This is a genomic window from Halomonas dongshanensis (assembly GCF_024790395.1).
Taxonomy (GTDB): domain Bacteria; phylum Pseudomonadota; class Gammaproteobacteria; order Pseudomonadales; family Halomonadaceae; genus Vreelandella; species Vreelandella dongshanensis.
Map to the genome: position 1 here is coordinate 280632 of NZ_JAJISC010000001.1, position 57671 is coordinate 338302.

Genomic DNA, 57671 nt, shown 5'->3' on the forward strand with positions numbered 1-57671 from the left:
CGATGGGCGGTAGGCCCGTGTCTTCGAACAGCTTGCCCGAACGGATGTGATCGGTCAGGCGGCCCATGGTGTGGAACTCTTCGCGGGTCACGGTGGGGTAGTAAACCAGCTTCTTAGCGATCTCCTCACCCAGATATTCGTGAGCGGGCAGCTCCTTGGTGATGAAGTCGGCGTAGGCAAGCTCGGAGACTTCACGCACACCATGAATCAGCACGATTTTCTCGAAGCGCTCGTAGGCTTCGGGGTCCTGAATCAGGCTCATGAACGGCGCAAGGCCGGTGCCGGTCGAGAGGAAGTAGAGGTTGCGCCCAGGCAGCAGGTCGTCGCACACCAGCGTACCAGTGGGCTTGCGGCTCACCATGATCTGATCGCCTACTTTCAAGTGCTGCAGGCGCGAGGTCAGCGGGCCGTCCTGCACCTTGATGCTAAAGAACTCCAGATGGTCTTCATAGTTGGGACTGGCGATGGAATAGGCGCGCATTAGCGGCTTACCGTTGACTTCCAAGCCAATCATCACGAACTGACCGTTCTTGAAGCGCAAGCTGCGATCGCGGGTGGTGCGGAAACTAAACAGCGTATCGTTCCAGTGGTGAACGCTCAGCACTTCTTCCAGGGCAAACTTGCTCATAGGGTCTCCTAGGTTCGAGGCGCAGCGCGGTCGCGTGGTTCGTGCCAGCCGTGAAGCGATACGCCGTGAAATCTCTTTACTTGGCTATGCTTTAAAAGAATAAAAAGCCGTTAAAAACTTGAGGTAAAGTCTAAAACGCGGTGCTATATCTGTTAAGCGGATTATAGCGATAACGTTTATCTGCAAAATCGATATGGAGATGCCGTGCATTTTACTCTGCGTCAGCTCGAAGTCTTCGTCGCCGTTGCTCAGCACGAAAGCGTGTCCCAGGCGGCTAGCGCTCTCTCGCTGTCGCAGTCGGCGACCAGCACGGCGCTGGCCGAGCTGGAGCGCCAGTTCGATTGCCAACTGCTCGATCGTATCGGTAAGCGGCTTAGGCTCAACACGCTCGGGTTTCAGCTGCTGCCCAAAGCCGTCGCGCTGCTCGATAGGGGCGAAGAGATTGAGGAGCTCTTGCGTGGTCAGCAGGGCGTGGGAACGCTAGACGTCGGAGCGACGCTGACCATCGGTAACTACTTGGCGACGCTGTTGATCAGCGACTTCATGCAGCGTCACCCTGGCAGCCGCGTACGCTTGGCCGTGCGCAACACCCGCCACATCATCGACGCCGTGCGCCAGCACCAGCTGGATCTAGGACTGATCGAAGGGCAGTGCGACGACGAGCTGATCGTCAGCCAGCCATGGGTCGAAGACGAACTCTGCGTTTTTTGCTCGCCGCGCCATCGGCTTGCCGGGCGCGAACGCCTGGAACTCGATCAGCTGCTGCGGGAAGACTGGATCATGCGGGAAGAGGGATCGGGCACGCGCTTAACGCTCGAGCAGGCCGCTCGCCACCGGCGTAGCCGTTTCAATACGCTGCTTGAGCTCGAACACACCGAAGGCATCAAGCGCGCGGTGGAGTCGGGGCTGGGGATCGGCTGCGTCTCACGCCTGGCGCTACGCGACGCCTTCCGGCGCGGCAGCCTCGTGCCGCTACCCACGCCGGAACTCGATCTCAGACGTCAGTTCACCTTCATTTGGCACCGGCACAAGTACCTCACCACCGGCATCCGCGAGTTTTTACGCCTATGCCGCGAGATGACCGCAGGCGCCCAGCGCAGCGACGACATCGCGCTGCCGCCGGTGCCGTAATGCGTTAACTAAGCCCGAGCTTGCTGAGCGCTTTTTGGATGTCTTCTTGAGGCGCTTTGCTCAAGTCTTTATCGAGCGTGTGGGTCACGATCTTCTGCGTAGGCTTATCGAGCTTGTCGCGAAGAAGCCCCAAGAACTTAGGCGCGGCGACGAGCACAAGCTCGTCCATCTTGTTGTCCACGCGCGCCTTGTAAAGATGCTCGCTGACCTCTTTGGCGAAGAGCTCGTTCTCGTGCGTACGCGCCTCGTCGCCTTCGGCAGAGGCGCGTGAACTGGCGGTACCCGACTCATGCACCTCGGCTCCAGGTGTGTCGGTGATCAAATCACCCTCGTGCATGCGGCCCTCGGCGTGCACTAGGCTCTCCTTTTCCGTAAGCGTGCGCGCAGCGTAGGTAAAAATACGCGCCCGAGCGGCGTCGGCTACCACGATATAGGTGGTCATGGGTAAGCATCCTCCTTGCCATGGGTGTCATCTAACCATGGCAAGGGAATGTGATTTGGTCAAACCGTCAAAGAATCAGATCGTTACGGCGCCTATTGCTACATGACGCGGCGCCGTAAGAGGCTCGTGATGGCTTCGCCGACGAGCACCAGTGCGATGATGGCGATCAGAATGGTCGCAACGGTAGGCCAGGCAAAGGTATCGATGGCGCCTTGGAGAATGACGCCGATGCCGCCCGCTCCTACCAGGCCAAGCACGGTGGATTCGCGCACGTTGATGTCCCACCGCAGAATCACGATAGCGAAGAAGGCGGGCATGACCTGCGGCACGATGGCGTAGGCGATGACCTTAGCTTTAGATGCCCCCGTTGCTTCCATGGCCTCTACCGGCCGCCGGTCAATCTCCTCGATGGCCTCACCCATCAGCTTGCCGATGAAGCCGATGGAGCGAAACACGATGGCGAGAATGCCGGCCAGCACCCCAGGCCCGAAAATGGCCACGAACAGCAGCGCCCAGATGATGGTATTGACCGAGCGGCTAGCGACCAGGATGAAGCGGCCAAGCCATAGGCAAAACCGATTGGGTGTGGTGTTCTGGGCCGCGATATAGGCAACCGGCAGCGCCAGAAAGATCGTCAGAAACGTCGCCAAGGTGGCGATGTGTACGGTTTCCAGCAGCGCATTGACGATGTTACCGAACCCGGCGGCGCTGGGTGGCCACATGCGCCCGCCCAAGTTGGCGATTTGCGTGGGTGCGTCCCATACCCAGGGCCAGAAGATGTCGATATCGCGCACCGCCCATACCACGGCCATCACGACCCCTAGCATTACCCCATAGCGGATAAGGCGCTGCTTGGGATCGTGGCGCTGCCAGACGCGCTCGGAAAGTACCTGTGCGTGATCTACCATATCTTTTTCCTCACCCAGCCGCTGATGCCCTCACTGAGCAGGATGACGGCGATAATGATCAGTAAAATCGCGAAGGCGAAATCGTAGTCGTAGCGTCCAAAGGCGTTCATCAAGGTACTACCGATCCCCCCGGCGCCGACGATGCCGACGACGGCGGATGCGCGAAGATTACTGTCCAGTTGATACATCGATAGCCCGACCTGACGCGGCAGAATCTGCGGAAAGACGGCATAGAAAAGCGTTGCCAGATAGCCCGCTCCCGAGGCGCGCATGGCCTCCACCTGACCCCAGTCGATCTCCTCTATCTCTTCGGCTAACAGCTTGCCGACGAAGCCGATGGAATAAAGGGTCAGCGTCAGAATGCCCGCCAGGGGGCCGAAGCCGACCGCCGCGACGAAGAGAATCGCCACGATGACGGGATGGAAGCTACGCGACACGATGATGATGGCGCGCCCTAACAGATAGATGGGCATGGGGGCGATGTTGCGTGCGGCCATGACGGCAAACGGAATCGACAGCGCTACCCCCAGCAGCGTCGCCAGTATGGCGATCTGAAAGCTCTCCTTGAAACCGGTAAGAAGTAGCCCGAAACGTTCGAAGCTGGGTGGAAAACCGCCGCTGAAGATGCGCGCCGCGCGCGGCAGCCCTTCGGCGATACGCGTCCAGTTGAAGGGCAGCGAGCCAAAGGCCCAGATGAGATAAGCCACCACGGCCACGATGATGCCGTAGCGCACCAGCGGATTGGCAATGAACGGTGGCTTGCGCCAAGTGCGCGGCGCGTGTTCGCCGCGCGCACTGCGATCAGGCGAGGCCATGAGCATGCTCCCCCGCTGCTGGCGGCTGCCCGGTAACGGACTCGTCGGGCGTTTCGATACCGCCGTAGATGGCGTCCAGCGCATCATGATTGAAGTCGGCTGGGGCGCCATCGAAGATCAAGGTGCCATGGCGAAGCCCAACGATGCGCTCGGTGTAGGTTTTGGCCTGCGCGACGTTGTGAATGTTGATCAAAACCGGCAGGGACAGCTCGGAGGCAAGGCTTTGCAGCAGCATCATGATCTGTTCGGAGGTGCGCGGGTCGAGCGAGGCGGTAGGCTCGTCGGCCAACAGAACATCGGGCTCCTGCATCAGTGCGCGTACCACGCCCACCCGTTGGCGTTCGCCACCGGAAAGCTGGTCGGCGCGCTTGTTGGCATAGTGAGCAATACCGACGCGCTCCATCAGAGAGAAAGCGCGTTCGATATCGGCCTGGGGGTAGCGCCGGGTGATCGCCTGATAGAGATTGACGTAGCCAAGGCGGCCCGCCAATACGTTCTCCATTACGGTCAACCTATCGAGCAGGTTGAAGCCCTGAAACACCATGCCGATTTTACGGCGCGCTTGGCGCAGAGCTGTCCCTTTGAGGTGAACGAGCTCGGTGCCGTTGAGCGTGATCGAGCCCGAGGTAGGCTCTTCCAACCGATTGATGCAGCGTAGCAAGGTGCTTTTACCCGCGCCCGAAGCGCCTACGATCGAGACAACGCTATTGCCCTCCACCTTGAGATCCAATCCCTTGAGTACCGCTTCGTTCTGGCCATAGCGTTTGACCAGTTGGGTAATTTCCAGCATGGCGTCTTATCCTTCGCAGAAGTCGATGGGCGCCGTGGCGTGGCGCCCGATTCATCACTCCAGGTTTTCGCGGGTGTAAGTCACACCGTTGGCTGCCTGAATGGTGCGAATGACTTGCCAGTTATCCTGGTAATTGATCGGGATGAACTTCTCGACGCCCTCGAACTCCTCGCCGAGCTCGGTGCCACGGAAATCGAAGGTGAAAAACGCCTCTTCGATCTTCTCGACGAGATCGGGGTGTAGGTTGTAGGCGTAGTTGTAGCTGGTGGTGGGGAAACGGTCGGATTCATAGATCACGCGCACGTCGTCTTCATCATAGAGGCCGCGCGCGGCCATGCGCTCGACGACTTCGGAAGCCACCGGTGCGGCGTCGTAGTCGCGGGCGACCACGCCGAGCATCGATTGGTCGTGGCTACCGGAATACACCACTTCGTAATCTTCGTCGGGTACGATACCGAGCTCAGGCAACAGCGCTCTGGGCGCGAGGTTACCCGAGTTGGAGGTGGGCGAGGTGTGCGCCACGCGCTTGCCTTTGAGGTCTTCCAGCTCGTGAATATTGGAATCTGCGTGGGTGAAGATCTGCAGCGTATAACCGAACTGGCCATCGTCGGAGCCCATCAGCGCAAAAGGCACCGCGCCCGCGAGGTTGACCGCAAAAGGCGTGGGGCCGGTCGAGAACCCAGCGATATGCAGCCGTCCGCTGCGCATGGCCTCGACCTGGGCAGCGTTGGACTGTACCGCGAAGAAGCGCACGTCGCGCCCGGTCACCTCGGAAAGGTGATCGATGAAGGGCTGCCAGATGTCGGAGTAGATCGCGGGATCCTCCACTGGCGTGTAGGCGAAGATCAGCGTATCGGGGTTGGCCCACTGCGACTCGTCGGCGGGCCGGTCGGCGACCATGTCGCCGTTTTCATCGCAAAACATCTCGTCCAAATCACCGCGTTCGCAGTCGGCGTTTGCCGTCAGCGAGAACAGTAGCGGTAAGGTACAGGCAGTCAGCAGCGCGAGCGGGCGCTTAGGTAGCAGCTTGATCATCATTGTGAACCTCGTGGGCGTTTGTTTTTATGGCACTAGTGTATTGGTCGTGGCAGGAAAGATAGTCGGCAAATGTTCTCTTTTTCTTTATACGGCGCTTATGAGGGCGCTAAGCGTTTCGAAAATGTACATTTGACGTCGAATATGTTTATTTCTGAAAACCAATAAGATCAATCTAGAGTTTGTGACAATCCTATGTCAAACCCTTTACCCCCCATCTTCGACCATTGGCGCAACCGCTACCTACTGATGCGTCACGGCCATAGTGAAGCCAATCGGCAAGGACTGATCGTCAGTGCCCCTGAAAAGGGCGTGAGCGCGTATGGTCTTTCCGCGCAGGGCGAGCGCCAGTTGGCCGAGTGCGTTACGCAGTGGCGCTGGCCGCTGCCAACGCGGGTGGTGCATTCGGATTTTTTACGTACTACCCAGACAGCGCAGCGCGTGGCCGATGCCTTTGGGCTCGAGATGACGGCGGATGTGCGCCTGCGCGAGCGTCACTTTGGTGAGCTCGACGGTGAAGCGGACCGCTATTACCCAGAGGTGTGGGCGCAAGACGCTCTTAGTGGGGAGCACTGCTATCGTCAGGTAGAGGCGCTTTCGAGCGTAGCGGCGCGCCTAGAGGCGGTCATTGCCGAGTGGGAGGCGGCGGTCGCCAATGAAACGCTGCTGATCGTCAGCCACGGCGATCCGCTGCAGATTTTGCTTACGGCGCTTTCAGGCAGGCCGCTCACCGAACACCGCGAGCAGCCTGCGCTGGCGCCGGCCAGTATTACCCTGATCGGCGCGCGTGCCATGGCTTAGTGACCGAGGATCTGGCTCAAGAAGAGCTGAGTGCGCTCGGAGCGGGGGGTGTTGAAGAAGGGTTCGGGCGCGTTTTCCTCGATGATCTGGCCCTGATCCATGAAGATGACCCGGTCGGCCACGGTCTTGGCAAAGCCCATTTCGTGGGTGACGCAGAGCATGGTCATGCCTTCGTTGGCGAGCTCGATCATGACGTCGAGTACTTCCTTGATCATCTCCGGGTCGAGCGCCGAGGTGGGTTCGTCGAACAGCATCACATCAGGGTGCATGCAGAGCGAACGGGCGATGGCCACGCGCTGCTGCTGACCGCCGGAGAGCTGGCCCGGGTACTTCTTGGCCTGCTCAGCGATGCGTACCCGTTCCAGATACTGCATGGCCAGCCCCTCGGCTTCCTTGCGTGACTTCTTCTGTACCCACATCGGCGCGATGCAGCAGTTCTCAAGCACGGAGAGGTGGGGAAAGAGATTGAAGTGCTGAAACACCATCCCCACGCTGCGCCGAATCTGCTCGATACGCTTGACGTCCTGCGTCAGCGGCACACCTCCGACGACGATATCGCCCTGCTGATGCTCCTCCAAATGGTTGATACAGCGGATCAAGGTGGACTTGCCGGAGCCGGAAGGCCCGCAGATGACGATCCGTTCTCCGCGCTTGACGTCGAGATGGATGTCGCGCAGCACGTGAAAATCACCGTACCACTTGTTGACGCCGCGCATTTCGACCATCAGGTCTTGAGGTTTCAAAGCTGCTTCGCTCATAAGGTTATCCTTGAAATCGGGTAAGCGGCGTTAACGCTTGTGGCCGGTATTGAGACGGCGTTCGAGGTACTGGCTGTAGCGCGACATGCTGAAACAGAAGATCCAGAACATCAGCGCGGCGAAGGTGTAGCCTTCGAGCGAGTAGCCAAGCCAGCGCGAATCGGCCAGCGCCGCCTGAACGATGCCGAGCAGGTCGAAAAGCCCGATGATCATGACCAGGGTGGTGTCTTTGAACAGCGAGATGAAGGTGTTGACGATACCGGGGATCATCATCTTCAACGCCTGAGGCAGAACGATCAGACCCATGCGCTTCCAGTAGGTCATGCCGAGTGCGGCAGCGGCCTCCTCCTGGCCCTTGGGGATTGCCTGCAAACCGCCGCGAATCACCTCGGCCATATAGGCGCTCTGGAAGAGCGTCAAGCCGATCAGCGCGCGGACAAGGCGGTCCACGGTAATACCCGAGGGCAGAAACAGCGGCAGCATGACCGAGGCCATGAATAGCACGGTGATCAAGGGTACGCCGCGCCAGAACTCGATGAAAAGCACGCAGAAGCTCTTGACGATGGGCATGTTGGAGCGCCGCCCCAGCGCCAAGACCACGCCGATGGGCAGTGCGCAGACCATACCGACGGTGGCGAGCAGCAGGGTCAGCATCAGCCCACCCCAGCGGTGCGTGGGCACGCGGGGCAGATCGAAATGGCCGCCGTGGAGCAACACATAAGCGATCACCGGAAACGCCACGAGGGCGAACAGGGCCACCCAGCGCTTGAGCGGCAGGCGCGGAATGGCAAGCCAGGCGATTAGCGCAAAGAACAGCACGAAGACGATGTTGGCCCGCCAGATCTCGCTGCGCGGGTAGAGGCCGTAGATGAACTGGGTGAAACGCGCCTTGATGAAGACCCAGCAGGCGCCCTCGGCGGTGCAGTCCTCTCGCGTGCTGCCCAGCCAGTTGGCATCGATGATGGCCCACTTCACCGTCGGTACGATCAGCAAATAGAGCAGATAGAGCGCCAGCAGCGTGAGTACCGTATTGACCGGGCCGCTGAACAAGTTGGTGCGTAACCACGCCACGGGGCCGAGGGTATGGCGCGGCGCCGGACGCTGGGGAATCATCTCGTTGTGGTGAATCATGCAAGCATCCTCGTCGGCCTAGCGTTCGACCAGCGCCACACGGGCGTTGAACCAGTTCATGAACATCGATACCAACAAGCTGATACTCAGATACACCGCCATGGTCATGGCGATCACCTCGATCGCTTGTCCGGTTTGATTCAGCGTGGTACCGGCAAACACCGAAACCAGATCGGGATAGCCGATGGCCGTGGCAAGCGATGAGTTCTTGATCAGGTTGAGGTACTGGCTAGTCAGCGGCGGGATGATCACCCTCAGTGCTTGGGGAATCACCACTAGGCGCAGCACCAGGTTGCGCGGCAGGCTCAATGCCTGCGCTGCTTCGGTCTGGCCGTGAGAGATCGCCTGGATGCCCGAACGCACGATCTCGGCGATGAAGGCGGCGGTATAGATGGTCAGCGCCAGCCACAGGGCAAGAAATTCGGGGATTACCGTCACCCCGCCGCGGAAGTTGAAACCGCGAAGCTCGGGCACGTCCCAGGTGATGGGCACGCCGGTGGCGACGATGACCACAAGCGGTAAACCGATGATCAGCGCAAGCGTCAGCCACACGACCGGCAGGCGTTTGCCCGTGGCATCGAGTCGGCGCCGGTTCCAGAGGATCAGCGCAACGCTTGCGATGACGCTGACGACGAGGCTCAGCGGCACCAGGCCAAAGCCAGATTCGAACAGTGGCTCGGGCAGGTAGAGCCCGCGCACGTTCAAGAACATCACCTCACCAAAGGAGAAGCTATCGCGGGCGCTTGGAAGGGTGCGCAGTACGGCGAAGTACCAGAAGAAAATCTGCAACAGTAGCGGGATGTTACGAAAGGTCTCGATATAGCCAGAGGCCAAGCGAGCGATCAGCCAGTTGGGCGAGAGCCGAGCGATTCCGATGATGAAGCCGACTAGCGTCGCCGCCACGACCCCAAGGCCACCGACCAGCAGGGTATTGAGCAGCCCGACCAAAAAGGTGCGCCCATAAGTGCTCTGGGAGGAGTAGTCGATCAAGCTTTGGACGATGCCGAACCCGGCGGTGTTGTCGAGAAAGCCGAAACCCGTGGTGATACCGCGAGCGGAAAGGTTGGCCTGAACGTTGCCGACGATGTAGAGCAAGAAGGCGATGACGGCCGTGATCAGCAGAAACTGAAAAATGAGCGCGCGTTTGGCGCGGTCGCGCCAGAACGGCGGCTTGTGGCCGACGGGGCGAGCGTTGGGTCTTACCGACATGGGAGGCGTCTCCGCGATATGCAGGGGCAATCGAAGGGCCCGCCCATGGTGTACGCTTATACGTACCTCCGAGGCGGGCCGGTCAAACGAGACGCTTAGCGAATCGGCGGTGCGTACTGGAAGCCGCCCTGGTTCCACAGCGCGTTGGCGCCGCGTTCGATCTCAAGCGGTGAGCCCATGCCGACGTTACGCTCGAAGCTTTCAGCGTAGTTGCCCACTTGGCTTACGATGTTGTAGGCCCAATCGGCTTCGAGACCCATGCCCTCGCCATAGTTGCCGTCTTGGCCCAGCAGGCGGGCGATGTCGGGGTTTTCGGATTCGAGCATGTCGTCGACGTTCTCACTGGTAACCCCGTACTCTTCGGCGTTGAGCATGGCGAACAGCGACCACTTGACGATGTTGAACCACATGTCGTCGCCCTGGCGTACCACCGGGCCCAGCGGCTCTTTGGAGATGATGTCGGGCAGGATGACCGCGCCTTCGGGGTCGTCGAGCTGGATGCGTAGCGCCGCAAGCTGCGAAGTATCCGACGTCAGCACGTCGCAGCGTCCGGCCTGGAAGCCACCCACGGTCTGCTCGGAGGTGTCGAAAACGATGGGGTCGAATTCCATGTCGTTGGCGCGGAAGTAGTCGGCCACGTTGAGCTCGGTCGTGGTGCCTGACTGGATACAGATGGCGGCGCCATCGAGCTCGGAGGCGTTGGATAGCCCAAGATCGCGGCTGACCATGAAGCCGATGCCGTCGTAGAAATTGACCCCGGCGAAGTTAAGCCCCAGCGTGGTGTCGCGCGTAGTGGTCCAGGTGGTGTTGCGCGAAAGCACGTCGACCTCGCCGGACTGCAGCGCAGTGAAGCGCTCGACGGCGTTCAGCGAAATGTAGTTGACGGCGTCGGCGTCACCGAGCACGGCGGCGGCGATTGCCCGGCACACGTCCACGTCCAGACCCTGCCAGTTGCCGTCGCCATCCGGCGCGGAAAAGCCGGGCAGGCCGTCGCTGACGCCACACTGTACCGCGCCGCGGTCGATGGTTTCTTGTAGCGTATCGGCGCTGGCCGCCGCCGCACCGAAGGTAGCAACGCCGAGTAGTGACATGGCGCCTGCAGAGGTCATCAATACCCGTTTTTTCTTATTCAGCATGTAAGTCCCCTTCCTCGAGATGGTGCTATCTCGTAATTAGAGCTGTGTAATTGTGCGTTATGACGCGTTTTCGGCATGCAAAGCATGACCCTTAACGCTAGCAAGGAAGATGCCAGAAAAACCGCAGCGCGAGGTCGGTGCATTTTCAACGCAGTTCCACGCACGTTTCTACCAAAGTGCAGCGGCAAAACGGTGCGCCAGCCGCTAGCGGGCGCGCCGTTTTGGTGCGTGATCGACATGACGAATGTCGAGGGATGCGCTCGATGACGCCGTCGGCAAGATAGCGAGGCACCTCATCGAGCGTATGAACTTATCGAATGGGCGGGGCGTACTGAATGCCGCCATCCTTCCACAGCGCGTTCAGGCCGCGGGAAATGTTGAACGGCGATGCCTCACCCACCGTGCGGGCATAGATCTCGGCGTAGTTGCCTACTTGGCTGACGATGGCGTAGGCCCAGTCGGCCGCAAGGCCCATGCCCTCGCCATAGTTGCCGTCTTGGCCCAGCAGGCGGGCGATGTCGGGGTTTTCGGATGCGAGCATTTCATCGACATTCTCACTGGTAACGCCGTACTCCTCGGCGTTGAGCATGGCGAAAAGTGACCACTTGACGATGTTAAACCACTGGTCGTCGCCCTGGCGCACCGCCGGACCCAGCGGCTCTTTGGAGATGATCTCGGGCAGTACCACCGCCATATTGGGGTCGGCCAGCTGAATACGCTGGGCGTAGAGCTGCGAGGCATCGGTGCTGAGCACGTCGCAGCGGCCCGCCTCGAAGCCGACGATCGACTGCTCGGGTGAATCGAACACCACGGCGGTGAACTCCATGCCTTGGGTGCGGAAGTAGTCCGCGAGGTTGAGTTCGCTGGTAGTGCCCGACTGGGTACAGATCGCCGCGCCGTCGAGCTCCTGGGCGCTCTGTACGCCTAGATCGCTCGCCACCATGAAGGCCTGGCCGTCGTAGTAGCTCACGCCGGTGAAGTTGAGGCCCATGGTGGTATCGCGCTGCGAGGTCCAGGTGGTGGTGCGGGCAAGCAAATCGACTTCACCCGACTGGAGCGCGGCGAAGCGCTCGACCGAGTCCAGGGGGACGAAGTCCACCTTGGTGGCATCGCCGAACACGGCAGCGGCCACGGCGCGGCAGATCTCGGTATCGAGCCCTTGGTAGGTATCGTCGTCGTCCAGCGCCGAGAAGCCCGGCTGGGCGGCGTTGACACCGCAGCGCAGGCTATCCCGCGCCTGTACGGTTTCCAGCGTGCTTGCCAGGGCAAGCGATGGCGCCATTAGCAAAAGAGAAGCACCCAACCAGCGAACGTTATTCATTTGTTGTTCCTTAACGTGGCGGTACGAAAGAGCGGTACGAAAACAGCGCAGGATGAAACGCAAAAGGCCGAGCAGTGCCCGGCCTTCGACTATGCGCCATTTGTTCTCTAGGCGTCATTTATTATCTAAACGCTTTTTTATCCGCTGGCCTATTTATTCGTTTGGCCTACTCAGCGAACGCTTGGCGCATAAACGGCGGCAGCGCCAGGGCGCCACGGTGGACTTCAGCCGTGTAGTACTGAAGCGGCATTTGAGTGGCGGTGGCGGCCTCTTCACGAAAACGCTCGACGCTTACGCCCTTACCGGCCAGCGTCACGCTCCACCAGCCAGAGGGGTAGACCGGCTGCGGGAAGGGCAGAGTAGCGACGCTTTCGAAGCCCGCCTTTTTCATATCGCCGCGCAGTTCGCGAATGATCGAGTCGCTGTGGTAAAGCGGTGACTCGCTCTGCTGCACCATGATGCCGCCCGGCTTGAGAATGCGGTGGCAGCGCTTCAAGAAGTCGGTCTTGAACAACCCTTCGGCAGGCCCTACCGGGTCGGTGGAATCGATGATCAAGACATCGATGCTGTCGTCTTCGGCCTCGTCGACCCACTTCACGCCATCGGCGAACAGAAGCTCCGCACGCGGATCGTGGTTGGATTCGACCAGGCTCGGGAAGAAGCGCTCGGCGGCCTTGGTGACTTCTTCGTCGATGTCGATCTGGGTCACTTTCTCTACGCCCTCGTGGCGCAGCACTTCCTTGAGCGTACCGCAGTCACCGCCGCCGATGATCACTACGCGCTTGGGGTCGGCGTGGGTAAAGAGCACCGGGTGGGCGATCATCTCGTGGTAGAGGAAGTTGTCGCGGTCGGTGAGCATGACGCAGCCGTCGAGCACCATCAGGTTGCCGTAGGTTTCGGTGGCGTAAACTTCCAGGTGCTGGTACTCACTCTGCACATCCAGCAGCTTTTCAGAGACTTTCAGCGAGAAGGCGCTGCCGTGGCTGTCAAAGACTTCGGTAAACCACTGGTCGTCGCGTAATTCGCTCATCAATTGGCTCCTGAGGTGGGGGTGGGGGAGTGAGTCGGAATACCCTGATGGTACTGCGGGCTGAGTTCGTGCAGCGCCTCCATGAAGGCGGTGACGTTATCTGGGTGGGTGAACTGGCTGATGCCGTGGCCCAGGTTGAAGACGTGACCAGGCCCGGCGCCGAAGCTTTCCAATACGCGCGCGACTTCGGCGCGGATCGCCGAGGGGCGGGCGAAGAGGACGTTGGGGTCCAGGTTGCCCTGAAGCGCTACCTTATGGCCCACTCGGGCACGGGCGTTGCTCAGCTCGGTAGACCAGTCCAGGCCCAGCGCATCGGCACCGGCGCAGGCGATGTGTTCGAGCCACTGGCCGCCGTTTTTGGTGAACAGGATCACCGGTACCCGGCGGCCGTCGTGCTCACGAATCAAGCCCGAAACGATCTGTTCCATGTAGCGCAGGGAGAACTCGAGATACGCTGGCGTCGACAGTGACCCACCCCAGGTGTCGAAGATCTGCACCGCCTGAGCGCCCGCGCGAATCTGGGCGTTGAGGTAGTCGGTGACCGCCTGGGCCAGGGTGTCGAGCAACTGGTGCATGGCATCCGGCGTGTCGTAGAGCATGGTCTTGACGTGGCGGAAGTCCTTGCTCGAACCGCCCTCGACCATATAGGTGGCTAGCGTCCAGGGGCTGCCGGAGAAGCCGATCAGCGGTACGCGGCCATTCAGTTCGCGGCGGATGGTCGAAACCGCCCGCATAACGTAATCCAGATCGCGCTCGGCATTGGGCGCGGTAAGCGCGGCGACCTCTTCCGGGGTACGCACGGTCTTTTTGAATTTCGGCCCCTCGCCGGTCTCGAAGTAGAGCCCGAGCCCCATGGCATCCGGAATGGTGAGGATATCCGAGAACAGGATGGCGGCATCCAGCGGATAGCGCTCCAGCGGCTGCAGAGTCACCTCGCAGGCCAAATCGTGATTGCGGCACAGGTCCATGAAGCTACCGGCATCGGCGCGGCTAGCGCGGTACTCCGGCAGGTAGCGCCCGGCCTGGCGCATCATCCAGACTGGGGTGCGGTCCACGGGCTGGCGCGCCAGCGCGCGAAGAAAGCGGTCGTTGTGCAGGAAAGTCGTGGTCATGACAAGGCTCTTGGACAATGGGCGGGCCGCGCTTGAAGGACGGCCAGTGTACGTCAGATCCCAGCGGGCGTCTGGGGCGGCGAAGACGGATGGTCGTGGTCGCCTCGCCGCCACATCACTTCTTCGTCGAGAAAGACTTTTTCGTCGAGAAAGGATAGACCTCGCCGACTTTGCCATTCTGGTCCGTGGGAGGCGCCTTACCCCGCTCTCGGGCGCGCAGGTCGCGGTATACGGCGGTGCGCATGATCAGCATGGCGACCACCGGCGCGGTCAGCATGATGAACGCGGTGATCAGCACCTCATGGATCACCAACCGGGACTGGAGCGCCGAGAAGTAGATCATGGAGGCCACGAGAATGGCGCCGGTGCCGAGGGTGATGGTGATGGCGGGTCCGTGAATGCGCTGGAAAAAGTGCGGCAACTTTACCAAACCCAGCGCGCCGATCAAGACGATGGTGCTACCCAGCAGCAACAGCAGTGCTACTGGCAGGCTGACCCAGACCGGGAGGGTGTCGAGTTCCGGGGTCATTCGATCACCTCGCCGCGCATCAGGAACTTGGTCAGGGCGACGGTGGAGACGAAGCCCGTCAGGGCGATCAGCATCGCCGCTTCGAAATAGATGACGCTGGCAAAGCGCAGGCCGAGGGCCAGGGCCAGCAGCATGGCGCACATCCAGAGGGTGTCGAGGGCGAGCACTCGGTCCTGGGCGGTGGGCCCCAGCAGGAGCCGGATCATGCACAACAGCATCGCCAAAATGACGCTCAGCAGGGTGATGTCGATGGCTAAAGAGAGCAGAGCCGTCATGAGAAACGCTCCTTATTCATGGTCGAAGATCTCGATCAATGGCTGTTCGTAGCGGGTCTTGATGGTATCGATCCACCACTGCTCATCGTGAAGGTCGAAGACGTGCAGGGCCAGGTCGTTCGAGCCGGGCAACTGCTCGACCCAGACCGTCCCCGGGGTCGAGTTGATCAGACACGACAGCAGTGCCAGTCCATAAGGGTCCTTGAGATCGAGGGGAATACGAATGAACTGGGACTCTACCCCCTTGGACTTGAACAAGATGATGCGGCTGACGTTGAAGCACGAGCGCACGATCTCCACCATCGACATGAACAGCAGCCGAGCCAGCACCCAGGGCTTGCGAAAGGGCGCCGGAGCGAGCGGGCGCAGGGACCTGGCCAAAAGCGGCGCGGACAGGGCGATCGCGGCGCCGAGCAGGATCTGGGCGGGGGCGATGCTCTGACTCAGCAGAAGCCACATCACCAGCAGCGCCGCGGATAGGACCGGGGAGGGAAGCCAGCGGGTCATAGCGCGGCCTCCGTCAGAGAACCATCCACCGTCTGCGACGCCTCCAGACGATCGAGATAGAGCGCTGGCTGGCGCAACGGCTCGGCGCTGCGTTCGAGATAGGCCAGGGTCGGGCCCGCCTGAGCGGTGAGCAGCACGCACACCAGCAAAAGTGCGGTGATCGGCATGACCTCTGAGCGCTGCAGGTGCGGGGCCGCCGGGTTCTGGGCCGCCCAGAAGGTGCGCACACCAAAGCGCATCAGCGAGATGATGCCGGCAAGTCCCGACAGCACCACCAACGCGATCATGATCCAGGTGATCAGATCGATACCGGCGCCGACAGAACTTGTGTCGAGCAGGGTATGGAACAGCCCAAACTTGGCGATGAACCCGGACAGCGGCGGAAGCCCCGTGATGATCAGGGCGCAGCAGGCGAACGCCAGCCCGAGAAAGGCCAGCGCTCCGGGAATGGCCTTGCCCACGGGCTCGCCGGGCTTGTCCTCCAAACCGAAGGCCTCCATGGTCAGCGCCAGCATGGCGGCTCCCGGCACGCGAATGCGTTCGACGAGTTCGATCAACAGCAAGAAGGCCGCCACGGCGATGGTCGAGCTGATCATGTAGAACAGCGCCACGTTGATCAGGGCCGGCTCACCGTAGCCCACCGCCGCCAGCAGCGTGCCGGAGGAGATGACCGCGGCGTAGCCCGCCATTCGCCCGGGCTCCTGGCTTGCCAGGATGCCGATGGTGCCGAAGGCCAGAGTCGCGAGCCCGCCGACGAGCAGCAGATCGAAGCCGAAGCCCGCCGCAGGACCCTCGGAGAACAGCAACAGCCAAAGGCGAATCAGCACGTAGACGCCGATCTTGGTCATCAGCACCATCATCGCCGCCACCGGGGGCGAAGCGGCGGAGTAGGTGGTCGGCAGCCAGAAGCCCAGCGGCCACATGGCGCTCTTGGTCAGAAACGCCAGGGCCAGGATCACCACGCCGATCTTCAACAGCACCAGGTCCTCCGGGTTCAGCCCTTCTAGGCGCCCGGCCAAGTCGGTCATGTTCAGCGTGCCGGCGGTGGCGTAGATCAAGGCCACCCCGATCAAGAAGAAGAACGACGCCAAGAGGTTCACGACGATGTACTGCATCCCCGCCCGGATACGGGTGGTGTTGTAGCCGTGCAGCACCAGGCCGTAAGAGGCCGCCAGCATGACCTCGAAGAACACGAACAGGTTGAACAGGTCGTTGGTCAGAAAAGCCCCGTTGATGCCCATCATCAGAAACTGGAACAACGAATGGAAGTGGACCCCGATCCGGCTCCAGCGGGTCATGGCGAAGATCAGGGAGGCGCTGGCCAGCATCGAAGATAGCAGCAGCATCACCGCCGTCAGCCGGTCGACCAGCAGCACCACGCCGAACGGCGCCGCCCAGTTGGCGGACAGATACACCCCGATACCCGCCGGCCAGTGCTCCTGGTCCGTCAGCAGCAGAAGGGCCACGGCGGTGCAAAGCATCGACAGGGTGGCCGCCAGGTTGATCAGGAACTTGCGCTGGTGATGGCGCTCGTTGATCAGCACGAGCCCGGCGCCGACGATCAGGGGCACCAGGATCGGGGCCAGGATCAGGTGTTGAACCCAGGAAAGAGGCATCAGTGGGTCTCCTTGCCGTCAACGTGGTCGGTGCCGGTCAGACCCCGGGCGCCGATCATCACCACCAGGTACAGCGCCGTGGTGGCAAAGCCGATGACGATGGCGGTCAGCACCAGCGCCTGGGGCATCGGGTCGGCGTAGAGCGCCGGGTCGATGGTCCCTTCCGCCAGGGTCAGCGGCGGCCGGTTGAGAGTGAGCCGCCCCATGATGAAGATGAACAGGTTGACCGCGTAGGACACCAGCAGCAGGCCGGTGATGACCTGGAACGTTCGCGGGCGCAGCAGCAGCCAGACCCCGGCGCCGAACATGATGCCCATGGCGATGGCGATCACGGCTTCCATCAGAAGATCTCCTTGTGAGCGGCGACGGGCGCCGCCGTGGTGGCCGGCAAGCGGTGGCTGCGCACGGACTGGTGCGCGAGGGCGGTGAGGATGAGCAGCGTGGCCCCGACCACCACGCCGAAGACCCCCAAGTCGAAGACGAAGGCGCTGGGCAGGTGGATCTCGCCCAGTACCGGCAGCGTGTAGTGGGCGGTATGGCTGGTCAGGAACGGATAGCCCAGAAGCCAGGCCCCCATGCCTGTCACGCAGGCGATCCAGAGCCCGAAGGCGATCCAGCGGTGGGGTTGCAGGCGCAGGTGGCTCTCCACCCACTGGGTGCCGGCCAGCATGTACTGCACGATGATGGCGACGGAGAAGGTCAACCCGGCCACGAAGCCGCCACCGGGCAGGTTATGCCCGCGAATGAAGAAGTAGGCAGCGATGACCCCCATGATCGGCAGCAACAGGCGCAGGTAGACGCTGGGCACCTTCAGGTAACCGATCTCCACCTGCTGGATCGGTGTCTGACCCGCAGCGGGGTCGACGCTGTTGGTCTGCTGGGCGGGAATCGGCAGGCTTTCCGGAGCCGGGCGAAAGCGCCGCAACAGGGCGTAGACCGTCAGAGCAACGATGGCCAGCACCGCGATCTCGCCCAGGGTGTCGATGCTCCTGAAATCCACCAGCAGTACGTTGACCACGTTGCTGCCGCCGCCTTCGCTCAAGGCGCGGGTCAGGAAGAAGTCGGAAATCCCCCCGGTGGACGGGCCGCGCAGCAGCGCGACGTAGCTGACCAGCGCCATGGCGAGCCCCGCGCAGACCGCCACCACCATATCCCGGGCGCGGCGCAGCCGTGCGCGCCGGGACGGGGTGATGTTCAGCTCCCTCGGAGTGATCCGCGGCGGCAGCCAGCGCAGGCCCAGCAGGATCAGCACCGTCGTGATGGTCTCTACCATGAGCTGGGTCAGCGCCAGATCCGGAGCCGACAGCCACAGGAAGGCCAGGCTCACGGTGATTCCGACGCCACCGACCAGGCTCAACGCCGCTAGGCGATGGTACTTGGCCTGCCAAGCCGCCCCGAGAGCGCAGACGGCGCCGATTACCCAGAGCCCGGCGAACAACCAGGAGAACTCGCCGTTGGCGGGCAGAGCGAGAAGTGACACCGGGCGCACGATCAGCGTCGGCACCGCCAGCAGCAGCACGATCATCAGCAGAAGCTGGGGCTGCAGGCGGCGGGTACCCAGCAGCTTCTCCAGAAGCGAGGCGCTGGCGGACAGCCGAAGCATGGTGTTCTCGTAGGCCTGCTTGCCGTTGAAGCGCCCGAGAAAGGGCACGTAGGTGGACTGGATCAATCCGTAGCGAGCCCGTAGCCATGCGTACAGTGCCACCCCACCCGCCAGGGCGAGAAGACTCATCGCCAGCGGCAGATTGAAGCCGTGCCAGACCGCCAGACTATAGTAGGGCACGGCCTCACCGAGCACCGACGTGACCGCCGCGCTCAGAAACGGACCGATGCTCAGGCCCGGAATGATCCCCACGACCAGACAGCACAGCACCAGAAACTCCACGGGAAAGCGCATCCAGCGTGGCGGCTCGTGGGGTTGTCTTGGCAGGTCATCGGGCTGTCGGCCGAAGAAGACGTAGATGAAGCGCAACGAGTAGGCCACCCCGAAGATGCCCATCAAGACGGCGGCGATGGACATGCCCCAGTTGCGGGCCGAGCCCACCGCCAGTGCCTCGGCGAAGAACATCTCCTTGGAGATGAAGCCGTTGAGCAGCGGCACCCCGGCCATGGCGGCGCTGGCGACGATCGCCAGGGTCGCGGTATAGGGCAGCGACGCATAGAGCCCGCGAAGGTGGCGCATGTCCCGGGTGCCGGTCTCGTGATCGATGATGCCCGCTGCCATGAACAAGGAGGCCTTGAACGTCGCATGGTTGAAGGTATGAAAGACCGCGGCGACCAGCGCCAGCGGGGTGCCGATACCCAGCAAAACGGTGATCAGCCCAAGATGGCTGATGGTCGAGTAGGCGAGCAGCCCCTTCAGGTCGTGCTGGAAGATGGCGGTGAAGGCGCCGATCAGCATGGTGCAGACCCCGGCACCCATGATGATCCAGGTCCACTCCGGCGTGCCCGAAAGTGCTGGCCACAGGCGCATCAGCAAAAACACGCCGGCCTTGACCATGGTAGCGGAGTGCAGAAAGGCCGAGACCGGGGTCGGGGCCGCCATGGCGTGGGGAAGCCAGAAATGGAACGGGAACTGGGCGCTCTTGGTCAGCGCGCCGAGGGCGACCAGCACGAGCATGGGAAGATACAGGTCGTGCTCGCGAATCACGTCCCCGGAGGCCAGTACGACGTCCAGCGAGTAGCTGCCCACCATGTGCCCGAGCAGCAAGACCCCGATCAGCAGACAAAGACCGCCGCTTGCGGTGACGGTGAAGGCCATGCGTGCGCCGCGCCGGGCATCGGCGCGGTGGTGCCAGTAGCCGATGAGCAGAAACGAGGTCACGCTGGTCAACTCCCAGAACACCACCAGCTGGATGAGGTTGCCCGACAGCACCACCCCGAGCATCGAGCCCATGAAGGCGAGCAGAAAGGAGAAGAAGCGCGGCACCGGGTCCTTCGGCGACATGTAGTAGCGTGCGTAGATGACCACGAGCAGTCCGATCCCCTGGATCAGCATGGCGAACAGCCACGCCAGTCCATCCATGCGCAGCACCAGGTTCAGCCCGAACGCCGGCAGCCAGTCGAACTCGCGCTGCACCACCCCGTCTGCACCCAGCTGGGTGTACAGGTAGCTTGTGACCAGCAGCCCGGATAGCGCCACGATGCCCGCCAGCCAAGACTCGCGGTTACGGGCATCCGTCGGCAGTAAGGCGGCGACGAGACTGGCAATGAAAGGCCCTGCAATTAGTGAAAGTAGCAGCATGGGAATCCAGAACTATCGGTGATGGCGTGGCTGGCGCTTTGCTCTCTGAACGGATGGGCATTTGAAATTGCCCCTTTTCCATACAGTTATATCGTGGAAAATACGTGTGTCGTCCCAATACTACTTTAAAAATACTCGGAGTTTCATGCCGTATTGTCGCGGTTAATCGTGCGAGCGTTATCTGCCTTGTCTAGGTCAACAGCAGTGAGACGGAAATGGCTTCCTGTTAAACTAGCTCCGCTCAATACCGTTTTGGTTGATCCGTGGGGTAATACGTGACCATTCGCTTCATTGCCGCTTGTCGGCTGCCCATGCCCTGGGCCACCTTCACCATGCATGGCTTCGAGGACGAGGCGACCGGTAAGGAGCACGTCGCGCTGACGCTTGGCGATGTCAGCGGGGGCGAACCCGTGCTTGGGCGGGTGCATTCGGAGTGTTTGACCGGAGATGCGCTCTTCTCCATGCGCTGCGACTGCGGCTATCAGCTCCAAGCGGCGCTCAAGCGTATCGCCGAAGAGGGCCGTGGGGTGCTTCTCTATCTGCGCCAGGAAGGCCGCGGCATTGGCCTGTTGAACAAGATCCGCGCCTATAACCTACAGGATCAAGGCGCCGATACGGTCGAAGCCAACGAGCGTCTGGGCTTTGGCGCCGACATGCGCCGTTACGACATCTGCACGCCGATGCTCGACCATCTCGGCGTCACCGGCCTCAAACTGATGACCAACAATCCGCGTAAGGTCGATGCCCTGACCCGCGATGGCGTCAACGTGACCGAGCGCGTGCCTTTAACCACGGGCCTCAATCCGCATAACGAACACTACCTTTCGACCAAGGCGGGCAAGCTCGGCCATATGATGGCGCTGGATGATTTCATTCAGGCCCAGGACGTCGACCGCGACCGCTAACCCGCCACGACCATGGTGGGATTGACAAATAGCACACTAACTACCGTCGCGATGACGGCGCTTTCCATGAGCGTATGGAATGGATTCGGCACTTTTTTTCTCTTGTTCGAGATAGGGGGCGGTTGGCTAAATGCGACCCTTCGCCGCACCGGGCGTCGACCATAACAAAAACGGGCGTCACGTAATGCCCGTTATCTCCCCCTGAACTTACGCTCATAAGGACTTCTCGAATGCTTGACTGGGTTCTCCAGCTAGACAAGTCGTGGGTCGCCATCATCATCATCATCGTGACCCTCATCGCCTTCATCATCGACCGCATTACGATCGCGGTGACGGCACTGCTCTCGGCACTCGCCTTCTATCTTCTCGGCACCACTGGCCCCGAAAGCGTCTATGCAGGCTTCGCCAGTACGGTGGTCATGCTGGTCTTTGGCATGATGATCGTCGGGGATGCGCTATTCCAAACCGGACTGGTGCTCTATATCGGTAACAAGATCGTCAAAAGCCGCTTCGTGCAAAACGAGCTATCGCTAATCATTCTGCTGATGCTGGTTACCGGGTCGCTTTCGGCGTTTTTGAGCAACACCGCGACCATGGCGACCTTCATACCCCTGGTCGGCGCCATCGCCGCCAAATCGGGCGGGCGCATCCGTAACAAGAACCTGCTCATGCCGATTGCGCTTGCCGCCTCCATCGGCGGCACCATGACCCTGGTAGGGTCGACGCCCCAGCCGCTGGTCAACAACGTGCTGGAGTCCTACGACTTTGCCCCCATCGGCCTTTTCGATTTTGCGCTGCTGGCCGGGCCCTGCTTCATCTTGCTGATTCTTTACGTCGCCTTCATCGGCTATCGCGTACAGAACAAGACCTTCGATTTCTCCGACGAGGCGAGTAGCGACGTGCCCCAGGGCGAAGAGATCGCGATTTCCGGGAAGACCTGGATTGCGGGGCTGACGATGCTGTTCTGTATCGTCTCGTTCGTCAGTGGCCTGTTTCCGATCGGGATTACCGCCATTATCGGCGCGGCCATCGTACTGGCGACCCGCTGCGTCGATTTCAAACCCTGCATGCAGCGCATCGACTGGAACACCATCTTGCTGTTGGTCTTCGCCCAGGGGATCGCGGCGGGGATGAACGACTCGGGGGCTGGGCGGATGCTGGCCGATGGCGCCGTGGCGCTGATCGGTGACAACTTCTGGATTCTCTACGCGGCCAGCATTTTGCTGACGGTGCTGTTGACCAATTTGATGTCCAATACCGCCACCGCAGCGATGATGGCGCCGATCTTCATTCAGATCGCCGCTACGCTCGGCTACGACCCCTACGCCTTTGCTCTGGCCATCGCCGTGGCCTCCAACGTGGCCACGGCCACGCCCATCGGAGCCGTGGCCATGAGCCAGGTGCTTGTCGGGGGCTATCGGTTCAAGGACTACCTGGTATCCGGATTGCCGATCACCATCATCATGGCGATCTTCCTCTGCCTATGGGGGCCGGTGGTGCTGAGCACGGGCTGACTCCGGCTAGCCGCCACGCGCCTGGCGAATACGCTCATAGGCGTTGCCAATTTCGCTGGTGCGCTGCTGGGCCACCTCGCGCATGCTCTCTGGCAGCCCCTTGCCAGCAAGCTTGTCGGGGTGGTTTTGGCTCATCAAGCGGCGATAGGCTTTCTTGATTTCGGCGTCGCTGGCGCTTTCGCTCACGCCGAGCACGCGGTAGGCGTCCTTGAGGCTCTCTTCGCTTGAGGCGTGGGCGTTGGCGGAGGCGCCGTGCAGCATGGCTTCGATCTGCTGGACTTCGGCTTCGCTGCAGCCGACGCCGCGCGCCACGCGCAGAATCATAGCGTGCTCTTCGGGATGCAGTACGCCATCGGCGGCGATGGCGGTGAGCTGAACCTGCAAAAAGAGCTGACGCAGAATCGGCTGGCGTTGGGTGAGCTGGCTAACGCGGGCAAGCTCGGCGTCGAGATCGAAATTGGCCTCTCGGCCGCGTTCAAAAGCGCGCCGCGCCTGGGCGCGCTGTTCGCCCTGTAGGCGCATTTGGTCGAAGACCTTCTCGGCAGCGCCGAGCTCGCCTTCGCTGACCTTGCCATCGGCTTGGCACAGGCATCCCATCACGGCGAAGATCGAATCGAGAAAGCCTTCCTGAATTTGCATGCGCGCCGTTAGCAGGCGACGGCGTAGGCGGTTCGACAGCCACCAGCCAAGCCCGCCACCGAGCAGTAGCCCCATCCAGCCGCCCAGGGCGTAACCGATCAAACCGAAGAGAAGCATCATCACTAACATGGTGTATTGAGTACCTGTATCAAGGTCGAAAAAGGACATCGAAACGCGGTTAAAAGGATAGCAGCCTTGCGCTTGAGATGAACTCGCCTTACACGCCAGCATCCAATTTCATGGGCAAAGGTACTAACATGGAGGCCATGAATGCAGCATGAACGCGCGTCGCTAAGACTGCCCTGCTCCCAAGAATGATCTATCTCGCCTGCCAGGAGGCTCTCCATGTCCACGACCGATACCGATACTACGCCCGATACCCCGGCCAAAGACCCCAAAGTCTTCGAATATCGTAATCCGGCTGGTGGCTGGGGGGCGCTTAAGGCGGTGAGCAAGCACTTACTTCATGGCCGCTCGCCTGGTATGAACGCGCGCTCGCTGTTCAAGCTCAACCAGCCGGACGGCTTTGACTGCCCTGGCTGCGCCTGGGGCGACCCCGAACACGGCTCCTCCTTCGAGTTCTGCGAAAACGGCGTCAAGGCAGTCACCTGGGAAGCCACGTCCAAGCGCGTCACGCGAGAGTTCTTCGCCAAACACAGCGTCAGCGAGCTCAAGCGCTGGGACGACTACCGGCTCGAGGATCAGGGGCGCTTGGTCGAACCGATGCGCTACAACGCCGATACTGACCACTACGAGCCGATTGGTTGGAACGCCGCACTCGATCTCATCGCCCGCGAGCTCAAGGCGCTGCCCACGCCCGATGACGCTATTTTCTACACTTCCGGCAAGGCGGGTAACGAGTCGGCCTACGTCTTTCAGCTGCTGGCGCGCCTTTACGGCACCAACAACCTGCCGGACTGCTCCAACATGTGCCACGAAGCGAGCGGCGTGGCGCTAGGCGAGGCGCTGGGCACCGGTAAGGGTAGCGTTCGCTTGGAGGACTTCGAGCACGCCGAGGCGATCTTCGTTTTCGGCCAGAACCCCGGCACCAACCATCCGCGTATGCTCGGCACCCTGCGCGAGGCAGCCGAGCGCGGCGCCGATATCGTTACGTTCAACACCTTGAAAGAGCGCGGCCTGGAGAAGTTCGCCGACCCGCAAAAGCCGCTCGAGATGCTGCATAACGGCAGCCACCGCATCAGCTCGCACTACTTTCGCCCCAAGCTTGGCGGCGACATGGCGGTGCTGCGCGGCATGGCCAAGGCGCTGTTCGAGCGCGACGCTGCCGGTGAAACGGTACTCGATCACGACTTTTTGGCCCAGCACACGCGCCATCTAGAGGCCTACCGCGCCTGCGTCGAGGCGACCAGCTGGGCCGATATCGAGGCTCAGTCGGGCCTTGGTCGCGATGAGATCGAGCAGGCCGCCGAGCTCTATGCCCGCTCGAAGGCGACGATCATCTGTTGGGCCATGGGCATCACCCAGCACGTGCACTCGGTGGTGACCGTGCGCGAGATCGTCAATCTGCTCATGCTCTGCGGCAACCTGGGCAAGCTCGGCGCTGGTACCTCGCCGGTGCGGGGGCACTCCAACGTCCAGGGCGACCGCACCATGGGCATTTTCGAGAAGCCCTCCAAGGCGCTGCTCGATGCCCTGGAGAAGCGCTACGGCCGCGCCATGCCGCGTGATTTCGGGGTCGATTCGGTGGCCGCCGTCGAGGCCATGCGCGATGCGCGGGGTAAGGTCTTCATCGGTCTTGCGGGTAACTTCACCCGCGCCATCTCCGATAGCCGCGTCACCGAGCGAGCGATGAGCAACTGCCGCTTGACCGCCTTCATCAGTACCAAGCTCAACCGTAGCCACCTGATCACCGGCGAAGAGGCGCTGATTTTGCCCTGCATCGGGCGTAGCGAAATCGACCGTAACCAGGCGGGCGAAGCGCAGCTGATCACCGTCGAAGACTCGATGAGCATGGTGCACGGCTCGGCCGGGATCAACACGCCGGTGGACAAAACGCTACGCTCTGAAATCGCCATTCTCACCGGCATCGCCGAGCGGTTATTCGACGACGCGGGCCTCGATAACGACGTGGTCGACTGGGCCGCGATGCGCGAAGACTACGACGTCATCCGCGAGCATATTGCCGCAGTCATCCCGGGCTTCGAGGACTTCAATACCCGGGTGCGTGTCCCGCGCGGCTTCTGGCTAACTAACCCGGCCTTCGAGCTGCGCTTTCCGACTTCGAGCGGCAAGGCCGAGTTCTCAAGCGGCCCTCTGCCCGAAGGCGTGATGCACCAGCAGCTGGCTACGCGCGACGGCTGGCTGACGCTGCAAACCATGCGCTCGCACGATCAGTACAACACCACCGTTTACGGCTATAACGACCGCTACCGGGGCATCGAAAACGGGCGCCAGGTGATATTCCTCAATCGCGCCGATATCGACCGGCTGGGCTTCGAGGCGGGGCAGTGGGTCGATTTGATCGGCGAGTCGAATGATGGCGTCGAGCGCCGCGTCGATGGCTTCAAGATCGTCGCCTTCGATACCCCCGAGGGCTGCGCAGCGGCTTACTACCCCGAAACCAACCCGCTGATTCCGCTCGATCATAAAGGCGACAAGAGCCACACTCCGGCGTCGAAGTCGATAGCCGTGCGCCTGGAAGCGAGCCGTCGGATTGCCTGATAGCGAAGCGCTGGCGCGTGAGCTCGCCGCCCTTCAGGCAGCGCATCCAGGGTTGGATGCGCTGACGAGCGTGGTGCTGCTCGCCGTTTACCAGGGGGCGGGCGTAGGTGAGCTCTCCTCGGCGACCATCGCCCGCCGCCTAACCCTCGAACATGCTCTGGTGCGGCGCGCCTGCGCCGAGCTAAACGCCCGGGGCTTCATCGATGCTCGCCCGGCAGGCGGCGCCAGCCCCGCGCTCAAGGTGCGCCCAAGTCGCCAAGGCACGGCTACTGGCGAAGACGCTATTTCAGACTAACCTGATTCAGGCCAAGCTGATAAATCGTTAGCACGCTTTGAAGAGGGAAGAGAGGAGAGTATGCAAAAACGTGAACTAGGACGTTCCGAGCTTCATATCGCCCCGCTCGTCTTTGGTGGCAACGTCTTTGGCTGGACGGCCGATGAGAAGCGCTCTTTCGCCTTATTGGATCGCTTCGTCGAACGTGGCTTCAACGCCGTGGACACGGCCGACGTCTACTCCGCGTGGGTGGATGGCCACCAGGGCGGCGAATCCGAAAAGGTGTTGGGTAAGTGGCTCAAACAGAGCGGCAAGCGCGATGACATCGTGCTGATGAGCAAGGTCGGCATGTGGGAGCAGCGCAAGGGGCTATCGGCGGCCAATATTGAAGCGGCGGTCAATGACTCGCTCAAGCGCCTACAAACCGACTACCTGGACGTTTACTTCGCCCACATCGACGATGAGAACACCCCGCTCGAGGAGACGCTGATCGCTTTCTCCAAGCTCATCGAAGCGGGCAAGGTGCGCACCATTGGTGCATCCAACTACTCCGCCGACCGTCTGCGTCAGGCGCTCGACGTGGCCGAGCGCGAGGGGCTGCCGCGATACGAGCTAATGCAGCCGCTCTATAACCTCTATGACCGCGACGAGTACGAAGGCGGCCTCGCCGAGGTAGCGAAAGCCAACCAGGTAGGCGTGGTGAGCTACTTCTCGCTTGCCAGCGGCTTTTTGACTGGGAAGTACAAAAGCTTCGAAGACGCCAAGGGCCAAGCCCGCGCCGACTTCGTCGAGAAGTATTTCGACGCGCGCGGCCAGCGCCTGCTCGATACGCTCGACGCCGTGGCCAAAGAGCTATCGGCCAAACCGGCTCAGGTGGCCCTTGCTTGGCTACTCGCCCGCCCCGGTGTGACTGCGCCCATCGCCAGCGCCACCAAGCTCGAACAGCTCGACGACACCCTGGGCGCCGCCGATCTTGATCTGCCCAAGGACGCTATCGAGCGCTTGAACGCCGCCGGTCGTTAAATCGACGGTCCTGTCGCTCAACGCCATGCACTCAACGCCAAGTACTCAACGTCATGCCAACTCAACGCAAGTGACTTACGGCAGGCGCTTGCGAATCGCGGCCTCGATGCCCTCGGCGTCGAGGCCGCAGTCGTGTAGAAGCTCTTCCGGCGTGCCGTGTTCGACGAAGGCGTCGGGCAGGCCCAGGTTGAGCACTTCGCTCTGCACGCCTTCGGCTTGAAGCAGCTCGTTGACTGCGCTGCCCGCGCCTCCGGCTACCACGTTCTCTTCCAGCGTCACTAGCAGGTCATGCTCGTCGGCGGCATGCAACACGGCGTCGCGGTCCAGCGGCTTGATCGAGCGCATGTTGATATGCGTAGCGCCCAAGCGCTCGGCGACCTCGGCGGCCGGGCCATTCAGGCTGCCGAACGCGAGCAGCGCGATGCGCATGCCCTCGCCGTCGGCGTGGCGACGCACCTCGGCTTTACCAATGGCAAGCGGCTCTAGATGTTCGGGGATGCTCGCGCCGGGGCCGGTGCCGCGTGGGTAGCGGACGGCGGCCGGGCCCGGGTGGTGGTAGGCCGCACTCAGCATGGCGCGGCACTCGGCCTCGTCGGCGGGAGCCAGAATCACCATATCGGGCACGCAGCGCAGGTAGGAGAGATCGAGACTGCCGTGGTGCGTGGGGCCGTCTTCACCGACGAGCCCGGCGCGGTCGATGGCAAAGGTGACATCGAGCTTCTGCACCGCGACGTCGTGGATCAGCTGGTCATAGCCGCGCTGCAGAAAGGTGGAGTAGATCGCCACCACCGGCTTCATCCCTTCGCAGGCCATGCCGGCGGCCAGCGTTACCGCGTGCTGCTCGGCAATGGCGACGTCGAAGTAGCGCGTGGGGTAGGTCTTGGAGAAGCGGATCAAATCCGAGCCTTCGCGCATCGCTGGGGTAATGCCCACCAGGCGTTCGTCCTCGGCGGCCATGTCGCAGAGCCAGTCGCCAAAGACGTTGCAGTATTTCTTTTTCGCAGGCTTTGGCGGCGCGGGGTTAAGCGGTGCAGGCGTAGGCTTGGCGCTGGGCTTCTCCAGCTTGGTGATGGCGTGGTAGCCGATGGGATCGGCTTCGGCGGGCAAGAACCCCTTGCCCTTGCGCGTCTTGATATGCAGAAACTGCGGGCCCGGCATGTCGCGCAGGTTACGCAGCGTCTGGGTAAGGGCGTCGAGATCGTGGCCGTCGATGGGGCCAACGTAGTTGAAGCCCATCTCCTCGAACAGCGTCGCCGGGCTCACCATGCCCTTCATGTGCTCTTCGGTGCGGCGGGCAAGCTCCAGCGCGCCCGGCAGGCGCGACAGCACCTTCTTACCCTCCTGGCGCATCTTGAGATAGGGCGTGCTCGCCATCATCCGACCCAGGTAGTTGGCGATGCCGCCGACGTTCTCCGAGATCGACATCTCGTTGTCGTTGAGCACCACCAGCAAGTTAGCATCGACGTGCCCGGCGTGGGCCAGGGCTTCGAAGGCCATACCGGCCGTTAGCGCGCCATCGCCGATCACCGCGCAAACGCGACGCTTATCGCCGCGCGCCTTGGCCGCGAGTGCCATGCCGAGGGCGGCCGAGATCGAAGTGCTCGAATGGCCCACGCCGAAGGTGTCGTAGGCCGACTCTTCGCGCCGGGGAAAGGCGGCGAGCCCGCCGTGCTGTCGGATGCTGGTCATCGCTTCGCGCCGCCCGGTCAGTATCTTGTGGGGGTAAGCCTGATGGCCCACGTCCCACACCAGACGGTCCTCGGGCGTATCGAAGGCGTGGTGCAGCGCCACGCTGAGTTCGACCACGCCGAGCCCGGCACCGAAGTGCCCGCCGGAGACGCCAACGCTATAGAGCAGATAGGCGCGCAGCTCATCGGCAAGCTGGGCGAGCTGGGTCGCGTTCATGGCCCGCAGGGTAGCGGGATGGTCAAAGGAGTCGAGCAGCGGCGTCGCCGGACGCTCGCGGGGAATCTCGTCGAACAGCTTCATGGGCATCGTCTAGTGGTCGCGCTCGATCATGTAGTGGGCTAAATCGGCTAGAGGGGCGGCGCGCTCGCCTAAAGGCGCAAGCGCGGCGATGGCCTCGTCGCTCAGCGCTTGAGCGCGCTGTCGGGCTCCCTCGAGCCCTAGCAGGCTAGGATAGGTGGGTTTTTGCCGCGCTGCATCCGCTCCAGAGATCTTGCCTAGGGTCGCGGTGTCGCCGATGACGTCGAGCACGTCGTCGTGAATCTGAAAGGCCAGGCCAATCGCCTCGGCGTAACGGGTCAGCGCTGCCAGGCGCGGGTCGTGATCATCCACCGCCACGAGCCCGCCCAGGCGTACGGCCGCCACGATCAACGCCCCCGTCTTGTGGGCGTGCATGTGGGCGAGAGCGCTGGCATCGGGTAGCCCGCCCACGGCGGCAAGGTCGAGCGCTTGGCCCGCCACCATACCATGGCGACCGGAGGCCTTTGCCAGGGTCTTGATCAGCGCAGACGATCGCGGATGCGCGGCCTCGGCGATGACCTCGAAGGCCAGCGTCTGCAGGGCGTCACCGGCAAGAATCGCCGTTGCTTCGTCGAAGGCCTTGTGCACCGTGGGCTGGCCGCGGCGCAGGTCGTCGTCGTCCATGGCGGGGAGGTCATCGTGGATCAACGAGTAGGCGTGAATGAGCTCGATGGCAACGGCCGGGGCGTCGAGGTCGTCGTCGCTGGCGCCGAGCGAGCGCCCGGCGAGATAGACCAGAAGCGGGCGTAAACGCTTGCCGCCGACCAGCAAACCGTGGCGCATGGCTGCTTCAAGGCGCGGGCTGACGGCGTGCTGATCGTCGAAGAGCGCCGTGAGGGCGGCATCGACGCGCGCATGGCTGGCCTTGCGCAGAGTGACGAGATCGGCGGCGTCGGTGACTACCATGGTGGCGTTTCCTCGAGGCCGTCGTCTTTTGCCTGCTCGCTGGGCAGCGCGGCGTCGAAGGGGGCGACCTTGAGGCGGCCCTGGTCGTCTTCGCTCAGCGCGCGCACCTTGAGTTCGGCCTGGTCGAGGCGCGACTGGGCGTCACGGGCGAGGTGAATGCCCTGCTCGAAGGCGCCGAGCGCGGCTTCGAGCGACAGCTCGCCGGACTCCAGGCGCTCGACGATGCCTTCGAGCCGGGTGATGGTGGCGGCGAAGTCCTCGGGCTCGGCGGGCGAGCGGGGTGTGGTCGCGTCGGTGCTTTCGGTCATAAAACGTCGCTCATCAAAACGTCACTCGTGAAACGGTGCCAGCGGCGATGGTTTGCGCAAAACGCACAGTATACACCCTGGCTTGGGGGGCGTGCCTGCCTTGGCGTCTACGCACGGCGGCGTGCGTACTTTTCCTTGCCGTCACCCGGCGTCAGGGTGTTTGGCTGTGCTACCATAGCGCCTCCCGTGAACCGATACACGGCGCCCGTCGCCGACCAACGAGGTTGATTCAGCCATGGCCAAAACGTCCCTGGACAAGAGCAAGATCAAGATCCTGCTACTCGAGGGCGTCCACCAGAGCGCGGTGGACAATTTTCTCAACGCCGGTTACACCAACATCGAAACGCTCTCGACGTCGCTCGACGAAGAGGCGCTGATCGAGAAGATCAGCGACGTTCACTTCATCGGCATCCGCTCCCGCACCCAGCTCAACGAGCGCGTGTTCGCAGCGGCAGAGAAACTGGTCGGGGTGGGCTGCTTCTGTATCGGGACCAATCAGGTCGACCTTACTGCGGCGCTCAAGCGCGGCATCGTGGTCTTCAACGCGCCTTACTCCAACACCCGCTCGGTGGCCGAACTGGTACTCGCCGAGGCGATCATGCTGCTGCGCGGCATTCCCGAGAAGAACACCCGCGCCCACGAAGGCGGCTGGCTCAAGAGCGCCAAGAACTCGCACGAAGCGCGCGGCAAAACCTTGGGTATCGTCGGCTACGGCAGCATCGGCGCTCAGCTCTCGGTGTTGGCGGAGTCTCTCGGCTTCCACGTCATCTACTTCGACATCATCACCAAGCTTGGCATGGGTAACGCAAGTCAGGTGTCTTCGCTCGAAGAGCTGCTGGGTCGCGCCGACGTGGTCAGCCTGCACGTGCCGGATCTCGCCTCCACGCGCTGGATGATCGGCGCCAAAGAGATCGCGGCGATGAAGGATGGCGCCATCTTGATCAACGCCGCACGCGGCAGCGTCGTCGAAATCGAGCCGCTGGCCGAGGCGATTAAATCGGGCAAGCTCAACGGTGCCGCCATCGATGTCTTCCCGGTCGAGCCCAAGGGCAATAACGAAGAGTTCCAGAGCCCGCTGCGCGGTCTGGCCAACGTGATTTTGACCCCGCACATCGGCGGCTCCACTCTGGAAGCACAGGAGAACATCGGCATCGAGGTCTCCGAGAAGCTGATCACCTACTCCGACAACGGTACCACCATCACCTCGGTCAACTTCCCCGAAGTGGCGCTGCCCGCCCACCCGGACAAGCATCGCTTGCTGCACATCCATGACAACGTTCCCGGCGTCATGTCGCAGATCAACCGCGTGCTGTCGGAAAACGGCATCAACATCGCTGGTCAGTTTCTGCAGACCAACGAAAGCGTCGGTTACGTGGTCATCGACGTCGACAAGGCTTACGGCGCCCAGGCGCTTGAGGCCCTGCGCGACGTCGAGCACACGCTAAAAATTCGCGTGCTCTACTCGGCGCAAAGCTAACCGAGGTCGAACTAGCCTGCGGCTAGCAAAAAGCCCCGCGTAAACGCACGAACGGCCCTTCGAAAGAGGGGCCGTTCGCGTTTATGGGCACATGGCTCAAGAGCGAGGGCAGCCAACAGTGACCAGCGTAGCCGAGACGAACTTATTTCCTTGACCCCAACAAGAGTAGCACGGGATTTTATACTAAAGTATTAGTTGTCAGTCATCAGTTAAGTGGTTAGGGTGTGAATACGTGCTCAATCCTGATTCGGAATTTATAAGATGGGCTGAGCTTAGCGAAATGAAAAACAACGCCAAAGGTCTTCCTCGATGAAGATATTAAAGAATGCTGCTCTCCAAGTGATGCGCTATTTCCTCGTGCTTTGTATGGCTGTCATAACCCTTTTAGTGTTTTCGAATGTCGTGATGCGGTATGCCTTCAATAGCAGTATCTATATTGCAGAAGGTATTTCTTCTCTGCTTTTCGTTTGGCTGACGTTTATTGGCGCCGCCCTGGTTCTCTATGAGAAAGGGTTGATCGCTGTCGATGTCATCGTCGCTCGGCTGCCCAGGCTTTATAGCGAAATATGTCGATTCATCGTCGAGATCGTCATATTGGCAGTAGGGCTTTTGTTGCTTAAGGGTAGTTGGCATCAAATGATACTGAATAAGGAGGTTATTTCCAGCTCTACATTGCTTTCATCGGCTTTTCTATATGCTTCTGGCGTCGTTTTTTCGACTTTAAGTTGTTCTTATATTGCAGTTTGTATTTTTAAAAGAGTGAGATTGTTACGCCTGAGTTTCAGTGAGTTAAAAAGTTGATGTTAAGCTTTTTTATAGGGAGAGCTCGAAATGACCGTACTATTCTTTAGCGCTTCGCTACTGGCTTTTCTTGCGCTAGGTACCCCGATTGCGTATGCCTTGATCGTTAGTGGCATCGTGTTGATGTGGCAGATAGGCTTGTTCGATGGACAGATCATTGCACAAAACATGATCAATGCCGCGAACAGTTTTCCAATGCTGGCCATTCCTCTGTTCATTTTAGCTGGCGAGGTAATGAATGCGGGGGGGTTATCGAAAAGAATCGTTCACCTTGCTAAAACGTTAGTGGGCCATCGTAAAGGAGGCTTGGGGTATGTCGTGATCTTTGCTGGCGTGCTTTTATCGAGCCTTTCAGGCTCCGCCCTGGCCGACGCCGCGACATTGACGGCATTGCTGCTACCCATGATGATCAATTCAGGTTATAGCAAGCCGACCTCAGCAGGATTGGTCGCTTCAGCGTCCATCATTGGCCCCATCATTCCACCCAGTATCGGCTTTATCGTTTTTGGCGTCGCTACGAATTTATCGATCAGTAAATTATTTCTAGCGGGAATTGCTCCGGGGATCATGATCGCAGCGGCTTTATGTGTCGCATGGAATATCATAGCAAGGCGTAACGATTTCGAAGTGCAAGCACCTGCTTCCTGGAGTGAAAGGGGGGCGGCACTGTTGGATAGCGTATGGGCGCTATTACTACCTGTCATCATTCTAGTCGGACTTCGTTTTGGCATCATGACACCGACGGAAGCCGCTGCGGTGGCCGCCGTATACGCTATAGCCGTGTCCTGCCTCATCTATCGAGAATTGACGCTTTCCATGCTGTCGGACATTGCCTTTAGTGCGGCAAAGACGTCGGCAGGGGTCATGTTTCTGGTGGCGGCAGCAGCCATTCCCGCATGGATGATCACGATTGCGGATATTCCCGGTCAAATCATCGGCTTGATCGAGCCCATCATGGATCATCCCAAACTTCTCGTGGCTGCCGTCGTTCTGGTGATATTGATCATTGGTACCGCCATGGATCTTACGCCCACCATTTTACTGTTAGGTCCCATTCTGGTGCCGGTCGTTGTCAGCGCGGGTGTCGACCCCATTTATTTCGGTGTCATTTTCATGATTACAGGCGCTATTGGTTTGATAACGCCTCCCGTAGGGACGGTGCTGAATGTGGTATGCGCCGTCGGACGGCTAGAGTTCAGCGCGTTAACGAAAGGTGTGATGCCATTTTTAATGGCCGAGATCGTCGTGTTGGCAATCATGATTGCCGTGCCGGAGGTCGTATTGTTGCCCGCTGCCTGGCTATCGAGCTGACATAAAAAAGCGGTTAACAATTTTTCAACAACAAGTAAATCACTTTAATACAACGACAGGAAAAAACCATGAAAAAACTATTGATGGCTCTTCTCGTACTCGGTGTGACCTCTTCTGTTCAAGCGCAGGAGTATCGCAACCATACGATAAAGTTCGCAGCGACTGGGCAAGAAGGGACGCCCCCCGTTCAGGGAATGCATATTTTTGCAGAAAAACTGAGAGAACGAAGTGGGGGCCAACTGAATACACGTGTGTTTGCGAATGGTGCTTTAGGCGGGGACGTTCAGGTGCTCTCCTCGCTCAAGGGCGGAGTGGTAGAAATGATGGTGTGGAATGCCGGAAATATGATCAATGAGGTTCGAGACTTCGGTATTTTGGACCTGCCTTTCATTTATCAAGATCCCGAGGTCATGGATTCACTACTGGATGGAGAGGTAGGTGATCACTTGCTGGAGCAGTTGCCCGCGCATAATGTCGTAGGCCTCGCTTTTTGGGAACAGGGCTTTCGGCTTTTGACTAACAATGCACACGAGGTCGAAACTTTGGAAGACATCGAGGGGCTAAAAATTCGCGTTCAACAAAATCCGCTATTAGTAGATATGTGGAGAGCGCTGGGCGCCAACGCAACGCCCATGCCTGTCACAGAGCTTTATACTGCGCTTGAAACGGGTGCCGTGGATGGCCAGGAAACAACGGCTCCCTTCATTCTCGGATCCAAGTATTACGAAGTTCAGCAATATATAACGCTAACGCGTCATAACTATAACCCACAAATTGTCTTGATCGGAAAGCCATTCTGGGATCGTCTCAACGAAGATGAGCAGGCGCTAATTATCGATGTCGCCAGAGAGACGGCCATCGAACAGCGAGAAATTTCACGCCGCGCACAAACCGAAGCGCTGGATGAAATTCGTGCAGCAGGAAATGTTGTAACGGATGTTAGTGAAGAACAGCGGCAAGCCATGTTGGATACTCAGTCGGACGTTATTAACGAGTATGTTCAAACCTTTGATCCTGAGCTCGTCGACGATGTTTTCAATGCCGTTGGCTATAGTGTCGATTAATAGTGTCGATTAAAAATCACCTTTGAGTTTTGTATCATGATTATTTCTTACGCACAATTTTCACCTATCCATGGTGATCCGGTAAAAACAATTGATTTGGTCGCACAAAAAGTCAGTGAAGCCGGTCGCAACAACGCAAAATTGATTGCATTTCCCGAATGCTTCTTGACGGGCGGTTCTTTCGACTCACGTGAATCGTTAGTGGCTGCTGCCATTAATGTAGAGCGTGGGGACCTGAGTCCTATTTTGGAAGCGGCAAAAGCGTATGATATTTACGTTGTTGTAGGCTTCTATCAAAAGAAAGGCAGTGACGTTTTTAACTCGGCTGCCTTGATTGGACCAGAAGGGATTGTTGGTATTCACCATAAAATGCACTTGCCCTTTATGATCGGGGACCGCTTCACGGATATTCCCGAGGACTTCCAACCTTCGGTTTATCACACGTCAATCGGCAAAATTGGCTTGGCCATTTGCTACGAAATCCGCTTTCCTGAAGTTTTTCGCGCCCTTGCTCTCGCGGGGGCCGAACTTATCGTTTTACCCGCTGCGTGGCCAGAAGCGGCCCGCTTGCTACCGGACATTTTTAGTAAAGTAAGAGCTGCAGAGAACTTCACCTACTTTCTGTCTTCCAATCGCAACGACCTAGATGATGGCATGCAATTTATGGGGTCAAGTCATCTGATTGGACCTGACGGTACTGAGTTGATCAATAGCGGGATGCAGGACGGAATATTCTATTACGACGCTGACCTGACCCTGGCTAGAAACAAGTCGATCATTCGAGACCCGGGTGTATACGAAGTACATCCCTTCAAGGATCGTCGGCCCCAAGACTATACGTCATTATCTAGCGAGGTTTTCTGATGTATACGGGCTCTTTTTTGAATCTGGATAAAAATAGTTTTGGTATCAATGTTTACTCAGCGTCTCCAGCCGTCATTGAAATCGCAGCAAACTGGGGGCTTGATTTCGTATTCATCGATACCGAGCACAGTGTGACGGGCATTGATGCAATGCTTGAAAAGCTGGTGTTGACGGCCCACGCTGCGGGTATCGCTTCCTGTATCCGTGTGCCTGATAGCCATGCCGTTTCGCTCAGAAAAACGGTTGAAATGGGGGCCGATGGTATTATTGTACCCCAGGTAAACTCTAAAGATCAGATGAAGGCCATTATTGATGCAGTGAAGTTTCCTCCCTTGGGGCGGCGCGGAGGCGATGGGTCGGTCAGAAGCGCGGTCTATGCAAGTCGCGATTTCACTTGGTCAAGCTATATAGAAAGAGAAAATAGCCGGTGTAAGATTATACCGATGGCTGAGAGCGTCGGGTTTTTCGACAATATTGATTCTATCCTTTCTGTTGAAGGAATCGATGCTGTTCATTTCGGTCCCGCTGATTTCGCTTTGTCATGCGGATGCCCTGTCGACTACTCGATGAAAGTGCCGGAAATTCGTGAGGCGGTAGAGATACTGTCGGCCAAGTGTATTGAAAGGAAAATTCGATTGATGCTCGGCTGTGCGCCCGCCACTTCCCAGCAATTTGAAACATTACGTACTTTGGGGGCATCCATGTTTTTGGTAGGCAATGATATGGCGTTCATCAATAAAGGATGCGCTGGCGTTCATGAGTTGATATCGATATTTGGGAACACTCATGATGAAAAATAAGCCTTACCCAGACGTGCCAGAAAAACAGCTACGGTTGATGAGCGCTCTTGCAGGCCTACAGCCTTCTTCTCTGGGGCACCATCTTGAAGATTCTTTGCCTGCCGATATCAAGCTCATGACACCCGCTTCCCTCTGCTTGGGCACGGCCGTGACGGTCTATCAACCCACCAATGATTCGACTCCGGTACACATGGCGATTGAGCTTCTTACACCGGGGGATGTACTGGTCATTGATCGTGCAGCAAGCCAGCGTGTCGCCTGCGTTGGAGAAATGGTGGCCACCGCCGCCAAGCTCAAGGGCGCGAAAGGTATCGTAGTCAACGGACTGATTACCGACCTCGAGCAGGTGTCGACACTAGCAATTCCAGTATTTGCCAGAGGATGTAGCGTGATCACGACCCGCGCGCTCTATTCACCAGGCGCTCAATTAGGCGAATCTGTCACGATAGGTGGGATTGAAATTAAAACGGGTGATATTATCTTTGGCGATGCGAATGGTCTTCTGAGTATCGATCCTCTGGATCCTCGCATTTGGGAGGTGATCGAACTATCGGTGAAAGATGAGATTTTTGAAAAAGAAGCGATGTTTGAGCTACAACATGGGACGTCCTTGGCCAGCTTGAACGGAGTGGATCGCGAGCGATTTTTTAGAGATGTTCATAAAAGCCCGGTCTTTTAAACGTAATGGTGAGTTTCGATTTTAGGTGTCAATTTTTTAATCGAAAAAATGATATTCAAAAAACGTTGTTCAGAGAGGTTTGTTAAAGATATTCATGAAGTCACGCCATCGTAGTTTGTCGTCTCGCGTGGCACTCGAGATGACAGAAAAAATCTCATCCGGTGAGTACGCCGTTGGGGATCAGATCCCTGTTGAATCTCAGCTGATGCTGTCTTATAACGTTAGCCGGAGCGTTGTAAGAGAGGCTATCGCGCTTTTGCGTTCAGAAGGACTGCTGCTTTCCCGGCAGGGAAAAGGAGTGTTTGTTGCGAGCAAAGAGAAATCCGTTTTAAAAATCAACGCCGATAAGTTGGGTGAAATTACTGAGATAATAGATATTCTCGAGCTTCGCCTGGGCGTTGAAGTAGAGTCTGCCGGCTTGGCGGCCGCTCGTCAGGATAAAACCGCCATCGCTCATGTTTTGAGTGTTCTTGAAAAAGCCGAAAATATTGATGATTTCGTGCGTAATCCACGCCAACTCGACTTTGATTTTCATATGGCAATTGCATTGGCAAGTGGAAACAGCTACATGCCGAAGTTTCTTGACTTCATAGGCATGGTTATCATTCCCCCTAGCCAGTTGATTCACAACTGGCAGCCGATGCTGTCGCGCGACTACTTAAGCCGAATGCATGACGAACATAAAAATATTGCCGAAGCCATCAATAAGGGCGATATAGAGGCAAGTCGTCAAGCTATGCGGTTGCACTTGACCGAAAGCTTGAAACGGTACAAAGCGCTGCGCTAAGTTAGTGGCTCAAACGGTTCAGTCTCGAATGAGTGCCGGTCTCTTCGATATCAACGCGGCGACTGGTGTTTTGTATTTGGGGACGCCTTGCTTTAAGATCAGCGCGTTTTTTAACCCGGTCCGCTCTTTGCGAGAGCGACTACCAGGAGATAGGTAAAGATGAGTCCCTCTACCGAAGGACCGCGCATTGTCGTGGCCGCGCTGTACAAGTTCGTCACCTTGGAAGATTTCGAAGCGCTGCGCGAGCCGCTGCGTCAAACCATGGTGGACAACGACGTCAAGGGCACACTGCTGCTCGCCCGAGAAGGCATCAACGGCACCGTCGCCGGTACCCGCGAAGGCATCGATGCGCTGCTGGCTTGGCTGACCGCCGACCCGCGGTTGCACGACATCGACCACAAAGAGTCCTTCTGCGACGAGCCGCCGTTCTATCGTACTAAGGTCAAGCTCAAAAAAGAGATCGTCACTCTAGGCGTACCCGGCATCGATCCCAACGATACCGTGGGGACTTACGTCGAGCCCGAGCAGTGGAACGCGCTGATCGACGACCCCGAGGTGCTGCTGATCGATACGCGTAACGACTACGAAGTGGCGATTGGCACCTTCGAAGGCGCCATCGACCCCAAGACCACCACCTTTCGCGAGTTTCCCGAGTACGTGCGCGCGCAGTTCGACCCTGCCAAGCACAAGAAGGTGGCGATGTTCTGCACCGGCGGCATTCGCTGCGAAAAGGCCTCTAGCTTCATGCTCAAAGAGGGCTTCGAGGAGGTCTATCATCTCAAGGGGGGCGTACTCAACTACCTTGAGAAGGTGCCCGAGGCGCGCTCCAAGTGGCGCGGTGACTGCTTCGTTTTCGACAACCGAGTGACCGTGCGTCACGATTTGAGCGAAGGCGAGTTCGAGCAGTGTCACGCCTGCCGTATGCCGGTCTCGACGCTGGAAATGCAGTCACCGGACTACGTGCCCGGCATCAGCTGCCCCCACTGCATCGATTCGCTGCCCGAAAAGACCCGCGCAGCGGCGCGCGAGCGCCAGCGTCAGATCGAGCTTGCCAAGGCGCGTGGCGAGCCGCACCCCATCGGCCATGACCCGCGCGCCAAGGCAACCGCCGAGGCCTGATCCCAGGCGGCGAGGTGCGTCTATTCGTGGAAGGAGTTTCCGCAGCCGCGACAAAGCGCGCCTTGGCGCGTTATCCTGACGTTTTGACCGTATGAGCAGGGAGAACGTCAGGTGAGTGAAGGCAAGCGTAAATCGGTAGGCCGCCCCGCCGGTGCCGCTAAGGCAGCCGGTGGGCATAGCCAGTCGCTGGTGCGCGGATTGACGCTGCTGGAGTATCTGGCGCTGAGCCCGACGGGGCTGTCGCTGTCGGAGCTTGCCGAACGCGCAGCGCTCGCCCCCTCGACGACGCACCGCCTGCTTCAGGCGCTGCAGAGCCAGGGCTTCGTCACCCAGGAGAGCGAGCAGGGGCTGTGGCGCATCGACGTCAAGACCTTTCGCATCGGCAACAGCTTCCTCGAAGCGCGCGATTTCATCGCCACCAGCCGCCCCTTTTTGCGGCGCCTTACCGCCGAGACCGGCGAAACCGCCAACCTTGGCATCCGCGATGGCGCGACCGCTGTCTTCCTCGCTCAGCACGAATCCCAACAGATGATGCGTATGATCACCCGCCTGGGCTCACGGGCACCGCTGCACGCCTCGGGCGTGGGCAAGGCGCTGCTGGCCTGGATGCCGGAGGACGAACGCACTCGACTGCTGGAAGGACGCACCCTGGAGCAGGTCACGGTCAACACCCTAGCCGACCCGCGCGCGCTGCTGAGCGATTTGGCCCACATTCGCGCGCAGGGCTTCGCCTGCGACCGTGAAGAGCATGCCATTGGTCTGCACTGCGTGGCGGCGTGCGTGCACAGCGAGCACGGCATGCCGCTGGCAGCGATTTCGGTCTCGGGCCCTGCGGCGCGCATTCCCGAGGCGCGCCTTCTCGAACTCGGCGCGCGCGTGCGCGAACTCGCCGACGAGATCACCCAGCAGCTGGGCGGCCAACGCCCACCCACGCCGCACGCCTAATCTTCCATGCTTAGCCTGTTTCTCGTGGCGCTGGCCAGTGCCACGCTATTGCCCGGTGGCTCGGAGCTGTGGCTAGCGCGGCTTTGGTGTGTCGGCGAGCCCGCCGTACTGCTTTGGTTAGTGGCCACGGCAGGCAATACCGCAGGGAGCATGATCAACGTCTGGATGGGTCGCTATGCGCGACGCTTTCAGCAGAAGCGCTGGTTTCCCGCCTCACCCGCGAGCTTGGCACGTGCCGAGCGCTGGTATCACCGTTTTGGCGAAGCAAGTCTACTCTTATCATGGTTACCGATCATCGGCGATCCGCTGACGGTGTTGGCAGGTATCTTTCGCCTTTCTTGGTGGCGCACGCTTGCGTGGATCGTGGTAGCCAAGGGGGCGCGCTACGCCGTGGTGCTGGTGCTGGCCCAGCGCATGTTGGTGCCGCTGTGTACGGGATAGCGAGCGATACTGGGGATACGGCTACGGGGTAGGCATGTTACCCTTATCGGCTTTTCTGCAACGAAACGTTGCCGAAAAGCGTGCTGAAACGAGGCGCATTCCGATAAATGAGACGCCCAGCTGGACGGTCGGCGGGGCGCACGAACAGCTGTGAATAGGTTGCATTAACCCTGCTAGCCGTTAGATTGAAGAAAACACTCGTAAATGGAGGTGGAAGTGTGACGTCAAAACGATTCTTCTCTGGGTTGGGCGTATGGCTAGCGCTAATGCTTGCCATATTCGCTGCGCCGGTCATGGCGCAGACGACCCTGACATCCGATGAGACCGCTGAAGCAAGCGCCGATGCGCCTGCCGAGCCGCACTCCTATCAGGCGCTGGCTGACCTGTTGGAAAACGAGCAGTCGCGGGCCGAGCTGATTCAGCTGCTGCGCAGCGAGGCCACGAGTCTGCCTGCCGAGCTCTCTCCTGAGGCCGCAGCCCAGGGCAGCGAGCTGGCGCCTGAAGACGTTTCTCTGCCGCGCCAGCTGGCTGAGCTGACTAGCCGCGTGGTCACCGACATTGGCGGTCAGGTAGAGCAGGCGGCCACCATCATTGGCGATATCTTTGCCTCCCAAGGCGAGGCGGGGGCATCCACCTTCGACTCTTCCGCTTTCATCCAGGCGGCCATCAACCTGGGTATCGTCATCGTTGCCACCTTCGTGCTGTTCTTCGTGCTGCGCCGCTTGGTTCAGCCGCTGTTCACCCGGGTGAGCAACTGGTCGCGCAATGGCGCGGGAATGACGCCGGTGCTACGGCTGATCTGCTGCGTCATCGTGGCCGCCATCGTCGATGTGTTGGTCGTGGGGCTGGCGTACGTCGGGGGTAACCTCATCGCTACCTTCGCCGTGGGCGAGACGGGCGAGCTTTCCACTCGTGCTTCGCTGTTCCTCAACGCCTTCTTGATCATCGAGCTGATGAAGGCAGCCATGCGCATGCTCTTCTCCTCTCGCTACGAGGGGCTGCGCCTGTTGCCCATTGCGGCTACCGAGGCCTCCTACTGGAACCGCTGGATTGCACGTTTGATCGGCATGGTCGGTTACGGCCTGATGGTCGCGGTACCGCTGGTCAACTTCTACGTTGCCGCTAGCGTCGGGCAGGCGCTGGGCACGCTGATCATGATCGTCGCCTTCATCTACGCGGTGGGCGTCGTATTGAAGAACCGCGTGCGTATTCGCGACAACATCTACACCACGGCGGGCAACAGCACCATGGTCGCCACGCGCGTCTCGCTGCAGCTTTTCGCTCGTACCTGGCACTTCTTCGCGCTGATCTACTTCCTCATGGTGTTCGTTCTGACGCTGACGCGTCCTGGCGACGCCTTGCCCTTCGTGCTGTTCGCAACGACCAAGACACTGATCGCAGTAGTGGTGGGCATTCTCGCTTCCACTTTCCTGACCCAGACGATCGGTCGGCGTATCCACCTCTCAGACGATCTGCGGCGCAAGCTTCCGCTTTTGGAGCATCGCCTCAATAGCTACGTCCCCAATGCCCTCCGCGTGCTGCGTACCATCATCCTGGTCGCCGTCATCATGGTGGTGCTGGATGCCTGGGGCGTCTTCAACATGGCGGGCTGGTACGCTTCCGAGCGTGGCGCCCTGATCATCGATCGCATCATCAGCATCGCGCTGATTCTAATCGTCTCGCTGGGTATTTGGCTGGCGCTGGCGAGCTTGATCGAGCATAAGCTCAACCCGGAAACCGGCGGCGGCGAGCCTTCGGCTCGGGCCAAGACGCTGTTGAGCCTGTTCCGTAACGCCTTGGCCATCGCCATGGTGACCATCACCGGCATGATCCTGCTCTCCGAGATCGGCATCAACATCGGACCGCTGATCGCCGGTGCCGGTGTACTGGGTCTGGCCATCGGTTTTGGCGCCCAGAAGCTCGTTCAGGACGTGATCACTGGGGTCTTCATCCAGATCGAAAACGCCATGAACACGGGCGATGTGGTTACCCTGGCGGGTATCACCGGTACGGCGGAGCGCTTAAATATTCGCTCGGTGGGGATCCGTGATCTCTCCGGTACTTACCACCTGATCCCCTTCTCTAGCGTTAGCACCGTCTCCAACTACATGCGCGAGTACGGCAATCACGTGGGTGAGTACGGTATCGCTTACCGTGAGAGCATCGATGACGCCATCGAACAACTGCGCTTGGCCTACGAGGATCTCAAGGCAAGCCCGGATCATGGCTACAAGATTCTTGCCGATCTTACCGTGGCAGGCGTCACCAGCCTTGCCGACAGCTCGGTCAACATCCGTGTGGTGATCAAGACCACGCCGGGCGACCAGTGGGGCGTTGGGCGGGCCTACAACCGCTTGGTCAAGATGCGCTTCGACCAAGCCGGCATCGAGATTCCGTTCCCGCACACCACGCTCTACTTCGGCCAGGACAAGACCGGTTCCGCGCCGCCCGCCAACCTGCGTATCATGCAGCAGGACTTCACCATCGACGGCAGCCCTGCCGGACAGCCTAAAGCTGGTGATAGCGCGGTGGACGACCGATTTGATCCGCGCCGTAAGCTGAGTGGGCCGGAAGTGGAAGGCCACAACCTGCCCGACGACGAGGACGTCTGACCCTCGATCGTCATCCAGCGGGGCCGCCTTCGGGCGGCCCCGCTGCGTTCGGGCGAGGAAAAACTAATGTTGTGGCACGGCCTGCCGATAAGTTTTTCATAGGCGCTTTCCATCGACCCGATTTCAAGAGACGTGCACGACCGGCATGTTCACCCTGGCGACCAATATCTCCTCGCTCGTGGCGCAGAAGCACCTGCGCGCCAGTCAGCAGGCCATTCAGACTTCCATGCAGAGGCTCTCCTCTGGCCTGCGGATCAACAGTGCCAAGGACGACCCGGCGGGCCAGGCGATCGCCAACCGCATGGGCGCGCAAATTCGCGGCATGCACCAGGCCATTCGCAACACCAACGACGGGATCTCGATGGTGCAGACCGCCGAAAGCACCCTCGACCAGATTAACGACAACCTGCAGCGCATCCGCGAGCTCACCGTGCAGGCGGGTAACGGCACCTACAACGCTCAGGACCTGCGCTCGATCCAGGACGAGATCGACCAGCGCCTGGAGGAGGTCGACCGTCTCGCCGGGCAGAGCAATTTCAACGGCGTGGGGTTGATGGAGGAGAAGACCCTTAGTATCCAGGTGGGCGCCAACAGCGGTGATACCATCGGCGTGCGCATGGCCGCCATGAACGTCGACGCGCTGGGGCTTACCGGCTTCAACGTGCTCGACGGCGAGGCGACCGCAAAACCCACCGATCTGCTCGACGGTGCCATCGGCACCCTCGACCGCCAGCGAAGCTATCTTGGCGCGGTGCAGAACCGCTTCGAGAGCGTGGTCGACGGGTTGGAAAACGGTATCGTCAATCTTTCCGCCGCCCAGTCGCGCATCCAAGACGCCGACTACGCCCGGGAAGTCTCCAACCTGATTCGCGCCCAGATCCTCCAGCAGGCGGGCATGGCGATCCTCGCTCAGGCCAACCAGCAGCCGAATCTCATCCTGCGGCTTCTAGACGGCCTGTAGCGCCCCGCCCTCGATTCATTCCAAGCCATTCTTTCCACGAGTCGTCCGGCAGATCAGCGGGCTTGACCGTGTGCTCGCATTCCTTATCGGAATGCGTTGAGCGTTTTTTTTCGTTTGTGCTCCTCGGTTGAGGTTGGTTTGATAGCGCCAATCACATAAGCCATGACGGAGACTCAGTGGCGATGGAACTTCCCCATATCAGCGCCTCCCTCGGCGTCGTCCACCCTATCTGCATCGCCCGCGGCAGCAATGCCGAAGTGTGGGACGAGGCAGGCAAACGCTATATCGACTTCATTGGTGGCATCGGCGTACTCAACCTGGGGCACTGCCATCCGGCGGTGGTCGAGGCGGTCAAAGGACAGGTCGAAACGCTGATGCACTCGGCGTTCAACGCCGTGCCCCATCGAGGCTATCTCGACGTTGCCGAAGCGCTGAGTCGTTTCGTGCCGCTCTCCTTCGACGTCACCTGCATGCTGACCAACAGCGGCGCCGAGGCGATGGAGAACGCCTTGAAAGTGGTGCGCGCAGCCACGGGCCGTCAAGCGGTTCTGGCCTTCGACGATGCCTTTCATGGACGTACCCTCGCGGCGCTTAACCTCAATGGCAAGGTCAAACCCTACAAGAGCCGCCTCGGTGCCCTGCCTGGCTCGGTCTACCATTTGCCGTTCCCAAGCCCAGATAACGACATCAGCGCCGAGCACGCCCTAGCCGCCATCGAGCGCGTGTTCGAAGTCGAGGTGCCCGCCGATGAGGTGGCCTGCGTCGTCGTCGAGCCCATTCAGGGCGAAGGCGGCTTTCGCCTGCTCTGCCCGCACTTTGCCAAGGCGCTGCGCGCGCTGTGCGACGAACACGGCATCGTACTGATCTGCGACGAGATTCAGTCAGGCTTCGGGCGTACGGGTAAGCGCTTCGGTTTCAGCCATTTAGGCATCGAGCCCGATATGCTGCTGATGGGCAAGAGCATGGCGGCGGGCCTGCCGCTCGCCGCGCTCGTGGGTCGCGCCGAGCTCATGGGGGCGCCGCCCAAAGGAGGGCTCGGCGGCACCTATTCAGGTAACCCCGCGGCCTGCGCCGCCGCGCTGACCGTCATGGAGCTCATGGGCGAGGCGCAGCTGGCCGCTTGGGGCAGCGCGCAAGAGACCGCTATCGTAGCCGCGCACGAACAGTGGCAGGCGCGCTTCCCCATGGTGGGCGCACTCACGGGTGTCGGCGCCATGCGCGGTATCGTCTTCGAGGACACCGCCAGCGCAACTGGCGCCGAGCACTTGGCAGCGCTTCTAAGCGCGGCTCGCGAAGAGGGCGCCTTGCTGATGCCCAGCGGTCGTCGGCGTAACGTGCTGCGCCTGTTACCGCCGCTGACCATGGAGCCCGAGGTGCTGGTCGAAGGGCTTGGCAAGATCGAACGTGCCCTGGCGACGCTGACGGTATGAGTGCGAGGCCATAAGGTGCAAGGCATGATGGATGCGCGGGCGGAAGATAGGGTAGGTACCGACTATCGAGCGTTTCTCGAGGCGCTAAAGACAGCGGGATTCGAAGGCGACATCGCCCCTGACGTCGCGTCGCGTACCGTCTTCGCGACGGATAACTCGATCTATCAGCGCCTGCCTCAGGCGGTGCTCTTTCCACGCCACGTTGCGGATCTGGAGCACATCGCCCGCTTGGCTGCCGAGCCTGCTTATCGTCGCATCGTGCTGACCCCGCGTGGGGGCGGCACCGGTACCAACGGGCAGTCGCTCACCGACGGCGTGATGATCGATGTCTCTCGCCACATGAACCACATCCTCGATATCGACGTGACCAATCGTCGCGTGCGGGTGCAGGCTGGAGTAGTCAAGGATCAGCTGAACACGGCGTTGAAGCCTTACGGGCTCTTCTTCGCACCGGAGCTTTCCACCTCTAATCGCGCGACCATCGGCGGCATGATCTCAACCGACGCCAGCGGCCAGGGCAGCTGCCGCTATGGCAAGACCCGCGACCACGTGCTCGAACTGGATACCGTTTTGCTGGGCGGCCAGCGCCTCGTTAGCCGACCGCTCAGCGCCGATGAAGAGCGCGAGCAGTGCCAGGCCAAAGACCGTCTGGGTGACGTTTACCGCGTTGCCGCGCGCATCATCGATGAGCAGAAAACACTTATCGAGGCGATCTTTCCGCCGCTCAACCGCTGCCTGACCGGCTACGATTTGGCGCACCTGCGCGACGCCGAAGGCCGCTTGAACGTCAACAGCCTGCTTTGCGGTAGCGAAGGCTCGCTTGGCTTCATCAGCGAAGCGGTGCTCAACGTGCTGCCGATTCCGCGCCACGCCACCCTGGTCAACGTACGCTACCCAAGCTTCATGGATGCTCTGCGCGATGCCAAGACGTTGATGGGCAGCGGGCCCATCTCGATCGAGACCGTCGACGATACGGTGCTGACGCTAGCCATGGCCGACTTCGTCTGGGATAGCGTGGCAACGTTCTTTCCGTCAGGTGACATCCCCATTCGGGGCATCAATCTGGTGGAATTCAGCGGTGACGATGCCGCAGCGGTCCAGGCCCAGGTACAGGCATTCATCGACCATCTGCAGCGGGACACGCGTATCCAGCGGCTGGGCGTCACGCTAGCCGAAGGGCGCGAGCAGGTGCAGCACGTCTACGCCATGCGCAAACGCGCGGTGGGCCTATTGGGCAACGTGCGGGGTGAACAGCGCCCGATCCCCTTCGTCGAGGATACCGCGGTGCCTCCGGAGCGGCTGGCCGAGTTCATCGCTGAGTTTCGTGCGCTGCTGGACGGTCACGGCGTGGCCTATGGCATGTTCGGTCATGTGGACGCAGGCGTGCTGCATGTGCGCCCGGCGCTCGATATGAAGGACCCTCGCCAGGCGCGGCTGATTCGTACCCTCAGCGATGAGGTGGCCGCGCTGACCCAGAAGTACGGTGGGCTGCTCTGGGGCGAGCACGGCAAGGGCGTACGCTCGGAGTATGCCCCGGCCTTCTTTGGCGCGCTCTATCCGAGCCTTCAGCGCATCAAAGCCGCGTTCGATCCGTTCAACCAGCTCAACCCTGGCAAGATTGCCTCGCCCGACGCGAGCGAAGCGGCCCCGGCTCGCCAGCGCGATCCGGCGCTATTGGCCGTCGATGCCGTGCCGACACGCGGCGAGTTAGACCGCACCATTAGCGAGCATACGTGGCGCGCCTTCGACTCGGCGGTGTACTGCAACGGCAACGGCGCCTGCTACAACTACGCCCTCGATGACCCTATGTGCCCATCGTGGAAAGCCACGCGCGACCGCATTCACTCGCCCAAGGGCCGCGCAAGCCTGATGCGCGAGTGGCTAAGACGCGAGCAGGCGGCGGGTAACGATGTCGTCGAAGAGGGCCGACTCCAGCGCCGGGTGACGCCGTTCAGGCGGCTTTTGACCTGGCCGGGCAGACGCAGAAGAGGCAAGGGCGCGACGTCGCACGACGATTTTGCCCACGAGGTTTACGACGCCATGGCGGGGTGCCTGGCGTGCAAGTCCTGCGCTGGGCAGTGTCCTATCAAGGTCAACGTGCCGCAGTTTCGCGCCCAGTTTCTCGAGGTCTATCACGGTCGCTACCGGCGCCCGCTACGCGATTATGTGGTGGGCGCGACCGAATCCTTGATGCCCGTGCTTGCGCGTCTCGCGCCACTCTACAACGCGCTGCTGGGCTGGGCGCCCGTAGAGAAAGGACTGCGTTGCGTGCTGGGGCTAAGTGATTCACCCAGGCTATGTGCTCCTCGGCTCGATACCAGGCTCAGGGCACTGGGTGTGCAACAGGCGACGGTCGAGGCGCTTGCGGCGCTAACGCCGCGCGAACGCGAAGCTAGCGTGGTGCTGGTGCAGGACGCCTTCACCACCTTTATCGAGGCGCCGCTGGTGGAGGCCATCGTCACGCTGCTATCGCGCTTGGGCGTACGCGTGTTCGTCATGCCCTACGAGCCCAACGGCAAGCCGCTGCAGGTGCACGGTTTTCTTGGTGCCTTTGCGCGCATCGCCACCCGCCAAGCCAAGCGCTTACAGGCGATTTCAGCGCTTGGCGTGCCGCTGGTTGGGGTGGATCCGGCCATGACCCTGACCTATCGTCAGGAGTACGTGCAGGCGCTTGGGCGGGGTAACGCGCCTAAGGTGGCGCTGTTGCAGGAGTGGCTGAGTGAGCGCCTATCAAAGGCAAAGCCCGCAAGCTCCGCACCATCGCACTACCGCCTGCTGACACACTGTACCGAGAAGACCAATGTGCCCGGCAGCCCGCGTCTGTGGCAGCAGGTATTTTCCGCTTTCGGGCTCGAACTCGAACTCATCGCCACGGGCTGCTGCGGTATGTCGGGTACCTATGGCCACGAGACGCGCAATCTCGCCACATCGCGCACCATCTACGCGCAATCCTGGCAGCCGGTCGTCGAGGCCAAAGCGCCTGCGACGCTCTTGGCGACGGGCTACTCCTGCCGCAGCCAGGTCAAACGCTTTTCGAACGTGCAGTTGCAGCATCCGCTTCAAGCGCTCTTGCAGCACATGGAACGAACGTCAATGTCCATTGACCTTAACAACTGATTTTTAACAACTGACCTTAACAACACGACGCAGTGAGGAGTGCCATGACGGCTTTCATTTCGACCGACGATGTACGCGACCGCTTCTCCAAGGCCATGTCGGCCATGTATCAGGAAGAGGTGCCCCAGTACACGACGCTTCTGGATCTGGTGGCTACGGTCAACCAGGAGACGCTGGACGCACAGCCCGCGCTCAAGCACCGCCTCGAGACGCAAAGCGAGCTTGAGCGCTTGAGCGTCGAGCGCCACGGCGCCATTCGCGTGGGCACCGAAGCAGAGCTTGCCATGCTGCGCCGCCTGTTCGCGGTAATGGGCATGTTTCCGGTGGGTTACTACGACCTATCCGAAGCGGGCGTGCCGGTGCACTCCACCGCCTTTCGCCCCATCGATGACGCAGCGCTTGCGCGTAATCCCTTCCGCGTCTTTACTTCGCTGCTGCGCCTGGAACTGATCGAAAACGATGAGCTGCGCCAGAAGGCCGCCGGCATTCTGGCAAAGCGCGATATCTTCACCGCTGGCGCTCGCGAGCTGATCGCGCTGTACGAGTCGCAAGGCGGGCTCGACGATGCCCAAGCCGATGCCTTCGTCGAAGAGGCGCTGGAAACCTTCCGCTGGCACCAGGACGCCACCGTGGATATCGCCACCTACCAGGCGCTGCACGACGAGCACCGGCTGATCGCCGACGTGGTTTGCTTTCGTGGCCCGCACATCAACCACCTGACGCCGCGTACCCTCGACATCGACGAAGTCCAGCGGCGCATGCCCTTGGTAGGCATCAACCCGAAGGCCGTCATCGAAGGCCCGCCGCCGCGCAAGCGTCCGATCCTGCTGCGTCAAACCAGCTTCAAGGCGCTCGAAGAGACCATCCGCTTTGCCGGTGACGCCCAGGGCACCCACACCGCCCGTTTTGGCGAGATCGAGCAGCGCGGCGTCGCGCTCACGCCCAAAGGCCGCGAGCTTTACGACCGTCTGCTGACCCAAGGGCGCAAGCTGAGCGCGGGCAAAGAGAACGACGCTCATCAGCAGGTAATGTCCGAGGTGTTCGTCGACTTCCCTGACGACGATGCCGCGCTGCGCGTCGAAGGCCTAGCGTTCTTCCACTACCACCTGACCGAGAAGGGACTGGATTACCAAGGCCAAGAGCGCGATCTGGAGCGCCTGATCGATCAGGGCGTGGTCGAAGCGCATCCCATCACCTACGAAGACTTCCTTCCCGTCAGCGCCGCCGGTATCTTCCAGTCCAACCTGGGCGGCGACACCAACGGCGCCTACGCAGGCAACGCCAACCGCGACGCCTTCGAAGCCGCCCTCGGCGCCCCGGTCACCGACGAACTCGCGCTCTACGCTGAACGTGAAAAGCGCTCCAAGCAGCAAGTATTGGCAGCTCTTAACGCCTAAGCCGCTCGCCGCCTCGCCGATATGATCGGCGAGGCGGGGGTAAATTAGCGCTCTAAGTGTTCGTCGTGCACTTGATTAGATAAGAACACGCAGGCACTGGCCAGCATGGTACAGGGAGAAGCCGCTCTCGTAGGCGCAGCTCCACAGTGGGCGGGCTTTGATGGGGGTGGGCTGTGACAATGGAAGCGGTAGCAGGCTATCATCCTCGTTGGCAATGTAATGGGCAAAACCTTGCCCAACCACCGTGCCGGTGGTGATGCCGCGTCCGTTATAACCCGTGGCTGACAATATTCCAGGGGCTGGCTCAAAAATACGTAAGGTGTGGTCTGGGGTGAACGCGATCTTGCCGGTCCATGTGTATTCCCATTGAATGTTGCCAAGCTTAGGGAAGTAATAATTTTTTATGGTATCGGCCCAGCGATTTAAATAAACCAGCGGCTTGCCTTCCCCTTTACCCAAGCTGCCTAACAGTAAGCGTCCTGCTTTATCCCGGCGTATGCTGCTAAGCACCGTGCGGGTGTCCCAAGCGCCTTGTTTTTCCGGAAGAATTGCATCGGCGGCTTCGCCGGTTAAGGGGGCTGATGCCAGTTGATAATAATGGCCGGTAAAGAAGTGTTGTCGAACCTGGTTCCAGTCGTCTTCGGTATACGCATTGGTCGCCATGACGACTTTGTTCGCGGTTACGCTGCCATTTTGAGTTAATACCCGCCAGCGGTCTTTCTGTCGCTCGATACCTGTTACTGGGCTTTGACAATAGAGAGTAGCGCCTAAGGTTGCAGTAGCGCGGGCGAGTCCTCGTGTATAGGCGCACGGGTTGATAGTGCCCGCGCGCTTATCAAGCAGCGCGGTATGTATCCGAGCGGTTCCCGTTATCCGCTCGCATGCTTCGCCTTCCAATAGAGTCACTGGTGCCCCGCGGTTTTGTAACTGAGCGTGGCGACGTGCAAGCTCTTGGCAGCCTTTGGTGTTATGGCCAAGGTGCAGGGTGCCCGTACGCGTTGCATCACACGCAATGTCATGGCGCTCGATGAGATCGAATACCTTTGCCGGGGCGCCGCCTAAAATAGCATTGACGCGTTCGCCTTTCTCCTCACCTAGCGCGGCCACGATGTCATCGGGGGGAATCCAAAGTCCGGCATTCACCAAGCCAACGTTGCGACCTGAACCTCCCGTGGGGATATCTCCCGCCTCCAGCAAAATGGCCTTGATGCCTTTCTCTGCCAAATGTAACGCGGTGGACAGACCCGTAATACCGCCACCCACAACACAGACCTCGGCCTCTTCCTGGTTCGCTAACGCGGGATAGTGGCCTGGAGATTCCGCGCTTGTTTGCAGCCAAAGGCAGCGCTCGGAGAGGGTCGTTTGCATCTTTATAGTACCTCCTGAAAAGAAGCGCAGGTCGGCCCATGGCCGACCTTACATGGCTATGGAGTAGGTTGGGAGGAGTAGGTAGTTCGAGATGTATGGGGCGAGTTTTCAGCCTTGTCCCCGGAGGCTTCACGAGGAATAAAACGGCCGGTTAGCGCCCACAGCAAACCGAATAAAGGAGATAGCCAGCAAGCAAATGCAAAGGGCGCATACGCTAGCGTGGGTACGCCAATCGTCGAAGAGACAAACCCACCGCCCATGTTCCACGGGATCAACGGAGAGGAGAGCGTGCCGTTGTCTTCGATGGTGCGTGACAGCGTCGAAGTCTTATAGCCCATAGCTTGATATTGACCCTTTAACAAGCGACCGGGCAGCACCAGCGTTGTATAAACATCACCAATAATGGTGCTTACCGCCAGTGTGGTGCCGGAGCTTGTTGCCACTAAGCTGAATCGACCTTTAATGATCCGTATGAGCTGCTTGATGATTGCATCAATGGTGCCATAGGCTTCCAGAATGCCGGCAAAACCCAGCGCGAAGAACGTTAGCGTTACCACCCAGGTCATGGAAAGAACACCGCCACTGCTGAGCAGGGCATCTATTGCTGGATTGCCGGTATCGCTATTAAAGCCATTTTGCATGGCATCGAACACGGCATGAACGCTCTCGCCCTGAATGCCGATAGCCACTAGGCCACCTATCGCAGCACCGGTAAAAATAGTCGGAAAAGGTGGAAATTTGGCAAGCGCTAAACCGATCACGACTAAAGGCGGGATCAACGTTACCCAGGAAAGCGTAAAGGTGTCATCGAGTGCCTGACGGAACGTTGCAATATCGGTACTGCGTTCAAGCTGTCCGCCATAGCTTGTGCCGAGCCATAAATAAAGTATCAGCGCGATGCTCATGGCGGGCACAGTGGTAGCCATCATACTGCGTATATGGCTCCATAAATCGGTCTCACACACGGCAGGGGTTAAGTTGGTCGTCTCTGACAAGGGCGACATTTTATCACCAAAGAACGCCCCGGAGACCAGCGCTCCGCCCGTTAGATACATGGGGATGCCCAGTCCCTCCCCGATACCCATAAGAGCAAGCCCAAGGGTTCCCACTGTGCCCCAGGATGTGCCTGTGGCAAGGGATACCAGAGCGCTAATGACGCATGTCGCGACGAGAAAGTAAGAGGGGGAGACCAGTTGAAAACCGTAATACATTAACGTGGGAACGGTGCCGGAGAGAATCCAGGTACCAATGACCATGCCGACAGCCAGTAAAATGAAAATAGCGGGCATTCCCAACTTAACCACCTCAAGCATCGAGGCTTCCATTTTTTGCCAGGGCACGCCACGGATACGGCCGCACAGGGCGCAAATCATGATCCCAAAGGCTAGAGGAATATGAGGAGTAAAGTCAGAGAAGATAAAAAATTGCAGAATGAGAATGGCGGTAGTGGCCAGTAGCGGTAATAGCGCCATCGCGAGGCCCGGCGTCGGGCCGATTTGGACATCGTCACGCATATATCACCTTCGTTTTTGTGTTTTTTAGTGAGGGCCCTACAGATAAGGGCCCTTATATAGGGGAAGGGTTAGTCGAACTTGATGCCTTGGGCTAGTGGGAGTTCACGAGAGTAGTTAACGGTATTGGTCTGTCGCCGCATATAGCTTTTCCAGACATCCGAACCCGACTCGCGGCCGCCACCCGTTTCCTTCTCGCCGCCGAAAGCACCGCCAATTTCGGCACCGCTCGGGCCGATATTGATATTGGCAATGCCGCAATCGCTACCTACCGCAGAGATGAAGGTTTCGGCTTCTCGGACGTCGGTGGTGAAAATGCACGAGGAGAGGCCCTGGGGAACATCGTTGTTTTTGCTAATAGCCTCTTCCAACGTTTTGTAGCTCATGACGTAAAGAATGGGGGCGAAGGTTTCGTGTTTGACCAGTGCGGTTTGCTCATCGAGCTCCACGAGGGCGGGCTCGACGTAGTAACCCTCGGCGCAGTCGGCAAGTGAGATGCGATTACCGCCCGTGATGACGGCGCCATTCTGACGCGCTTTTGACAGTACGCTTTGCATGGCGTCGAACGCCTGATGGTCGATTAGCGGTCCGATCAGGTTGCCTTTCAATGGATTGCCGATGCTAACGCCGCTGTAGGATTTTTTGAGTCGTGCCAGCACTTCATCCTTGATGGACTCATGGACGAACAGGCGGCGTAGTGTGGTGCAGCGCTGCCCGGCGGTACCTACCGCAGAAAACAAAATTGCGCGAATGGCCATGTCCAAGTCGGCGCTGGGAGCCAGAATCATGGCGTTGTTGCCGCCGAGCTCCAGAATACTGCGCCCGAACCTGGCTGCCACGCTTGGCCCAACTTCACGCCCCATGCGCGTGCTGCCTGTCGCACTGATCAGGGCAACTCGAGCATCCTCGACCAGCTGCTCGCCGGAGGCACGCTCGCCAATGACTACCTGGCTCAGGTGGGCCGGTGCTTCATCGCCGAACTGCTCGATAGCGCGATCAAGCAATGATTGGCAAGCTAGAGCGGTCAGGGGAGTTTTTTCTGAGGGTTTCCATAGCAGGCTGTTGCCACATACCAGGGCAAGCGCTGCGTTCCAAGCCCAGGGAGCAACAGGAAAGTTGAACGCCGTAATCAGACCAATCGGGCCCAATGGGTGCCAGCTTTCGCGCATATGGTGGCCGGGGCGCTCGGATGCGATCGTTAGGCCGAAAAGCTGACGCGACTGACCAACGGCAAGATCGCAAATGTCGATCATCTCCTGCACTTCACCCAAGCCTTCCTGCAGGATTTTACCGCACTCCCAAGTTACGAGCTCACCCAGTGCTTCTTTATGCTGACGTAACTGCTCACCAAATAAACGAACGAGCTCACCCCGGCGCGGGGCAGGAATCTTTTTCCATGCGAGAAAGGCCGTTTCCGCATTGGCAATAGCGGTATCAATGTCGTTTGAGGAGGCGATGGCAAGGCGACCAATTTCACTTCCATCGATAGGTGTCGTCACCACGAGATCACCGCCTTGGTACTGATCTCTTGCCACGCCCAATTTTTCCATAAGAGAATGAATCATTATTTTGCCTCGTATTGTGCTTTGACTTGTCTATGGATGGCGTCAGTATTGCTAGGCATGGGGGAAGCATTCAAACGACGATTTTGAAAAATATCATTCCTTTTTTTCAACAAGTGGGGCGGGGATGCGACGTAACCATTTACCCTCTTTAACGGCACTGCACTGTTTTGAGGCAGCCGCCAGGCACTTGAGCTTTACCCGAGCCGCTGAAGAGCTCAGCTTGACGCAAAGCGCGGTAAGCAAGCAGGTCTCACAGCTCGAGGGGATACTGCTACACCCTTTATTTCGTCGGGTTCGCAAGCGTCTCCATTTGACTCCTGAGGGGGCCGTCTATCTGGGTGAAGCCCGCAGAATTTTGGCTCAGGTAGAGATGTCAACGCGCTACATGCAGTCTTATGGGGTGGAGTCCGATGTGCTCAATGTCGCCACCTTGCCAACATTTGGTGCGCGATGGCTTATCCCCCGGTTGAACGGCTTCCGCCACCAACATCCCTCGATTAACCTCAATATTTCGAATCGCTCGGAACCGTTCGACATGCAAAGAGAGCGAATCGAGGTCGCCTTCTTTTTTGGGCATGGCGCTTGGCCCCGAGCCGAGTGCATGAAATTGCTGGATGAAGAGTTGGTGCCCGTATGTGCGCCCTCGATACTTGAACACGACATAGGCTCGCCACTCGCCCTAACGGACTTAGTGCTTTTGCAGGTGTCTACGCGTCCAGAAGCGTGGCACGAGTGGTTTGAAGCACAAAAAATGTATACCGAGCACAGCTACCATGGCCCACGGTTTGATACTTTTTATATGGCACTACGCGCGGCGCGTGCAGGCTGTGGCGTGGCGCTAGTGCCGAAGTTCTTGGCCCAAGAAGAGCTTAGCGAGGGTAAGCTCGTGATCCCCTGGGGCTTTTCGCTTAGAAGCAAAGACGCTTACTACATGGCGTATCCTGAGCATATGGCGGGGCTTTATAAGATTCGTGCGTTTATCGAATGGATTAGTCAGCGGCTCGCGTGATGGCCGCACACGAAGTAATGTGCGCGACGAAAGCGCGTACCTTGGCGAGCTCACCGAGATGTTCGGGATAGACGAGGTAATAGGCGCTGGCGCTGTGGAAGGGGTAAGGCCATGCGATGGCAAGCTGTCCGGCGTCGAGTTCTTCGTCGACGGTGAAGCGGGGAACGAGGGCGATGCCGCCGCCTGCCATGACGGTGCGCACCAACATGGTGAAGGTCTCGAAGCGGTTGCCGTGATAGCTTCGGTCGGTGGTGATGCCTTGAGCGGCAAACCAGTGGTGCCACGCATCCGGACGCGTAGATAGGTGCAGCAGCGGTAGCTCTGCTAACGCCTCCGGGGCGTCGATGGCGTGCTTGGCAAGCAGCGCGGGTGAGGCCACGGCCACCATCTGTTCGTCGAAGAGCTTGTGGCACGAAAGATCCGGCCAGCTGCCGTGGCCATAGAAGAAGGCGATATCGATGTCCTGCTGTTCGAGATCGAAATCTTCCACTCTGTCGTGAAATTCGAGATTGATAGTGGGGTGCGTGGTAAAGAAGTCGGGTAGCTTGCTTGCTACCCAGCGGCTGCCGAAGCTTGGCAGCGTCGCAACCTTCAAGACCTCGCTGTTGCCGCTGTAGGTCATGATGCCTTGGGTCGCCATGTCCAGCTGGGCAAGCACCTTGCGCACTTCGCTTAGAAAGATAGCGCCTTCTGGGGTGAGCAGCAGGCTGCGGCGAACGCGGCGAAACAGCTTGTGCTGTAGGGACGATTCGAGCTGGGCCACTTGCTTGCTTACCGCACTCTGGGTGAGGCTCAACTCATCGGCGGCCCGGGTGAAGCTCATGTGTCGCGCGGCCGCTTCGAAACACTGCATGGCGGTGGTAGACGGCAAATTGCGAGAAAACACGCGTGCGCTCCTGAATACGGGTCCACCCTCCCGGCGGCGGCCACCGGGAGGATAGCGCAATGCCGCGCTGCTTACGAGGCCGACGACACCGCAGCATCGGTGCGGCGTGACTGCCACCAACCAATGGCCACCAGGGCGAGAAGCCCAACACCGCTGGTGAGAAGTTCAGGCACGACCATGGCAAGCCCTGCCGCCAAGATCACCAAACGCTCCCAAGGCTGAGAGTCACGTACGAAGTGGCCAATCAAGGCGCTGCTGACCCCCATGATGCCGATGAGCGAGAACACGAGCGCTGTGATCAACCCCCAGATTGTCGCATCCACCATCACCAGCATCGGGTTATAGACGAAAGCGTAGGGGATGATGAACGCGCCGATAGCGAGCTTGACCGCAGTAAAGCCCGTCTTCATCGGGTTGGCGCGCGCAATGCCTGCTCCAGCGAAAGCGGCGAGGCACACCGGCGGGGTGATGTCGGCAATGATACCGAAATAGAACACGAACAGGTGCACCGCCATGGCGGGCAGGCCGAACTCGTTGATCAGCGCAGGGGCTGCGATAGTGGCGGTGACCACATAGTTGGCCGTAGTGGGCAGACCCATGCCCAAGACGATACACGCCACCATGGTGAAGATCAGGGCAAGAATCAGCACGCCCCCGGCCAGACTGATGATCCCCGCGGCAAACTTGGCCCCGAGGCCGGTCATGCCGACGACCCCGGCGATGATGCCCGCACAGGCCACCGCTGCGATGACGGGCAAGGCCACCCGAGCACCTTGTTCGAGAATCTCCAGTACGCCCTTGAGGCTCGGGCGCGTCTCCTTGCGAATGAAACTCACGGCCATGGCGCAAGCAATACCCAAAAGCGCGGCGCG

52 protein-coding genes (2 of these 52 cut by a window edge) are annotated in these 57671 nt (G+C 59.9%); 24 read left to right on the forward strand and 28 right to left on the reverse strand.

Annotated elements, in window-relative coordinates; translation table 11 throughout:
• On the reverse strand, window positions 1–628 hold the 5' portion of the coding sequence (locus LLY24_RS01340; RefSeq protein WP_259034467.1) for a ferredoxin--NADP reductase. Its footprint begins 149 nt before the window's first position; only the first 628 of its 777 coding nucleotides appear in the window; it begins with the start codon at window positions 626–628; its stop codon lies beyond the left edge, outside the window.
• Between the two features lie 204 nt (window positions 629–832).
• On the opposite strand from LLY24_RS01340, the gene LLY24_RS01345 reads away from it, so the two are divergent.
• Window positions 833–1759 (forward strand): LysR family transcriptional regulator, encoded by a 927-nt coding sequence (locus LLY24_RS01345; RefSeq protein WP_259034468.1) that lies wholly within the window; start codon window positions 833–835, stop codon window positions 1757–1759.
• Between the two features lie 4 nt (window positions 1760–1763).
• On the opposite strand, the gene LLY24_RS01350 is transcribed toward LLY24_RS01345, so the two are convergent.
• From LLY24_RS01350 to phnD, 5 genes are all read right to left on the reverse strand, one after another.
• Complete coding sequence (locus LLY24_RS01350; protein WP_259034469.1) at window positions 1764–2201, reverse strand: host attachment protein; 438 nt, start codon at window positions 2199–2201, stop codon at window positions 1764–1766.
• Between the two features lie 98 nt (window positions 2202–2299).
• On the reverse strand, window positions 2300–3109 hold the full coding sequence (gene phnE / locus LLY24_RS01355) for a phosphonate ABC transporter, permease protein PhnE (RefSeq protein ID WP_259034470.1): 810 nt from the start codon (window positions 3107–3109) through the stop codon (window positions 2300–2302).
• Complete coding sequence (gene phnE / locus LLY24_RS01360; RefSeq protein ID WP_259034471.1) at window positions 3103–3924, reverse strand: phosphonate ABC transporter, permease protein PhnE; 822 nt, start codon at window positions 3922–3924, stop codon at window positions 3103–3105. Before phnE (LLY24_RS01360) ends, phnE (LLY24_RS01355) begins: the two co-directional genes overlap by 7 nt.
• Complete coding sequence (phnC, locus tag LLY24_RS01365; protein ID WP_259034472.1) at window positions 3911–4714, reverse strand: phosphonate ABC transporter ATP-binding protein; 804 nt, start codon at window positions 4712–4714, stop codon at window positions 3911–3913. Before phnC ends, phnE (LLY24_RS01360) begins: the two co-directional genes overlap by 14 nt.
• A 54-nt stretch (window positions 4715–4768) precedes the next feature.
• Window positions 4769–5752 (reverse strand): phosphate/phosphite/phosphonate ABC transporter substrate-binding protein, encoded by a 984-nt coding sequence (phnD, locus tag LLY24_RS01370; RefSeq protein ID WP_259034473.1) that lies wholly within the window; start codon window positions 5750–5752, stop codon window positions 4769–4771.
• A 192-nt stretch (window positions 5753–5944) separates the two neighbouring features.
• Between phnD and LLY24_RS01375 the strand changes: the two genes are divergently transcribed.
• Window positions 5945–6550, forward strand: coding sequence for a histidine phosphatase family protein (locus LLY24_RS01375; RefSeq protein WP_259034474.1), 606 nt, complete (start codon window positions 5945–5947; stop codon window positions 6548–6550).
• Here the strand turns inward: LLY24_RS01375 and LLY24_RS01380 are convergent.
• The 13 genes from LLY24_RS01380 to LLY24_RS01440 form a co-directional block, all read right to left on the reverse strand.
• Window positions 6547–7275 (reverse strand): amino acid ABC transporter ATP-binding protein, encoded by a 729-nt coding sequence (locus LLY24_RS01380; RefSeq protein ID WP_259034886.1) that lies wholly within the window; start codon window positions 7273–7275, stop codon window positions 6547–6549. The two genes, LLY24_RS01375 and LLY24_RS01380, sit on opposite strands and share 4 nt — an antisense overlap.
• 63 nt (window positions 7276–7338) lie before the next feature.
• On the reverse strand, window positions 7339–8439 hold the full coding sequence (locus tag LLY24_RS01385; protein ID WP_259034475.1) for an amino acid ABC transporter permease: 1101 nt from the start codon (window positions 8437–8439) through the stop codon (window positions 7339–7341).
• An 18-nt stretch (window positions 8440–8457) separates the two neighbouring features.
• On the reverse strand, window positions 8458–9648 hold the full coding sequence (locus LLY24_RS01390) for an amino acid ABC transporter permease (RefSeq protein WP_259034476.1): 1191 nt from the start codon (window positions 9646–9648) through the stop codon (window positions 8458–8460).
• Window positions 9649–9743: 95 nt separating this feature from the next.
• On the reverse strand, window positions 9744–10784 hold the full coding sequence (locus tag LLY24_RS01395) for an amino acid ABC transporter substrate-binding protein (RefSeq protein ID WP_259034477.1): 1041 nt from the start codon (window positions 10782–10784) through the stop codon (window positions 9744–9746).
• Between the two features lie 310 nt (window positions 10785–11094).
• Window positions 11095–12105: an amino acid ABC transporter substrate-binding protein gene (locus LLY24_RS01400; RefSeq protein ID WP_259034478.1), complete on the reverse strand. Its 1011-nt coding sequence runs from the start codon at window positions 12103–12105 to the stop codon at window positions 11095–11097.
• Between the two features lie 166 nt (window positions 12106–12271).
• Window positions 12272–13135: a polyamine aminopropyltransferase gene (gene speE, locus LLY24_RS01405; protein WP_259034479.1), complete on the reverse strand. Its 864-nt coding sequence runs from the start codon at window positions 13133–13135 to the stop codon at window positions 12272–12274.
• Window positions 13135–14247 carry a uroporphyrinogen decarboxylase gene (gene hemE / locus LLY24_RS01410; protein WP_259034480.1) on the reverse strand — a complete coding sequence of 371 codons (1113 nt, stop codon included), beginning with the start codon at window positions 14245–14247 and terminating at the stop codon, window positions 13135–13137. Before hemE ends, speE begins: the two co-directional genes overlap by 1 nt.
• A 115-nt stretch (window positions 14248–14362) precedes the next feature.
• Window positions 14363–14776 (reverse strand): monovalent cation/H(+) antiporter subunit G, encoded by a 414-nt coding sequence (gene mnhG / locus LLY24_RS01415; protein ID WP_259034481.1) that lies wholly within the window; start codon window positions 14774–14776, stop codon window positions 14363–14365.
• The gene (locus LLY24_RS01420) at window positions 14773–15051 is read right to left on the reverse strand and encodes a K+/H+ antiporter subunit F (RefSeq protein WP_345799631.1); all 279 of its coding nucleotides are present in this window, start codon (window positions 15049–15051) and stop codon (window positions 14773–14775) included. The genes mnhG and LLY24_RS01420 overlap by 4 nt, the downstream gene beginning before the upstream one ends.
• A gap of 12 nt (window positions 15052–15063) precedes the next feature.
• Window positions 15064–15513: a Na+/H+ antiporter subunit E gene (locus tag LLY24_RS01425; RefSeq protein ID WP_259034482.1), complete on the reverse strand. Its 450-nt coding sequence runs from the start codon at window positions 15511–15513 to the stop codon at window positions 15064–15066.
• Window positions 15514–15554: 41 nt separating this feature from the next.
• The gene (locus LLY24_RS01430) at window positions 15555–17174 is read right to left on the reverse strand and encodes a monovalent cation/H+ antiporter subunit D (RefSeq protein WP_259034483.1); all 1620 of its coding nucleotides are present in this window, start codon (window positions 17172–17174) and stop codon (window positions 15555–15557) included.
• Window positions 17174–17515 carry a Na+/H+ antiporter subunit C gene (locus tag LLY24_RS01435; RefSeq protein ID WP_227389961.1) on the reverse strand — a complete coding sequence of 114 codons (342 nt, stop codon included), beginning with the start codon at window positions 17513–17515 and terminating at the stop codon, window positions 17174–17176. The genes LLY24_RS01430 and LLY24_RS01435 overlap by 1 nt, the downstream gene beginning before the upstream one ends.
• Window positions 17515–20418 carry a monovalent cation/H+ antiporter subunit A gene (locus LLY24_RS01440; RefSeq protein ID WP_259034484.1) on the reverse strand — a complete coding sequence of 968 codons (2904 nt, stop codon included), beginning with the start codon at window positions 20416–20418 and terminating at the stop codon, window positions 17515–17517. The genes LLY24_RS01435 and LLY24_RS01440 overlap by 1 nt, the downstream gene beginning before the upstream one ends.
• Window positions 20419–20693: 275 nt before the next feature.
• On the opposite strand from LLY24_RS01440, the gene ribA reads away from it, so the two are divergent.
• Both ribA and LLY24_RS01450 read left to right on the forward strand, forming a co-directional pair.
• Entirely contained in the window at window positions 20694–21323 is a 630-nt protein-coding gene (gene ribA / locus LLY24_RS01445) for a GTP cyclohydrolase II (protein ID WP_259034485.1), read from the forward strand.
• Between the two features lie 230 nt (window positions 21324–21553).
• Window positions 21554–22837, forward strand: coding sequence for an SLC13 family permease (locus tag LLY24_RS01450; protein ID WP_259034486.1), 1284 nt, complete (start codon window positions 21554–21556; stop codon window positions 22835–22837).
• Window positions 22838–22843: 6 nt separating this feature from the next.
• On the opposite strand, the gene djlA is transcribed toward LLY24_RS01450, so the two are convergent.
• Entirely contained in the window at window positions 22844–23605 is a 762-nt protein-coding gene (gene djlA / locus LLY24_RS01455) for a co-chaperone DjlA (protein WP_259034487.1), read from the reverse strand.
• Between the two features lie 216 nt (window positions 23606–23821).
• On the opposite strand from djlA, the gene LLY24_RS01460 reads away from it, so the two are divergent.
• The 3 genes from LLY24_RS01460 to LLY24_RS01470 are packed head-to-tail and all read left to right on the forward strand — an operon-like array spanning window position 23822 to window position 27455.
• A complete protein-coding gene (locus LLY24_RS01460) occupies window positions 23822–26158 on the forward strand; it encodes an FdhF/YdeP family oxidoreductase (protein ID WP_259034488.1) in 2337 nt (778 codons plus the stop codon).
• Window positions 26151–26453 carry a hypothetical protein gene (locus LLY24_RS01465; protein WP_259034489.1) on the forward strand — a complete coding sequence of 101 codons (303 nt, stop codon included), beginning with the start codon at window positions 26151–26153 and terminating at the stop codon, window positions 26451–26453. The genes LLY24_RS01460 and LLY24_RS01465 overlap by 8 nt, the downstream gene beginning before the upstream one ends.
• 60 nt (window positions 26454–26513) lie before the next feature.
• A complete protein-coding gene (locus tag LLY24_RS01470; RefSeq protein WP_259034490.1) occupies window positions 26514–27455 on the forward strand; it encodes an aldo/keto reductase in 942 nt (313 codons plus the stop codon).
• 75 nt (window positions 27456–27530) lie between these two features.
• Here the strand turns inward: LLY24_RS01470 and dxs are convergent, their stop codons facing one another.
• The 3 genes from dxs to LLY24_RS01485 are packed head-to-tail and all read right to left on the reverse strand — an operon-like array spanning window position 27531 to window position 30655.
• Complete coding sequence (dxs, locus tag LLY24_RS01475; RefSeq protein ID WP_259034491.1) at window positions 27531–29450, reverse strand: 1-deoxy-D-xylulose-5-phosphate synthase; 1920 nt, start codon at window positions 29448–29450, stop codon at window positions 27531–27533.
• Between the two features lie 3 nt (window positions 29451–29453).
• The gene (ispA, locus tag LLY24_RS01480; protein ID WP_259034492.1) at window positions 29454–30347 is read right to left on the reverse strand and encodes a (2E,6E)-farnesyl diphosphate synthase; all 894 of its coding nucleotides are present in this window, start codon (window positions 30345–30347) and stop codon (window positions 29454–29456) included.
• The gene (locus tag LLY24_RS01485; protein WP_259034493.1) at window positions 30341–30655 is read right to left on the reverse strand and encodes an exodeoxyribonuclease VII small subunit; all 315 of its coding nucleotides are present in this window, start codon (window positions 30653–30655) and stop codon (window positions 30341–30343) included. The genes ispA and LLY24_RS01485 overlap by 7 nt, the downstream gene beginning before the upstream one ends.
• A 235-nt stretch (window positions 30656–30890) precedes the next feature.
• Here LLY24_RS01485 and serA point away from each other — a divergent pair, with 235 nt between their 5' ends.
• From serA to hglS, 16 genes are all read left to right on the forward strand, one after another.
• On the forward strand, window positions 30891–32132 hold the full coding sequence (serA, locus tag LLY24_RS01490) for a phosphoglycerate dehydrogenase (RefSeq protein ID WP_259034494.1): 1242 nt from the start codon (window positions 30891–30893) through the stop codon (window positions 32130–32132).
• Window positions 32133–32441: 309 nt separating this feature from the next.
• Window positions 32442–32933 carry a TRAP transporter small permease gene (locus tag LLY24_RS01495; RefSeq protein ID WP_259034495.1) on the forward strand — a complete coding sequence of 164 codons (492 nt, stop codon included), beginning with the start codon at window positions 32442–32444 and terminating at the stop codon, window positions 32931–32933.
• Window positions 32934–32963: 30 nt separating this feature from the next.
• Window positions 32964–34244, forward strand: coding sequence for a TRAP transporter large permease (locus LLY24_RS01500; RefSeq protein ID WP_259034496.1), 1281 nt, complete (start codon window positions 32964–32966; stop codon window positions 34242–34244).
• Between the two features lie 68 nt (window positions 34245–34312).
• Window positions 34313–35308, forward strand: a complete 996-nt coding sequence (locus LLY24_RS01505) for a DctP family TRAP transporter solute-binding subunit (protein WP_259034497.1) — start codon at window positions 34313–34315, stop codon at window positions 35306–35308.
• Window positions 35309–35344: 36 nt separating this feature from the next.
• Window positions 35345–36172 carry a carbon-nitrogen hydrolase family protein gene (locus LLY24_RS01510; RefSeq protein ID WP_259034498.1) on the forward strand — a complete coding sequence of 276 codons (828 nt, stop codon included), beginning with the start codon at window positions 35345–35347 and terminating at the stop codon, window positions 36170–36172.
• Entirely contained in the window at window positions 36172–36972 is an 801-nt protein-coding gene (locus LLY24_RS01515) for an HpcH/HpaI aldolase family protein (protein ID WP_259034499.1), read from the forward strand. The genes LLY24_RS01510 and LLY24_RS01515 overlap by 1 nt, the downstream gene beginning before the upstream one ends.
• Window positions 36959–37651 carry an RraA family protein gene (locus tag LLY24_RS01520; RefSeq protein ID WP_259034500.1) on the forward strand — a complete coding sequence of 231 codons (693 nt, stop codon included), beginning with the start codon at window positions 36959–36961 and terminating at the stop codon, window positions 37649–37651. The genes LLY24_RS01515 and LLY24_RS01520 overlap by 14 nt, the downstream gene beginning before the upstream one ends.
• A gap of 94 nt (window positions 37652–37745) precedes the next feature.
• The gene (locus LLY24_RS01525; protein ID WP_259034501.1) at window positions 37746–38438 is read left to right on the forward strand and encodes a FadR/GntR family transcriptional regulator; all 693 of its coding nucleotides are present in this window, start codon (window positions 37746–37748) and stop codon (window positions 38436–38438) included.
• Window positions 38439–38597: 159 nt separating this feature from the next.
• On the forward strand, window positions 38598–39557 hold the full coding sequence (trhO, locus tag LLY24_RS01530; RefSeq protein WP_259034502.1) for an oxygen-dependent tRNA uridine(34) hydroxylase TrhO: 960 nt from the start codon (window positions 38598–38600) through the stop codon (window positions 39555–39557).
• A 111-nt stretch (window positions 39558–39668) separates the two neighbouring features.
• The gene (locus LLY24_RS01535) at window positions 39669–40502 is read left to right on the forward strand and encodes an IclR family transcriptional regulator (protein WP_259034503.1); all 834 of its coding nucleotides are present in this window, start codon (window positions 39669–39671) and stop codon (window positions 40500–40502) included.
• A 6-nt stretch (window positions 40503–40508) separates the two neighbouring features.
• Window positions 40509–40943, forward strand: a complete 435-nt coding sequence (locus tag LLY24_RS01540) for a YqaA family protein (RefSeq protein ID WP_259034504.1) — start codon at window positions 40509–40511, stop codon at window positions 40941–40943.
• 218 nt (window positions 40944–41161) lie between these two features.
• A complete protein-coding gene (ybiO, locus tag LLY24_RS01545) occupies window positions 41162–43555 on the forward strand; it encodes a mechanosensitive channel protein (protein ID WP_427854526.1) in 2394 nt (797 codons plus the stop codon).
• Window positions 43556–43700: 145 nt separating this feature from the next.
• The gene (locus tag LLY24_RS01550) at window positions 43701–44516 is read left to right on the forward strand and encodes a flagellin N-terminal helical domain-containing protein (RefSeq protein ID WP_259034505.1); all 816 of its coding nucleotides are present in this window, start codon (window positions 43701–43703) and stop codon (window positions 44514–44516) included.
• A 182-nt stretch (window positions 44517–44698) separates the two neighbouring features.
• The gene (locus LLY24_RS01555) at window positions 44699–45946 is read left to right on the forward strand and encodes a 2-aminoadipate transaminase (RefSeq protein WP_259034889.1); all 1248 of its coding nucleotides are present in this window, start codon (window positions 44699–44701) and stop codon (window positions 45944–45946) included.
• A 24-nt stretch (window positions 45947–45970) separates the two neighbouring features.
• Complete coding sequence (gene ydiJ, locus LLY24_RS01560) at window positions 45971–49063, forward strand: D-2-hydroxyglutarate dehydrogenase YdiJ (protein WP_259034506.1); 3093 nt, start codon at window positions 45971–45973, stop codon at window positions 49061–49063.
• Window positions 49064–49107: 44 nt separating this feature from the next.
• The gene (gene hglS / locus LLY24_RS01565; RefSeq protein WP_259034507.1) at window positions 49108–50460 is read left to right on the forward strand and encodes a 2-oxoadipate dioxygenase/decarboxylase HglS; all 1353 of its coding nucleotides are present in this window, start codon (window positions 49108–49110) and stop codon (window positions 50458–50460) included.
• Window positions 50461–50535: 75 nt separating this feature from the next.
• Here hglS and amaA read toward each other — a convergent pair whose 3' ends face one another.
• From amaA to amaB, 3 genes are all read right to left on the reverse strand, one after another.
• Window positions 50536–51828: an L-pipecolate oxidase gene (gene amaA, locus LLY24_RS01570; protein WP_259034508.1), complete on the reverse strand. Its 1293-nt coding sequence runs from the start codon at window positions 51826–51828 to the stop codon at window positions 50536–50538.
• 56 nt (window positions 51829–51884) lie between these two features.
• Window positions 51885–53342 carry a Na+/H+ antiporter NhaC gene (gene nhaC, locus LLY24_RS01575; protein ID WP_259034509.1) on the reverse strand — a complete coding sequence of 486 codons (1458 nt, stop codon included), beginning with the start codon at window positions 53340–53342 and terminating at the stop codon, window positions 51885–51887.
• Window positions 53343–53410: 68 nt separating this feature from the next.
• On the reverse strand, window positions 53411–54904 hold the full coding sequence (amaB, locus tag LLY24_RS01580) for an L-piperidine-6-carboxylate dehydrogenase (RefSeq protein ID WP_259034510.1): 1494 nt from the start codon (window positions 54902–54904) through the stop codon (window positions 53411–53413).
• A gap of 124 nt (window positions 54905–55028) precedes the next feature.
• On the opposite strand from amaB, the gene gcvA reads away from it, so the two are divergent.
• The gene (gene gcvA, locus LLY24_RS01585; protein ID WP_259034511.1) at window positions 55029–55913 is read left to right on the forward strand and encodes a transcriptional regulator GcvA; all 885 of its coding nucleotides are present in this window, start codon (window positions 55029–55031) and stop codon (window positions 55911–55913) included.
• Here gcvA and LLY24_RS01590 read toward each other — a convergent pair.
• Window positions 55894–56799 carry a LysR substrate-binding domain-containing protein gene (locus tag LLY24_RS01590; RefSeq protein WP_259034512.1) on the reverse strand — a complete coding sequence of 302 codons (906 nt, stop codon included), beginning with the start codon at window positions 56797–56799 and terminating at the stop codon, window positions 55894–55896. The genes gcvA and LLY24_RS01590 overlap by 20 nt on opposite strands.
• Before the next feature lie 71 nt (window positions 56800–56870).
• Window positions 56871–57671, reverse strand: partial view of a TRAP transporter permease gene (locus LLY24_RS01595; protein WP_345799635.1) — the final stretch only. The gene runs 1113 nt beyond the window's last position; only the last 801 of its 1914 coding nucleotides appear in the window; its start codon lies beyond the right edge, outside the window — the gene reads right to left on this strand; it ends in the stop codon at window positions 56871–56873.

Coding starts and splice junctions, on each gene's coding strand:
- LLY24_RS01435 (WP_227389961.1), bottom strand. CDS start 17,515: ATGGAAGCCGTGATCGCCATCGCCATGGGCATCATGTTCGGCGCCGGG.
- amaA (WP_259034508.1), bottom strand. CDS start 51,828: ATGCAAACGACCCTCTCCGAGCGCTGCCTTTGGCTGCAAACAAGCGCG.
- LLY24_RS01505 (WP_259034497.1), top strand. CDS start 34,313: ATGAAAAAACTATTGATGGCTCTTCTCGTACTCGGTGTGACCTCTTCT.
- LLY24_RS01350 (WP_259034469.1), bottom strand. CDS start 2,201: ATGACCACCTATATCGTGGTAGCCGACGCCGCTCGGGCGCGTATTTTT.
- LLY24_RS01470 (WP_259034490.1), top strand. CDS start 26,514: ATGCAAAAACGTGAACTAGGACGTTCCGAGCTTCATATCGCCCCGCTC.
- speE (WP_259034479.1), bottom strand. CDS start 13,135: ATGAGCGAATTACGCGACGACCAGTGGTTTACCGAAGTCTTTGACAGC.
- ydiJ (WP_259034506.1), top strand. CDS start 45,971: ATGATGGATGCGCGGGCGGAAGATAGGGTAGGTACCGACTATCGAGCG.
- LLY24_RS01375 (WP_259034474.1), top strand. CDS start 5,945: ATGTCAAACCCTTTACCCCCCATCTTCGACCATTGGCGCAACCGCTAC.
- LLY24_RS01440 (WP_259034484.1), bottom strand. CDS start 20,418: ATGCTGCTACTTTCACTAATTGCAGGGCCTTTCATTGCCAGTCTCGTC.
- phnE (WP_259034470.1), bottom strand. CDS start 3,109: ATGGTAGATCACGCACAGGTACTTTCCGAGCGCGTCTGGCAGCGCCAC.
- LLY24_RS01460 (WP_259034488.1), top strand. CDS start 23,822: ATGTCCACGACCGATACCGATACTACGCCCGATACCCCGGCCAAAGAC.
- phnC (WP_259034472.1), bottom strand. CDS start 4,714: ATGCTGGAAATTACCCAACTGGTCAAACGCTATGGCCAGAACGAAGCG.
- ispA (WP_259034492.1), bottom strand. CDS start 30,347: ATGGTAGTCACCGACGCCGCCGATCTCGTCACTCTGCGCAAGGCCAGC.
- LLY24_RS01515 (WP_259034499.1), top strand. CDS start 36,172: ATGTATACGGGCTCTTTTTTGAATCTGGATAAAAATAGTTTTGGTATC.
- LLY24_RS01495 (WP_259034495.1), top strand. CDS start 32,442: ATGAAGATATTAAAGAATGCTGCTCTCCAAGTGATGCGCTATTTCCTC.
- LLY24_RS01510 (WP_259034498.1), top strand. CDS start 35,345: ATGATTATTTCTTACGCACAATTTTCACCTATCCATGGTGATCCGGTA.
- nhaC (WP_259034509.1), bottom strand. CDS start 53,342: ATGCGTGACGATGTCCAAATCGGCCCGACGCCGGGCCTCGCGATGGCG.
- LLY24_RS01385 (WP_259034475.1), bottom strand. CDS start 8,439: ATGATTCACCACAACGAGATGATTCCCCAGCGTCCGGCGCCGCGCCAT.
- LLY24_RS01450 (WP_259034486.1), top strand. CDS start 21,554: ATGCTTGACTGGGTTCTCCAGCTAGACAAGTCGTGGGTCGCCATCATC.
- LLY24_RS01395 (WP_259034477.1), bottom strand. CDS start 10,784: ATGCTGAATAAGAAAAAACGGGTATTGATGACCTCTGCAGGCGCCATG.
- LLY24_RS01520 (WP_259034500.1), top strand. CDS start 36,959: ATGATGAAAAATAAGCCTTACCCAGACGTGCCAGAAAAACAGCTACGG.
- LLY24_RS01555 (WP_259034889.1), top strand. CDS start 44,699: ATGGAACTTCCCCATATCAGCGCCTCCCTCGGCGTCGTCCACCCTATC.
- LLY24_RS01500 (WP_259034496.1), top strand. CDS start 32,964: ATGACCGTACTATTCTTTAGCGCTTCGCTACTGGCTTTTCTTGCGCTA.
- gcvA (WP_259034511.1), top strand. CDS start 55,029: ATGCGACGTAACCATTTACCCTCTTTAACGGCACTGCACTGTTTTGAG.
- phnD (WP_259034473.1), bottom strand. CDS start 5,752: ATGATGATCAAGCTGCTACCTAAGCGCCCGCTCGCGCTGCTGACTGCC.
- LLY24_RS01540 (WP_259034504.1), top strand. CDS start 40,509: ATGCTTAGCCTGTTTCTCGTGGCGCTGGCCAGTGCCACGCTATTGCCC.
- djlA (WP_259034487.1), bottom strand. CDS start 23,605: ATGTTAGTGATGATGCTTCTCTTCGGTTTGATCGGTTACGCCCTGGGC.
- hglS (WP_259034507.1), top strand. CDS start 49,108: ATGACGGCTTTCATTTCGACCGACGATGTACGCGACCGCTTCTCCAAG.
- LLY24_RS01420 (WP_345799631.1), bottom strand. CDS start 15,051: ATGACGGCTCTGCTCTCTTTAGCCATCGACATCACCCTGCTGAGCGTC.
- phnE (WP_259034471.1), bottom strand. CDS start 3,924: ATGGCCTCGCCTGATCGCAGTGCGCGCGGCGAACACGCGCCGCGCACT.
- amaB (WP_259034510.1), bottom strand. CDS start 54,904: ATGATTCATTCTCTTATGGAAAAATTGGGCGTGGCAAGAGATCAGTAC.
- hemE (WP_259034480.1), bottom strand. CDS start 14,247: ATGACCACGACTTTCCTGCACAACGACCGCTTTCTTCGCGCGCTGGCG.
- LLY24_RS01525 (WP_259034501.1), top strand. CDS start 37,746: ATGAAGTCACGCCATCGTAGTTTGTCGTCTCGCGTGGCACTCGAGATG.
- LLY24_RS01430 (WP_259034483.1), bottom strand. CDS start 17,174: ATGCCTCTTTCCTGGGTTCAACACCTGATCCTGGCCCCGATCCTGGTG.
- LLY24_RS01400 (WP_259034478.1), bottom strand. CDS start 12,105: ATGAATAACGTTCGCTGGTTGGGTGCTTCTCTTTTGCTAATGGCGCCA.
- LLY24_RS01390 (WP_259034476.1), bottom strand. CDS start 9,648: ATGTCGGTAAGACCCAACGCTCGCCCCGTCGGCCACAAGCCGCCGTTC.
- LLY24_RS01550 (WP_259034505.1), top strand. CDS start 43,701: ATGTTCACCCTGGCGACCAATATCTCCTCGCTCGTGGCGCAGAAGCAC.
- dxs (WP_259034491.1), bottom strand. CDS start 29,450: ATGCCCATGAAGCTGTTCGACGAGATTCCCCGCGAGCGTCCGGCGACG.
- mnhG (WP_259034481.1), bottom strand. CDS start 14,776: ATGACCCCGGAACTCGACACCCTCCCGGTCTGGGTCAGCCTGCCAGTA.
- trhO (WP_259034502.1), top strand. CDS start 38,598: ATGAGTCCCTCTACCGAAGGACCGCGCATTGTCGTGGCCGCGCTGTAC.
- LLY24_RS01485 (WP_259034493.1), bottom strand. CDS start 30,655: ATGACCGAAAGCACCGACGCGACCACACCCCGCTCGCCCGCCGAGCCC.
- LLY24_RS01380 (WP_259034886.1), bottom strand. CDS start 7,275: ATGGTCGAAATGCGCGGCGTCAACAAGTGGTACGGTGATTTTCACGTG.
- serA (WP_259034494.1), top strand. CDS start 30,891: ATGGCCAAAACGTCCCTGGACAAGAGCAAGATCAAGATCCTGCTACTC.